52 protein-coding genes, 1 tRNA gene and 1 pseudogene are annotated in these 56,129 nt (G+C 65.9%); 26 read left to right on the top strand and 28 right to left on the bottom strand.

Annotation, left to right across the window (positions count from 1 at the left end):
• Positions 1–91: 91 nt before the first annotated feature.
• From AC1DIN_RS15850 to AC1DIN_RS15825, 6 genes are all read right to left on the bottom strand, one after another.
• Positions 92–1,357, bottom strand: a complete 1,266-nt coding sequence (locus AC1DIN_RS15850; protein WP_476810475.1) for a CpaE/TadZ family protein — start codon at positions 1,355–1,357, stop codon at positions 92–94.
• A complete protein-coding gene (locus AC1DIN_RS15845) occupies positions 1,357–2,121 on the bottom strand; it encodes a CpaD family pilus assembly protein (RefSeq protein WP_476810474.1) in 765 nt (254 codons plus the stop codon). The genes AC1DIN_RS15850 and AC1DIN_RS15845 overlap by 1 nt, the downstream gene beginning before the upstream one ends.
• Positions 2,122–2,142: 21 nt before the next feature.
• Positions 2,143–3,585, bottom strand: a complete 1,443-nt coding sequence (locus AC1DIN_RS15840; RefSeq protein WP_441472171.1) for a type II and III secretion system protein family protein — start codon at positions 3,583–3,585, stop codon at positions 2,143–2,145.
• Positions 3,582–4,361, bottom strand: a complete 780-nt coding sequence (gene cpaB, locus AC1DIN_RS15835) for a Flp pilus assembly protein CpaB (protein WP_476810473.1) — start codon at positions 4,359–4,361, stop codon at positions 3,582–3,584. Before cpaB ends, AC1DIN_RS15840 begins: the two co-directional genes overlap by 4 nt.
• Positions 4,362–4,485: 124 nt before the next feature.
• A complete protein-coding gene (locus AC1DIN_RS15830; RefSeq protein WP_476810472.1) occupies positions 4,486–4,998 on the bottom strand; it encodes an A24 family peptidase in 513 nt (170 codons plus the stop codon).
• A 157-nt stretch (positions 4,999–5,155) separates the two neighbouring features.
• Positions 5,156–5,341 (bottom strand): Flp family type IVb pilin, encoded by a 186-nt coding sequence (locus tag AC1DIN_RS15825; protein WP_476810471.1) that lies wholly within the window; start codon positions 5,339–5,341, stop codon positions 5,156–5,158.
• Positions 5,342–5,813: 472 nt separating this feature from the next.
• On the opposite strand from AC1DIN_RS15825, the gene AC1DIN_RS15820 reads away from it, so the two are divergent.
• The 3 genes from AC1DIN_RS15820 to AC1DIN_RS15810 all read left to right on the top strand — a co-directional run bounded on the left by AC1DIN_RS15820 (position 5,814) and on the right by AC1DIN_RS15810 (position 7,744).
• Positions 5,814–6,263, top strand: a complete 450-nt coding sequence (locus AC1DIN_RS15820; protein WP_476810470.1) for a pilus assembly protein N-terminal domain-containing protein — start codon at positions 5,814–5,816, stop codon at positions 6,261–6,263.
• 231 nt (positions 6,264–6,494) lie between these two features.
• Entirely contained in the window at positions 6,495–7,118 is a 624-nt protein-coding gene (locus tag AC1DIN_RS15815; protein ID WP_476810469.1) for a TadE/TadG family type IV pilus assembly protein, read from the top strand.
• A gap of 17 nt (positions 7,119–7,135) precedes the next feature.
• The gene (locus AC1DIN_RS15810) at positions 7,136–7,744 is read left to right on the top strand and encodes a TadE/TadG family type IV pilus assembly protein (RefSeq protein WP_476810468.1); all 609 of its coding nucleotides are present in this window, start codon (positions 7,136–7,138) and stop codon (positions 7,742–7,744) included.
• A gap of 57 nt (positions 7,745–7,801) precedes the next feature.
• Here the strand turns inward: AC1DIN_RS15810 and AC1DIN_RS15805 are convergent, their stop codons facing one another.
• Together AC1DIN_RS15805 and AC1DIN_RS15800 are read right to left on the bottom strand one after the other, a co-directional pair.
• Complete coding sequence (locus tag AC1DIN_RS15805) at positions 7,802–8,329, bottom strand: retropepsin-like aspartic protease family protein (protein ID WP_476810467.1); 528 nt, start codon at positions 8,327–8,329, stop codon at positions 7,802–7,804.
• Between the two features lie 186 nt (positions 8,330–8,515).
• Entirely contained in the window at positions 8,516–9,412 is an 897-nt protein-coding gene (locus AC1DIN_RS15800) for a 2-dehydro-3-deoxygalactonokinase (RefSeq protein ID WP_476810466.1), read from the bottom strand.
• Positions 9,413–9,642: 230 nt separating this feature from the next.
• On the opposite strand from AC1DIN_RS15800, the gene AC1DIN_RS15795 reads away from it, so the two are divergent.
• Positions 9,643–10,524 carry an aldose epimerase family protein gene (locus AC1DIN_RS15795; RefSeq protein WP_476810465.1) on the top strand — a complete coding sequence of 294 codons (882 nt, stop codon included), beginning with the start codon at positions 9,643–9,645 and terminating at the stop codon, positions 10,522–10,524.
• 15 nt (positions 10,525–10,539) lie between these two features.
• Here the strand turns inward: AC1DIN_RS15795 and AC1DIN_RS15790 are convergent, their stop codons facing one another.
• Positions 10,540–11,214, bottom strand: a complete 675-nt coding sequence (locus AC1DIN_RS15790) for a L,D-transpeptidase (protein WP_476810464.1) — start codon at positions 11,212–11,214, stop codon at positions 10,540–10,542.
• Between the two features lie 132 nt (positions 11,215–11,346).
• On the bottom strand, positions 11,347–12,189 hold the full coding sequence (locus tag AC1DIN_RS15785) for an aldo/keto reductase (protein ID WP_476810463.1): 843 nt from the start codon (positions 12,187–12,189) through the stop codon (positions 11,347–11,349).
• 27 nt (positions 12,190–12,216) lie between these two features.
• Here AC1DIN_RS15785 and AC1DIN_RS15780 point away from each other — a divergent pair, with 27 nt between their 5' ends.
• The gene (locus AC1DIN_RS15780; protein ID WP_476810462.1) at positions 12,217–13,080 is read left to right on the top strand and encodes a dienelactone hydrolase family protein; all 864 of its coding nucleotides are present in this window, start codon (positions 12,217–12,219) and stop codon (positions 13,078–13,080) included.
• 3 nt (positions 13,081–13,083) lie between these two features.
• Here the strand turns inward: AC1DIN_RS15780 and AC1DIN_RS15775 are convergent, their stop codons facing one another.
• The 3 genes from AC1DIN_RS15775 to trpA all read right to left on the bottom strand — a co-directional run bounded on the left by AC1DIN_RS15775 (position 13,084) and on the right by trpA (position 16,383).
• Positions 13,084–14,406, bottom strand: coding sequence for a bifunctional folylpolyglutamate synthase/dihydrofolate synthase (locus tag AC1DIN_RS15775; protein WP_476810461.1), 1,323 nt, complete (start codon positions 14,404–14,406; stop codon positions 13,084–13,086).
• 127 nt (positions 14,407–14,533) lie between these two features.
• Positions 14,534–15,433, bottom strand: a complete 900-nt coding sequence (gene accD, locus AC1DIN_RS15770) for an acetyl-CoA carboxylase, carboxyltransferase subunit beta (protein ID WP_476810460.1) — start codon at positions 15,431–15,433, stop codon at positions 14,534–14,536.
• A gap of 104 nt (positions 15,434–15,537) precedes the next feature.
• The gene (trpA, locus tag AC1DIN_RS15765; protein ID WP_476810459.1) at positions 15,538–16,383 is read right to left on the bottom strand and encodes a tryptophan synthase subunit alpha; all 846 of its coding nucleotides are present in this window, start codon (positions 16,381–16,383) and stop codon (positions 15,538–15,540) included.
• 78 nt (positions 16,384–16,461) lie between these two features.
• Here trpA and hrpB point away from each other — a divergent pair, with 78 nt between their 5' ends.
• Positions 16,462–18,966, top strand: coding sequence for an ATP-dependent helicase HrpB (gene hrpB, locus AC1DIN_RS15760; protein ID WP_476810458.1), 2,505 nt, complete (start codon positions 16,462–16,464; stop codon positions 18,964–18,966).
• Between the two features lie 152 nt (positions 18,967–19,118).
• On the opposite strand, the gene AC1DIN_RS15755 is transcribed toward hrpB, so the two are convergent.
• From AC1DIN_RS15755 to aroA, 3 genes are all read right to left on the bottom strand, one after another.
• Positions 19,119–19,925 carry a DUF1194 domain-containing protein gene (locus AC1DIN_RS15755; RefSeq protein ID WP_476810457.1) on the bottom strand — a complete coding sequence of 269 codons (807 nt, stop codon included), beginning with the start codon at positions 19,923–19,925 and terminating at the stop codon, positions 19,119–19,121.
• Positions 19,926–20,042: 117 nt separating this feature from the next.
• On the bottom strand, positions 20,043–20,690 hold the full coding sequence (gene cmk, locus AC1DIN_RS15750) for a (d)CMP kinase (RefSeq protein ID WP_476810456.1): 648 nt from the start codon (positions 20,688–20,690) through the stop codon (positions 20,043–20,045).
• Entirely contained in the window at positions 20,687–22,030 is a 1,344-nt protein-coding gene (gene aroA / locus AC1DIN_RS15745; protein WP_476810455.1) for a 3-phosphoshikimate 1-carboxyvinyltransferase, read from the bottom strand. The genes cmk and aroA overlap by 4 nt, the downstream gene beginning before the upstream one ends.
• A 340-nt stretch (positions 22,031–22,370) precedes the next feature.
• On the opposite strand from aroA, the gene AC1DIN_RS15740 reads away from it, so the two are divergent.
• Complete coding sequence (locus AC1DIN_RS15740) at positions 22,371–22,763, top strand: TIGR02300 family protein (RefSeq protein WP_441472403.1); 393 nt, start codon at positions 22,371–22,373, stop codon at positions 22,761–22,763.
• A gap of 168 nt (positions 22,764–22,931) precedes the next feature.
• A tRNA-Ala gene (locus AC1DIN_RS15735) sits at positions 22,932–23,007 on the top strand.
• 199 nt (positions 23,008–23,206) lie between these two features.
• On the opposite strand, the gene AC1DIN_RS15730 is transcribed toward AC1DIN_RS15735, so the two are convergent.
• The gene (locus AC1DIN_RS15730) at positions 23,207–23,764 is read right to left on the bottom strand and encodes a L,D-transpeptidase (RefSeq protein ID WP_476810454.1); all 558 of its coding nucleotides are present in this window, start codon (positions 23,762–23,764) and stop codon (positions 23,207–23,209) included.
• Positions 23,765–23,895: 131 nt separating this feature from the next.
• Positions 23,896–25,563, bottom strand: coding sequence for an aspartate-alanine antiporter (aspT, locus tag AC1DIN_RS15725; protein ID WP_476810453.1), 1,668 nt, complete (start codon positions 25,561–25,563; stop codon positions 23,896–23,898).
• 263 nt (positions 25,564–25,826) lie between these two features.
• On the opposite strand from aspT, the gene AC1DIN_RS15720 reads away from it, so the two are divergent.
• From AC1DIN_RS15720 to AC1DIN_RS15695, 6 genes are all read left to right on the top strand, one after another.
• Positions 25,827–26,999, top strand: a complete 1,173-nt coding sequence (locus tag AC1DIN_RS15720) for an ABC transporter substrate-binding protein (protein WP_476810452.1) — start codon at positions 25,827–25,829, stop codon at positions 26,997–26,999.
• Between the two features lie 118 nt (positions 27,000–27,117).
• Complete coding sequence (locus AC1DIN_RS15715; RefSeq protein WP_441472196.1) at positions 27,118–28,044, top strand: branched-chain amino acid ABC transporter permease; 927 nt, start codon at positions 27,118–27,120, stop codon at positions 28,042–28,044.
• Entirely contained in the window at positions 28,041–29,030 is a 990-nt protein-coding gene (locus AC1DIN_RS15710) for a branched-chain amino acid ABC transporter permease (RefSeq protein WP_476810451.1), read from the top strand. The genes AC1DIN_RS15715 and AC1DIN_RS15710 overlap by 4 nt, the downstream gene beginning before the upstream one ends.
• Positions 29,023–29,772, top strand: coding sequence for an ABC transporter ATP-binding protein (locus tag AC1DIN_RS15705; RefSeq protein ID WP_476810450.1), 750 nt, complete (start codon positions 29,023–29,025; stop codon positions 29,770–29,772). The genes AC1DIN_RS15710 and AC1DIN_RS15705 overlap by 8 nt, the downstream gene beginning before the upstream one ends.
• Positions 29,773–29,774: 2 nt before the next feature.
• Positions 29,775–30,473 (top strand): ABC transporter ATP-binding protein, encoded by a 699-nt coding sequence (locus AC1DIN_RS15700; RefSeq protein ID WP_476810449.1) that lies wholly within the window; start codon positions 29,775–29,777, stop codon positions 30,471–30,473.
• Positions 30,474–30,530: 57 nt separating this feature from the next.
• The gene (locus tag AC1DIN_RS15695; RefSeq protein WP_476810448.1) at positions 30,531–30,989 is read left to right on the top strand and encodes a cupin domain-containing protein; all 459 of its coding nucleotides are present in this window, start codon (positions 30,531–30,533) and stop codon (positions 30,987–30,989) included.
• Positions 30,990–31,189: 200 nt separating this feature from the next.
• Here AC1DIN_RS15695 and AC1DIN_RS15690 read toward each other — a convergent pair whose 3' ends face one another.
• The 3 genes from AC1DIN_RS15690 to AC1DIN_RS15680 all read right to left on the bottom strand — a co-directional run bounded on the left by AC1DIN_RS15690 (position 31,190) and on the right by AC1DIN_RS15680 (position 36,719).
• A complete protein-coding gene (locus AC1DIN_RS15690; RefSeq protein ID WP_476810447.1) occupies positions 31,190–32,437 on the bottom strand; it encodes a flavin-dependent oxidoreductase in 1,248 nt (415 codons plus the stop codon).
• A 774-nt stretch (positions 32,438–33,211) separates the two neighbouring features.
• Positions 33,212–33,436: a hypothetical protein gene (locus AC1DIN_RS15685; RefSeq protein WP_441472202.1), complete on the bottom strand. Its 225-nt coding sequence runs from the start codon at positions 33,434–33,436 to the stop codon at positions 33,212–33,214.
• A gap of 430 nt (positions 33,437–33,866) precedes the next feature.
• The gene (locus AC1DIN_RS15680) at positions 33,867–36,719 is read right to left on the bottom strand and encodes an ATP-binding protein (RefSeq protein WP_476810446.1); all 2,853 of its coding nucleotides are present in this window, start codon (positions 36,717–36,719) and stop codon (positions 33,867–33,869) included.
• Positions 36,720–37,018: 299 nt separating this feature from the next.
• On the opposite strand from AC1DIN_RS15680, the gene AC1DIN_RS15675 reads away from it, so the two are divergent.
• The 4 genes from AC1DIN_RS15675 to AC1DIN_RS15660 all read left to right on the top strand — a co-directional run bounded on the left by AC1DIN_RS15675 (position 37,019) and on the right by AC1DIN_RS15660 (position 40,228).
• Positions 37,019–38,296 carry an epoxide hydrolase family protein gene (locus AC1DIN_RS15675; protein WP_476810445.1) on the top strand — a complete coding sequence of 426 codons (1,278 nt, stop codon included), beginning with the start codon at positions 37,019–37,021 and terminating at the stop codon, positions 38,294–38,296.
• Positions 38,297–38,369: 73 nt separating this feature from the next.
• The gene (locus tag AC1DIN_RS15670) at positions 38,370–38,897 is read left to right on the top strand and encodes a hypothetical protein (protein ID WP_476810444.1); all 528 of its coding nucleotides are present in this window, start codon (positions 38,370–38,372) and stop codon (positions 38,895–38,897) included.
• 37 nt (positions 38,898–38,934) lie between these two features.
• Positions 38,935–39,582 carry a cysteine hydrolase family protein gene (locus AC1DIN_RS15665; RefSeq protein ID WP_441472205.1) on the top strand — a complete coding sequence of 216 codons (648 nt, stop codon included), beginning with the start codon at positions 38,935–38,937 and terminating at the stop codon, positions 39,580–39,582.
• A gap of 223 nt (positions 39,583–39,805) precedes the next feature.
• Positions 39,806–40,228 (top strand): organic hydroperoxide resistance protein, encoded by a 423-nt coding sequence (locus AC1DIN_RS15660; protein WP_441472405.1) that lies wholly within the window; start codon positions 39,806–39,808, stop codon positions 40,226–40,228.
• 74 nt (positions 40,229–40,302) lie between these two features.
• On the opposite strand, the gene AC1DIN_RS15655 is transcribed toward AC1DIN_RS15660, so the two are convergent.
• The 6 genes from AC1DIN_RS15655 to AC1DIN_RS15630 form a co-directional block, all read right to left on the bottom strand.
• On the bottom strand, positions 40,303–41,409 hold the full coding sequence (locus AC1DIN_RS15655; protein WP_476810443.1) for an LssY C-terminal domain-containing protein: 1,107 nt from the start codon (positions 41,407–41,409) through the stop codon (positions 40,303–40,305).
• A gap of 176 nt (positions 41,410–41,585) precedes the next feature.
• On the bottom strand, positions 41,586–42,701 hold the full coding sequence (locus tag AC1DIN_RS15650) for a DUF2218 domain-containing protein (RefSeq protein ID WP_476810442.1): 1,116 nt from the start codon (positions 42,699–42,701) through the stop codon (positions 41,586–41,588).
• A gap of 46 nt (positions 42,702–42,747) precedes the next feature.
• On the bottom strand, positions 42,748–43,857 hold the full coding sequence (locus tag AC1DIN_RS15645; protein ID WP_476810441.1) for an ABC transporter substrate-binding protein: 1,110 nt from the start codon (positions 43,855–43,857) through the stop codon (positions 42,748–42,750).
• Positions 43,854–44,699, bottom strand: a complete 846-nt coding sequence (locus tag AC1DIN_RS15640) for an alpha/beta hydrolase (RefSeq protein ID WP_476810440.1) — start codon at positions 44,697–44,699, stop codon at positions 43,854–43,856. Before AC1DIN_RS15640 ends, AC1DIN_RS15645 begins: the two co-directional genes overlap by 4 nt.
• A gap of 9 nt (positions 44,700–44,708) precedes the next feature.
• Positions 44,709–46,886, bottom strand: coding sequence for a TonB-dependent siderophore receptor (locus AC1DIN_RS15635; RefSeq protein WP_476810439.1), 2,178 nt, complete (start codon positions 46,884–46,886; stop codon positions 44,709–44,711).
• 166 nt (positions 46,887–47,052) lie between these two features.
• Positions 47,053–47,922, bottom strand: a complete 870-nt coding sequence (locus AC1DIN_RS15630) for a helix-turn-helix transcriptional regulator (protein WP_476810438.1) — start codon at positions 47,920–47,922, stop codon at positions 47,053–47,055.
• Positions 47,923–48,410: 488 nt separating this feature from the next.
• Here AC1DIN_RS15630 and AC1DIN_RS15625 point away from each other — a divergent pair, with 488 nt between their 5' ends.
• Both AC1DIN_RS15625 and AC1DIN_RS15620 read left to right on the top strand, forming a co-directional pair.
• The gene (locus AC1DIN_RS15625) at positions 48,411–49,691 is read left to right on the top strand and encodes a cysteine desulfurase-like protein (RefSeq protein WP_476810437.1); all 1,281 of its coding nucleotides are present in this window, start codon (positions 48,411–48,413) and stop codon (positions 49,689–49,691) included.
• Between the two features lie 37 nt (positions 49,692–49,728).
• Positions 49,729–50,616: a helix-turn-helix domain-containing protein gene (locus tag AC1DIN_RS15620; protein ID WP_476810436.1), complete on the top strand. Its 888-nt coding sequence runs from the start codon at positions 49,729–49,731 to the stop codon at positions 50,614–50,616.
• A 41-nt stretch (positions 50,617–50,657) separates the two neighbouring features.
• Here the strand turns inward: AC1DIN_RS15620 and AC1DIN_RS15615 are convergent, their stop codons facing one another.
• On the bottom strand, positions 50,658–51,758 hold the full coding sequence (locus AC1DIN_RS15615; protein WP_476810623.1) for a pyridoxal phosphate-dependent aminotransferase: 1,101 nt from the start codon (positions 51,756–51,758) through the stop codon (positions 50,658–50,660).
• Positions 51,759–51,961: 203 nt separating this feature from the next.
• Between AC1DIN_RS15615 and AC1DIN_RS15610 the strand changes: the two genes are divergently transcribed.
• The 6 genes and pseudogenes from AC1DIN_RS15610 to AC1DIN_RS15585 form a co-directional block, all read left to right on the top strand.
• Positions 51,962–52,780, top strand: a complete 819-nt coding sequence (locus AC1DIN_RS15610) for a transporter substrate-binding domain-containing protein (protein ID WP_476810435.1) — start codon at positions 51,962–51,964, stop codon at positions 52,778–52,780.
• A gap of 63 nt (positions 52,781–52,843) precedes the next feature.
• Positions 52,844–53,539: an ABC transporter permease gene (locus AC1DIN_RS15605; RefSeq protein ID WP_476810434.1), complete on the top strand. Its 696-nt coding sequence runs from the start codon at positions 52,844–52,846 to the stop codon at positions 53,537–53,539.
• Positions 53,536–54,237 (top strand): ABC transporter permease, encoded by a 702-nt coding sequence (locus tag AC1DIN_RS15600; protein WP_476810433.1) that lies wholly within the window; start codon positions 53,536–53,538, stop codon positions 54,235–54,237. Before AC1DIN_RS15605 ends, AC1DIN_RS15600 begins: the two co-directional genes overlap by 4 nt.
• Positions 54,234–54,974 (top strand): amino acid ABC transporter ATP-binding protein, encoded by a 741-nt coding sequence (locus tag AC1DIN_RS15595; protein ID WP_476810432.1) that lies wholly within the window; start codon positions 54,234–54,236, stop codon positions 54,972–54,974. The genes AC1DIN_RS15600 and AC1DIN_RS15595 overlap by 4 nt, the downstream gene beginning before the upstream one ends.
• 9 nt (positions 54,975–54,983) lie before the next feature.
• Positions 54,984–55,769 (top strand): inositol monophosphatase family protein, encoded by a 786-nt coding sequence (locus tag AC1DIN_RS15590; RefSeq protein ID WP_476810431.1) that lies wholly within the window; start codon positions 54,984–54,986, stop codon positions 55,767–55,769.
• Between the two features lie 97 nt (positions 55,770–55,866).
• Positions 55,867–56,129: pseudogene (locus tag AC1DIN_RS15585) on the top strand (hypothetical protein); the annotation flags it as partial.

Below are 56,129 nucleotides of genomic sequence, written 5' to 3'. Positions count from 1 at the left end.
CACACTCCCGCGCGTGCCACGGGCGCGCGCACATTCCTGCTTCCTCGGCGCGATCCCCTGACTGGGTGTCCGTCTGGCCGGTTGCGCGTCATCAGGAAGCCTTGCGGCGTTTCAGCTTCGCGACCAGCGGCTCGAACAGGCTGCGCCGGCCGCGCTTGGCTTCGCCGCGTCCGGTCAGCGCGCTGGCGATCTGGGTGAAAGCCTCGCTCGCCTTGCTGCCGGCCTGGACCTCGGCGATCATCTGACCGTTGTTGGCGGCCGTGCCGAAGAGCTGGGCGTCGAAAGGGATCGTGCAGAGGACGTCGACGCCGAGCGCCTTGGAGAACTCGGCGGCATTGATCTCCGGCCGTTTGGGCACGCCGACCTTGTTCAGCACGAGACGGGCGACCGCGTCGTTGGGCCGGGTCGCGCGCGACAGATCGACGATGTTCTTGGCATTGCGCAGGGAGGCGAGCTCCGGCTCGGCGACTACCACGATCTCGTCCGCGCCGATGAGCGTCCGCTTGACCCAGCTGCTCCACTGATGCGGCACGTCGAGGACGATGCAGGGAACGCTGGCGCGCAGCAGTTCCAGCAGCTGCTCCAGCGCGTCCTCATCGAGGTCGATGGTCCGGTCGAGGACCGCAGGAGCCGCAAGCAGGGCCAGATTGTCGCTGCAGCGCGAAAGAAGCCTGTCCAGCAGGTTGGAATCGAGGCGCTCAGGGGCGAAGACCGCTTCCGCGATCCCCTGAGGTGGGTCCTGGTTGAAGTTCAGGCCGGCTGTGCCCCACGCGATGTCGAGATCGACGATCACGGTGGAGGCGTCGAGATTCCGGGCGATCGCCCAGGACATGTTGTGCGCGACGGTCGAGGCGCCCACGCCGCCCTTGGCGCCGACCACCGCGATGACGCGGCCGAGATGGCGGGCTTCCGGTGCGATGTAGAGTTCCGAGAGGGTGCGCAGCAGGTCGAGCGTCTCGAGCGGCGCGATCAGATACTCGCTGACGCCGCGGCGCAGCAGCTCCCGGTAGAGCTGTACGTCGTTGACATGGCCGATCACGACGACCTTCGTGCCGGGGTCGCAGCTCTCCGACAGCGTATCGAGATGCCCGATCAGGGTTGCCGCATCGGACATGGTCTCGAGCACGATGACGTTCGGAGTCGGCGCCGTCCGGAAAGCTTCGACGGCTGCGGCCGCTCCGCCCATCTGGATGCGGGCATGGGTCTTGTCCATGCGCCGGTCGGCAATGGCCGCCTGCATCGTGGCGGCGACGGCCGGCGTCTCGCAGAAGGCCTGCAGCGTGATGCGCGGCAGCGGCGCGATGATCTCGTCGCCATTCGCCTCGACCGCCGGTGTTTCGCTTGTCGCGGGCTGCATCAGTTGCTGCCTCCGACCGTTGAATTGATCTGCGGTGTCTGCTGGCGATACTGGGTCGAGGGATCCTTGCCGTCGCGGATCTTCGCGATGGCGCCCATCCGCTTGACGATGTCGGGACGGCCTTCGTCGCGGGCCCTGACCAGATCGATCGGATCGGCGACCTGCGCGGCCAATGTGGCCTGGGTGGCGCAACCGAAGTTCCAGTAGGCTTCGTTCGATGTCGAGAACTTGAAGTCGGACACGCCGAGGTCCGTCGGCCACTGGCCGCACTGGTGTGGCACGACGGCTTGCAGCGACGCGAAGCTCAGCCGGATCGGCGAGGCGAGGTTCGGGTCCTGGACCGGGTAGCTGCGGACGTTCAGCGCGTTCGGCGAGACGCCGTTGCGCGCCAGCGCCGCGCGGATTCCCGCGAGCGTATCGTGCGTCGCCCGCTCGCGCCTCGAACCGGTCGGAACTTCCGCGACAAGGCCGCCCTTGCCGGACTTGCGGAATGCCTGTGCGAAATCCGCGACGTCCTCCGCCTGGCGGCTGTCGAGCGTGGTGCCGGCGCGGCCGACGAACACGTCGAGCGAGCGTGGCGCGTCGCGCAACACGATCGGATGCCTTTCCCGGACATCGGGCGGGTAGATGGAAGGAGGGTCCGCCTGCGCGCCCTTTCCGGCGCAGCCGCCAGCGAGGGCGCCCAACGTAAGCGCAAGTGCCAGCAGGTGCGTGGCGGTGGCTTTCTCCCGGAGAGGAACCGTCATGGTCGGGCCATCCATCATGGTGCTATCCATCCGGTTCGGTCAGTCGGCGATGAAGCCGACGCGGCCCTTGTAGGCCTGCGGGATTGGGCCGCCGCCGCTGCCGTAGAGCTTGTTGAGGCGGCCGAGCAGGACGGCCTGGGCGTCATGGGACTCCACGAAGCCGTCATCGGGCCTTTGGACCTCGTTCGGCTGCATCGGCTTGGCGATGTAGGGCGTGACAGTGATCATCAGCTCGGTCTCCTCGCGCTGGTAGTCGCGCGAGCGGAACAGCACGCCGATGATCGGCAGGTTCATCAGCCCGGGCAGGCCGTTGAGCGAGGTCTTGGAGACGCGCTGGATCAGGCCGGCGGTGGCCAGCGTGCCGCCGGACGGCAATTCGACCGTCGTGTCGGATTTGCGCACGCGGAAAGCGGGGACCGTGACGGTGGGCTGGTTCCGGTCGCCCTGGAGTACGATCTGGTTCTCGAAGTCGAGCTCGGTAACCTCGGTCGCGATACGCATGCTGATCTTGTTGGCCGAGAGCACGATCGGCGTGAAGTTGAGGGCGACGCCGATCGGCTTGTACTGGACGCCGAGCGAGCAGACCGCCTTGGCCGGGTCGCAGGTGTAGCCGGTGGGGACCGGAACTTCGCCGCCGGCCGTGAACTTCGCGCTCTCGCCCGAGATCGCGGTGACGTTCGGCTCGGCCAGAACGCGGGCAAGGCCCGCCCGCTCGAGAGCCCGCAGCGTGAAGTTCTGCGAATTGCCGATGCCGGCCCCGATCGCTGTGGCGGACAGGGCCTGCGGCGACAGAGAGAAGGGGTTGTCGATGTTCGGCGTGATCGAGAACTTGCCCAGCTTCCACTCGCCGGTTGAATTGATGCCGAGCTGCTTGATCGCCTTGCGCGAGATCTCCGACACCGTCACCTTGACCATCACCTGGTCGCGGTCGCGGATCGTCAGCGAGTTGATCACCGCGCCCTTGGCGTTGCTCTTGTCGGATACGCCGACGAAGGCATTGGCGATGTCGACGGCCTGCGTCGCCTCAGAGGCATTGGGAACAGTCCCGACCAGCAGGATCGAATCGCCGGCGGGCTTGATCTCGATCTGCGAGTTCGGCAGCGCGGTGCGCAGCGTCTGGCGCAGGACGTTGAGATCACGCCCGACATTGATCTCGAGCGCAGTGATCTGGCGGCCTTCGCCATCCATCACGAACATCGAGGTCGCGCCATCGGCGATGCCGATGACGAAGAGTTTGCGCGCGGTCCTCACCACCGCATTGGCGACCTTCGGATTCGCGACGAACACCTCTTTGGCGTCGCGCGGCAGTTCGACGATCAGCGAGCGGCCGATCGAGAGGTCGAGCTTGCGTGAGATCGCGTGCTCGCTCGTGCCGACATTGAGCACCGGAGCGGCATCCCGGCCGGGCGACTGCGCGCTGGCGCCGTCGGCGATCAAGACGAGCGCAAGAGCCGTGGCGAGGCGAAACGAGCATCTGGTCATGGCTTTGCGCTCTTCGAGATGACACCGTAGCGCACGAGGGTCATCGAGTTGTCGGCGGAAGGCGGCGGCGCCGGCTCGTTGGCGTCCTTCAGGCTGCGCAGAGCCAGCGAGAGCGTCCCTGTCTTCTGCGCCTGGATCAGGACTTCGACCTGGCCGGGATCGACCTCGAGCGTCGCGGTTTCGCCGACCACGACCTTCTCGCCGTTGCGCTCCTGCACATTCTGGCCGATCGCCAGAACACGGATATTGCGGAGGATGGTTTCGCTGACCTGGGCCTCGCCGCGGCCGGAGGTGGACTCGCCGCGCCAGGTGCAGATGACGTCGACACGGTCGTTGGGCAGGATGAATCCGCCTGCGGTGTTGGCACCGCGGCTGTCGGTGCTGATCGCCACCGCGCGCATGCCGGAGGGCAGCACGGCGGAGAGGAAGCCTGTTCCGTCGGTCCTGATCAGCTTCTCGCGACGGATCGGCTCGGCGCCGAGAATGGCGTAGCGGGCGACCTGGCCGATGATCTCTTTCTCGGCCTCAGGGGCTTCGTCCTTGCGGATGACGCCGCCCGGCACGCCGGCGATCGGCCAGTTCAGCCACCGCAGATCATTGGCTGTCACCGTGTTGCCGATCGGGATGTCGCTGGCTGCAACGAGCACGGGCACGGTTGGCGCCTGCTCGACCTTGGCGACCGGCGCCGGGGCCTGCGATGGCTGCTGAACAAGCAGCGCGGCGCCGACGCCTGCCGCCAGCGCGACCACGAGAATGATGATGCGTGCGGGACTCATCGACGTCCGATCCTCAGCCAGACGGAGCTGGCCCTCATCCCGGATCGTCGTCGCGAAACGTCAACTTATGGTTAATCGGACGTATATTTTTTGACACGAAGTGCCGTTACGTCGCCATCCTCGTTCACACGCCGATCGCGGCGCGCCAGATGGCTGTTTCCGGCAGGATGAACAGAGCGGCGAATGCAAGAGCGATTCCATAGGGAACGCCCTCCTTCGGCGCGTGCAGTCGCTGCGCCCAATCCCAATTCACTGCAGGTGAAGGCAGCGGGTGCGAGCGCAAGCGCAGGATCAGCAGCGTCAGCAGGCCGCCACCGAAGCTGGAAAGCACGAGGTAAGGCATGAGCTGGTCGAAGCCGAACCAGAGAGCGGTCGCCGCGGCGAGCTTGGCGTCGCCGCCGCCGATCCAGCCTGCCGCGAACAGGCCGAAGGCCCCGACGAGAACCACTGTCCCCGCCGCGAGATGCCAAGCGATGTCGTTGAGGGAAAGCCCGAGCAGCAGGGCGCAGAAGGCGAAGGTCGCGACGAGGAAAAGGCAAAGCCGGTTTGAGATCGTCATCGAAACGAGGTCGCTCGCCGCGGCATAAGCCATGGCGAAGGGAAAGACGCCGAGCATGATGATCAGTGGAAGCGACATGGGCTGAATCCGATCCTATCTCGTAGCCGCGATCTCTCGCAGACAGGTCTCACCAAAGCCTTACGCAGGCGCGAAAATTCCTGGAACGAAGGCCTTCAAATGCAGAACGCCCCGGCGAAGCCGGGGCGTCACACGTCGGGATTCGACCCCTCGGGTATTAGGGGGTGGCAGCCGCGCCCTTGGCGAGCTCATTGCCGACGTTGTTGAACGTAGCCTTGAGGTTGCTACCGACCGTCGTCCAAGCACCGATGCAGACGACGGCGATCAGGGCGGCGATCAGCCCGTACTCGATGGCGGTGGCGCCGGACTCGTCCTTGACGAAGCGAGCGAAAACATTGGTCATGATGGAACTCCTTTACACCACGGTTTGACGGCTGCCTTCGCTCTGAAGCGGCTTCGGTCAGCGACAGGAACCATATTAGCCCGCTCCTCTTGCTGATCGGTTAAGGCGACCCAAGAATTGATTGATTTATCGGGATGTCTTCGCTGTGGTTAACGGGTCATTTAACGGATATATAGAAAGGATTCTGTAAAACACCCAAGACTTGATCTATGAAATAATCGGTAAATGAGATATTTAACTGGTGCCATACGTTCGTTGTATTTGGATTGATTCGGCGTTTGAGCCGTGTGTGCGGCGCGCATTCCGCTTCGTCAACTGCGATGACAACGCAGGAATTCGCTGCCTTCAGCGGTTTTAAGACTTGGTTCATCAGTTTGCGCTTGTCTGGTGTCATCGCAGAGCTTGAGGCATCGCCATGTCGACCAAACACACGCCGGAAAGGTGCCGTCTGTCCGCGCCTCGGGCGGTCGCCATGATCCTCGCCATGGTTGGTGCGGCCATCGCTCCAGCGGTCGCCGCGCCCCAGGACGGCCAGAACGAGAGCGTACTGGTCCTGGTCGATCACGCCAAGGTCGTGCGCCTGCCCGAGAAGGCCCAGACAGTCATCGTCGGCAATCCCGCCATCGCCGATGTGTCCGTGCAGCGCAACGGAGTGATGGTGGTCACCGGCAAGAGTTTCGGCGTGACCAATCTGATCGCGCTCGATGGCACCGGCGCATTGCTTGCGGAATCGATGGTTCGGGTCGGCGCGGCGTCTGATACTGTCCTGACAGTGCAGCGCGGCATGGAGCGCGAAAGCTATTCCTGCACGCCCACATGCCAGCCTGCGGCCCAACTGGGCGACGCTCAGAAATATTTCGGCGAAGTCGGGGCGCAGGCCACAAGCCGCAACGCCCAGGCAACTGGCGTTGGGTCCAAATAGAGATCCGGCAAGCGGCATCCCATGCGTGAGAGCCGCGCCGGAATTGCAGCGATGCCGCTGCCAGCCGATCCTGTCCTATAGTGGATTCACGCGCGTAGGCGCCTTGCCGTGGGCAAGGTAAATGAAACCTTTGCCTCGCCACTTGTGCCGGCGAAATGCTCCTAACCGATCTGAAATTGTTTTGCCGTAGATATCGGCGGGTCGGAGCAATGGGCTCGACGAGGCCAGCAAATGTTTCATCCTATTGCGCGAGCGGAGAAGGCAAGCATCGCAGCCGAGCGGGAGAGGCGCGCCGGGCATTCCGTCATCCGGCGGTTCCGGCGTTCCGAGAACGGGGCGACGGCGGTGGAGTTCGGCTTCGTCGCATTGCCCTTCTTCATGCTGATCTGGGCGATCATCGAGACGGGGCTGATGTTCTGGACCAATCAGGTCCTGGAGGAATCGCTGTCGCAAGCGTCGCGCGTGCTGCTCACCGGCGAGTCGCGTAGCCGCTATAGCTCGACCACCGCCTCCGTCAATACAGCCGCTTTCCGCGACGATGTCTGCGCGCGGGCGATGAACATGATCGACTGCAGCAAACTGGCTATCGATGTCCGCACCTATGGTGATTTTTCCGCGGCCAGCACGGGAACTTCCAGCAGCAACCCTCTCGCTGGCCGCAATCTTGATACGAGCAGCTTTTCTTACCGCCAGCCCGACGCGAACCAGATCGTCGTCGTCCGGGCCGTGCTCGACTACAAGCTGTTCCTCACGAGCTGGGCGTCGACCAGCCTCGCCAACATAGGCAGCGCGGATTCCGGCCGGCGCGGCATCGTTGCGAGTGTGGCCTTCCGGGCGGAGCCGTTCGTTCCATGATCAGATTCGGAGCGAAGATGAGCCGCGAGGGATCGCCCGGCCTGTGGCTCCGCTTTCGCAGCAACAGCGGGGGGGTGGCCGCCATCGAGTTCGCGATGGTGCTGCCTGTGCTGGCGGTGGCATATCTCGGCATGGTCAACCTTGCGCAGATGGTCATGATCAATCGCAAAGTGACGCAGCTGACGTCGACCTTGAGCGATTTGACGGCACGTCTTCAGACGATTCCGACGGCCGAGATCACCAACATCTTCAAGGCGGGCGAGACGATCATGCTGCCTTACAGCTCCGCGAAAGTGAAGATGATGATTGCCAGTATCGTCATCGATGCCAACGGCATCGGCCGCATTTGCTGGGCCAGCGGATACAATGGGGCCACGGTGCCGGCGCGTGGTGACGCGGTTTCCTTGCCGAGCAGCGTCAAAGTCCCCAGCACATCCGTGATCATGGCACGCGCGAGCTATGACTTCGTGCCTCCGATCGGGAAGGATGCCTTCTCGTTCATCGCGAACGCCACGCTGGGCGACAACCCGATCTATTCCCGCCCCCGTAACGGCAAGCCCGCGGGGGACAACAATATCGAGCAGATCGTTCGCAGCGATGTGACGGGCTGCCCCAAGTTCAAATGACGCAAAGCGCCGACGCTGGCAGGCTGCCCTCGTTCAGGGCGCTGCCGGCGCGCTTTTCTAGCCGCGCAGCACCATCCGCCCGGTCTGGACCTCGTAGCCCTGTAGCTTGCTCAGAAATGAATTGCCCAGCAGGCTCATCGAAAGGGCGCGTTCGGGCAGCACGACGGCGTCGACATTGCGCACGACGATGTCGCCGAGGCGGATTTCGCGCAGCACCGTGCGATAGCCCGTAACCGTGCCGTTGGCCGTGCTCAACATCATCTTGCGCGCATTGGTGTCCGACTTGATGCCGAGCGCCTGGGCGTCGGCTGCGGTCAGCGCGACGATGCTGGCGCCGGTGTCGACCATCATCTTGATCCGGTAGTTCTCGACGCTCGGATGGACGATGTAGTGCCCGCGATAGTCGGCGGCCACGGCGAGCGTCACGGGCTGGCGCGGCCCCGGCGCGGCTGGCTCGGCGGAGGCGACCGCTATCGATGGTGTCTGGTCCCCGATCCGGGGAGCAAGCCATTGCGTGTAGCCGAGAGAGCCGACAATGGCGAAGCCGGCCACGCCCAAGGCCCATCCCATCGGGTGCGATGTCACGATCTTTCCCCAGCCTTATCCAGGCCATGACCATGAACATGGTGCCCTGAAGAAGGGTGAAGAGGTTCGGCAGGATTTTCCGCAATGGCCGGGCGCCGGGTATGGATTGTCCGCAGACTTAATCCACGCTTACCGGCACGAGGCTTCGGCAATTGGCACAGCGGTGGCGGGGCGCGTCGGCGACGATTATCCGGCGATATCGCTCGCAAGACGCCGGATGCCCGCGACAAAGGCCTCCTCGGGCGTGACCATGGTCACGGTGAGCTCCGCTGCAGCCAGCGCGCCGCCATAGCTTTCTGCCAGAGCGCCGTCGGCGACGAGGTGGACCTGATTTCGCCTCCCGAAGATGGCCTGTGCCCCCGCGATCTCCTGGCCGACCAGAAGCGCGGAAAGATAGGGGCCGACCTCGCCGCCGCGCATCCGCCCGGCGAGAACCTCGGTGCGCGCGGCGAAGGCCGTATTGAGCAGGCCGCCGGGGCGCAAAGCGCCGGCCCGGCCGCGTGCTGCGCCACTGGCGGCATCGCCTTCGGCAGGTTCCTCCGCCAGGCGGCCCAGGATCGAGCCGTTGCGCAACAGCCCGTAGATCTCGCCCGTCATGAAGCTGGCGAAGCGCGTGATCCGTCCGCCTCTGACCTCGGCCCATTTCGAATGGGTGCCCGGCAGGCAGGCGATGCCGTCATCGAGACCAAGTCCGACGATGAGAGTTTCCTCGCCGCGCATGACGTCGAAGGCGCCGTCGTCGCAACTCAGGCCGGGAATGATGGTTGCCGTCGTATCCTTGTCGAGCTCGACGCGGATCGCAGCGGCGGCAATCGCAGCCGGCGAGGCGGGGCAAGCGACATAAGGCGCTTCGATCCAGCCATTGCGGCTGCCGACCATGCCGGCGAGCACGATGGCGGCGTCGGGCGCGGCGCGCCGTAAATCCCCGGCGAGGGCCTCGAAGGCGGCGGGGTAGCCGCCGGCCGGTACGGACTGGATGCCCTGATCGGCGATCCGCCGCTGCAGAACCTCACCTGTCTCCGCGATGAGGAACGCGCGCGCGCGGGTCGTGCCCCAGTCGAGCGCGATCAGAGGTTTGGGCATGCCAGGCTCCGGCAACAGCATCGGACCGAAAAGTGGAATCCACTTCTCGGAAGAATCCGATGCGATAACAAATATATAGATCGCCGTAACCGCGTCCGATAGGACGCGCGGCGATCTAGCGCGCGACTGTCTCCGCCATGCCGGACCGGGTCAAGGCGTGCCGGCTTGTGCCCGCCCTGCAATCACGGCAACGCTGTGACCTCGGATAACGGACGAATCGGACAAGCGCGATGCTGGAGCTGCAAGCGGGCGGCCTGGAGGCCGTGGTCATTCCGGACATCGGCGGCATCGTCTCGCGCATGATCTGGATCGGGCCGGATGGGCGCCGGCACGATGTTCTGCGGCCACAGGGGAGCGAGGCCACGACCGCTTCCCCCAACTTCTTCGGCACCTGGGCCATGCTGCCTTTCGCCAACCGGGCTTTCGGCAGCGTGATCGATGACGGTGAGAGCCGCTTCCAGGTTCCGACCAACGATCCGGCCGGCACCATCCATGGTTTCGGCTGGCAGTCCGCTTGGGAGGTGCTGCGGTATGACCGCGGTCATACCCTCATCGAGCATCGGCGAACGGAGGGGGCGGACCCGTATCGCTACCGCGTCCGCCAGCACATTTCCCTCGACGAAGCCGGTATGACCATCCGCCTCACGATCGAGAACGAGGCGGAGACGGCACTACCCTTCGGGATCGGCCACCATCCCTGGTTCCCCTGCGCAGCCGATACGCGCCTCGTGATGCGCGCCAGCGGTGCGCTCATCTTCGGCGAAGCCTTTCGCGCCACAGGGCAGGAAACCTTTGTGCAGGGCGGCCCCTTTGTCGACCCGCGCCCGTTCCGTTCCGGTGCCGTAACGGCCTGGAGCTTCCTCGGCTGGGACGGCCGCGCCCGGATCGAGACGCCCTCGGCCGGACTCGCCGTGACGCTGACCGCGAGCGAAAGCCTGAACTGTCCGGTCGTCTGGGCACCGCCCGGGGCCGACTTCCTCTGCGTCGAGCCGCAGAGCCACGCCATCGGCGCGCCGAGCGAGCCGGCGGCACGCGCGGCTGCTCCCTTGAAACGGCTTGCGCCGGGCGAGGTGCTGGAAGGCTGGCTCAGGATCGTGCCGGACGCGCTCTAGCTTTCGGCTTGCTCCTCAGCGCCAGCCGTAGCCATAGCCGCTGGGATAATAGGGCTGGTAGCCATAGGCATTGGCCGGCAGGGCGGGCCGCAGCAGGATCTGGCCGCGGGCCGCCTCCCAGCCATTGCCCTGGCGTTGCTGCGCGATCGTGCTGTCCTGGCTGCGAGGCTTGGCCTTGGCGATCTTGTGCTTGGACGGCGCGGCCGTCGCGAGCTTGGCCTTCGATGTCGTCGATGCCTTGGCGAAGCGCGAGAGATTGTCGGTCGCAGCGCCGTTCAGCGCGATCCGGGTCTGGCCGGCACCATACTTCTTCACCAGTGCGAACAGCTTGGCGGCATTGGCGGGATGCAGCCGGATGCAGCCATGCGAGGCAGGGCGGCCGAGTGCCCCGACCGCCGTCGTGCCGTGGATGGCGTAGCCACCGCGGAAGAAAACCGCGTAGGGCATCGCTCCGCCATATTTGCGCGAATACCAGCTCCTCTCGAGACGTGTCGGCCGATACACGCCGTTCGGTGAGCGGAAGCCGCTGCGGCCGGAGGAGATCTTCCAGTCATGGACCTCGCCGTCGCTGGTGCTGACCTTCATGCGCTGGGCGGCGATGTCGACCCTGACGTCGACGCCGGCTTGCGCCTGGGCGGCGCCGAGCACGGACAGGAACAAGACGGCCAAGATGCCGAGAACGCGACGCATCGCCCGAACTCCGAAGACGCTACTGCTGAGCGGGCGCTCGTGAGGCTCTGGTGGCCGTCGCCCTTGACCCTAGGAAAGCGCGGGCGCCGGAGCCTGTAAAGTGGGAAGACGGAACGTGGTTTCCGGCACCGATCAAATCATTGGCAACGCCTGTGGTTTGCGGCCGCGTGGGAAGGCGGCGTCGATGCGGGCGATGTCGGTCCCCGAGAGGGCAAGACGCAGCGCCCCGGCATTGTCCTCGATATGGGTGACCCTGCCCGCCTTCGGGATCGCAAAGACGCTCGATCGCCGTGTCAGGAAGGCGAGCGCGACCTGCCGCGGCGTCGCATCGTGCTCGCTGGCGATCTCGGACAGCACCTTGCCCTGAGCGCTCCCGGGGGCGGGGAAATCGTCATGGCCGAAAGGGCTGTAGGCGGTGACGGCGACGCCGTGCCGCTCGCACCATGGGATCACGGCGTGCTCGATGGCACGCTCGCGCAGATGGTAGAGCACCTGGTTGCAGGCGATCCTGCCCTTGCCGGCGGCGGCGAGTGCCTCGTCGAGGTCGTCCTCGTCGAAGTTGCTGACGCCCCAGGAGAGGATCTTGCCCTCCTGCTTAAGCGCCTCGAAGGCGGCGAAGGTCTCTTCCAGCGGATGCGGTCCGCGCCAATGCAGCAGGTAGCCATCGAGCCGGTCGGTCTTCAGATGCTTCAGCGAGCGCTCGCAGGCGGCGCGCACGCCCTGCCGGGAGGCGTTGTGCGGCAGCACCTTCGATACCAGGAAGACCTCGTCGCGCCGGCCCGCGATGGCCTCGCCGATGATCGCCTCGGAGCGGCCGTCGCCATACATCTCGGCGGTGTCGATATGGCTGAGACCGAGATCGAGGCCGCGCCTGAGCGCCGCGATCGCCTCGCTCTTGTTGCCTTGCTCGATATACCAGCTGCCCTGGCCGATCCTTGCGACATCGCGCCAACCGGTGTCATTCTGCTTCGTCATCGCTGCCTCTCTCCCGAGAATCTCGATATGCTTCGTTTCAGGCGGTTTGGCGCTGATCGGCGCCGGAGAGCATCAGCCGCCTTCGCGCTGGCGTTTGCGTGGATACTCGCCGGCGCGCCCCTCTGGGCGCAGTCACGCGAAGACACCGTTGCGCATGTCGACGGCGCGCCGATCCCGGTCCATCTCTACGTTCCGAGCGGAGCCGGTCCTTTTCCCGTGCTCGTCCTGTCGCATGGCAGTCCCCGCGATGCGGCGGGCAGGAGCGATTTCGGCCGAGGCACGCTCCGCGGGGTCGCCGAAAGCCTGGCCCGTCGCGGCATTCTGGTCGCCGTGCCGATCCGGCGCGGCTATGGCCCGCAGCCTTTGCGCTGGGCCGAGGATTACGGCGGCTGCGAGCGTGCGCGCTATTACCAGGCGGGGCTGGCCACGGCGGAGGATATCCGGGCCGCTGCGCTGACCGTCGCCTCGCGTCGCGATGCCGATCCGACGAGGATCGTGCTGATGGGCGTCTCCGCCGGCGGCTGGGGGTCGATCGCCGCCGCATCGCAGCCGCTCAAAGGGCTGATCGGGGTCGTGAACTTCGCAGGCGGGCGCGGCTCGCGCGGTCCGGATGACGTCTGCAAGCCTGACGAACTCGTGGCTGCGGCTGCCCGCTATGGACGAAACTCCCATGTGCCGGAGCTCTGGGTCTACAGCGTCAACGACCGCTTCTTCGGGCCGGATCTGGCGAACAGGCTGCTCAAGGCCTTCACCGAGGCCGGCGGCGCCGTGCGCTTCGTGTCGGCGCCCGCCTATGGCACGGACGGGCACCGCTATATCCGCGATACCGAGAGCTGGCGCGGCGACGTCGAAGCCTCCCTGCAGCGGATCGGCTTTCTCCATGGGTCATAGGCTCTAGGCCGGCGGCGTGCCGTTGGCCGAGAGCACCTCGCCGGCGAGATAGAGCGAGCCGCAGATCAGGATACGCGGCGGTGCCGGCCAGTCGCGCGCCGCGATCGTTCTGAGCGCCTGTTCCACCGAGCCGGAAACCTCGGCCGCGAGGCCGGCGCCACGGGCGGCATCGGCGACTTCCTCGGCTGGGCGGGCGGCGAGCGAGTTCTGGATCGGCACGGCATAGAGCGCCTGCGCCAGCCCCTTGAAATGGCTGAGAGTGGCGGCTGCGTCCTTGGTCGAGAGCAGGCCGGCGATCATCACCAGCGGCGCCGGGTTGCGGTCGGCCAGGTCGGCCATGGCCTGGGCCAGCACGCGCCCGCCATCGGGGTTGTGGCCGCCGTCGAGCCAGAGCTCGGCGCGCTCCGGCACGATCTCGGCGAGGCGCCCGCGCGCCAGCCGCTGCAGCCGCGCCGGCCAGTCGGCATGGCGCATGCCTTCCTCGAAGGCGCGTGTCGGCAGGGCGCTATAGCCGGCCGCGCGCAGTGCCGCGATCGCGGTCCCGGCATTGACGTGCTGATGGCGTCCGGTGAGGCGCGGCAAGGGCAGGTCCAGCAGCCCGTCGCCATCCTCGTAGACCAGCCGCCCACCGGCCTCATGGACATTGAAGTCCTGCGCGCCGATCAGGATCTTGGAGGCGCCGGCTCGCTCGGCCGCGGCTTCGAGAACCGCGGTCGGCTCCGGCTCCTGCGGCGCGATCACGGCCGGCGCGCCGCGCTTGAAGATGCCGGCCTTCTCGCCGGCGATCTTCGTGACGGTGTCGCCGAGATATTCGGAATGGTCGAGCGAGACCGGCGTCACCACCGTGCAGGCCGGGTGCGCGATGACGTTCGTCGCATCGAAGCGTCCGCCGAGTCCGACCTCCAGCAGCAGCACGTCGGCGGGGTTCTCAGCGAAGAGCAGGAGCCCGGCGGCCGTCGTCATCTCGAAGAAGGTGATGGGATCACCGGCATTGACGGCCTCGCAGCGCTCCAGCGCTTCGACGAGCTTGTCTTCGTCGACGAAGCGCCCGCCGCCCGGCCGGCCCAGCCGGATGCGCTCATGGAAGCGCACCAGATGCGGCGAGATGTAGACGTGAACGGAGAGTCCGGCTGCCTCGAGGATGGCCCGCATGAAGGCGATGGTCGAGCCCTTGCCGTTGGTGCCGGCGACATGGATCACCGGCGGCAGGCGCTTATGCGGATCGCCCAGCCGCTCCAGCAGGGTGAGGGTACGGCCGAGCGAGAGGTCGATCAGCTTGGGGTGCAGCGCCATGAAGCGCGCAAGCAGTGTGTCGGAAGACCCCATGGTGCGACCGCTCCCGGCCTAGAGCATTTTCAAGCGAAGCGGGCACCGGTTCGCGTGAAGAAAACGCGGAAAATAAGAAGCTAAGCAGATCCGCGGTTCGGAGAAGCGCGGACCTGCTCCGGAATTATCAGACCGCCTCGGTGACCGGGCGCGCGGGAGCGGCGGCTTCGCTCTTCGCCGCCGGCTGCTTGGTCAGCAGGCGGCCGAGCCGGGCCAGCGTGTCCGGGATCTCGCGGCGATGCACGACCATGTCGACCATGCCGTGATCCTTGAGATATTCCGAGCGCTGGAAGCCTTCCGGCAGCTTCTCGCGGATGGTCTGCTCGATCACGCGCGGCCCGGCGAAGCCGATCAGCGCCCCGGGCTCGGCGATGTGGATGTCGCCCAGCATGGCGTAGGAGGCGGTGACGCCGCCGGTGGTCGGGTTGGTCAGCACCACGAAATAGGGCAGGCCGGCCGCGCGCAGGCGGCGCACCGCCACGGTCGTCCGCGGCAATTGCATCAGCGAGAGGATGCCTTCCTGCATGCGCGCCCCGCCGGAAGCCGCGAAGACGACATAGGGGGTTTTCTTCTCGAGCGCGGTTTCGGCCCCTTTGACGAAGGCCTCGCCGGCGGCCATGCCGAGCGAGCCGCCCATGAAGTGGAAATCCTGCACCGCCAGCGTCATCGGCAGGCCCTTGACCCGGCCATAGCCGATCTTGAAGGCGTCCTGCGCGCCGGTCTTGGCGCGGGCATCCTTCAGCCGGTCGACATAGCGCTTCTCGTCGCGGAACTTGAGCGGATCGACGGAAACCTCCGGCAAAGCGACATCGAGCCACTTGCCGTCGTCGAAGGTCAGCCGCAGCCGCTCCGGCGCGGTGACGCGCATATGGTGCTCGGAGCCGGGGATGACGTAGCCATTCGCCTCGACATCCTTGTGGAACACCATCTGCCCGGAATCCGGACACTTGATCCAGAGGTTCTCCGGGGTCTCGCGCTTGAACAGCGTCTTGATGCGCGGCCGGACGACTTCGGAAATCCAGTTCATCGGATGAATCCCTGATGGGCTTTCAGCGCCGGAGCGCCGTCACGCCGAAAATGGGGTCGCGTCTGCCGGCGGGCAAGCGACGCAACCGTTGAATGAACCCGGCCTCAGGCCGCCTTGGCCGCCGAGCGGACGCCCTGGGCGAGTTCGCTGACCAGCGACGTGACAGCCGAAACCGTCTTTTCCGTGGCCTTGCCGTCGCTGTCGAGCGAGAGCCGGACGCGTTCCACAAGGGCCGAGCCGACGACGACACCGTCTGCGCTCTTGGCGATGGTAGCGGCGTCGGCCGCAGTCTTCACGCCGAAGCCGACCGCGACGGGCAGGTCGGTGTGACGCTTGATCCGGGCAACCGCGTCGCCGACCGCGCCATAGTCGGCGATGGCGCCGCCGGTCACGCCGGTCATCGAGACGTAATAGACGAAGCCGGAGGTGTTCTGCAGCACCTTCGGCAGGCGCTTGTCGTCGGTGGTCGGCGTGGCCAGGCGGATGAAGGAAACCCCCGCCTTCAGCGCCGGCAGGCAGAGCTCCTCGTCCTCCTCCGGCGGCAGATCGACGACGATCAGTCCGTCGACACCGACGCGGCGCGCCTCGGCCAGGAAAGCCTCGACGCCATAGGCGTAGATCGGATTGTAGTAGCCCATCAGCACGATCGGCGTGTCGTGGCCGGCCTTGCGGAAGCTCTCGACCATGGCGAGCGTCTTCCGCAGCGTCTGCCCGGCTTTCAGCGCGCGCTGCCCGGCGAGCTGGACCGGCACGCCGTCCGCCATCGGATCGGTGAAGGGCACGCCGAGCTCGATCACGTCGGCGCCGGCTGCGGGCAGGGCCGCGAGGATGGCGCTCGCCGTCTCGAAATCGGGGTCGCCGGCGGTGACGAAGGTCACGAGCGCCGCCCGGCCCTCGCGGGCGCAGGCCTGGAAGCGGTTCTGGATGCGGGTCTGGCCGGTCTCTGTCATGGGCTTGCGGTTAGCATGGGACGGGCGGGCTGGCGAGTGGCTTGCGCGCGAGGCGAGCCTGCGCCACATCCGCCGGGCATGCGCGCCTTCGACACCGCCCTTCCCATCGATGCTGTTCTCGGCGACCTCTCAGCTGCCTTGCGGAGTCGGCCGAACGCCGTGCTGGTCGCCCCGCCCGGCGCCGGCAAGACCACGCGCGTGCCGCTCGCTCTGCTCGACGAGCCCTGGACAAAGGGCGGCAAGCTCATCCTGCTCGAGCCGCGACGGCTGGCGGCGCGCGGTGCGGCGAACCGGATGGCGCAGACCCTGGGCGAGCGTGTCGGCGAGACCGTCGGCCTGCGCGTGCGCCTCGGCTCCAAGATTGGTCCGAAGACGCGCATCGAGGTCGTCACCGAGGGCGTCTTTGCGCGGATGATCCTGGACGATCCGGCGCTCGAAGGCGTCGCGGCCGTCTTCTTCGACGAATTCCACGAGCGTTCGCTCGATGCCGATTTCGGCCTTGCGCTTGCGCTCGACGCGCAGGGCGGCCTGCGTGAGGATCTGCGCATCCTCGTCATGTCGGCAACGCTCGACGGCGCCCGCGTCGCGAAGCTGCTCGGCGAAGCGCCGGTAATCGAGAGCGAGGGCCGCGCCTTTCCGATCGAGACGCGCTACCGCGGCCGCGACCCGCTGAAGCGCATCGAGGATCAGGTCATGGAGACGGTTTTGCTCGCGCTCAACGAGCAGCCGGGCTCGCAACTCGTCTTCCTGCCGGGACAGGGCGAGATTCGCCGCGTCGAGGAGCGCCTGCGCGAGAGGCTACGCGATCCCGCCGTCGAGATCGCGCCGCTCTATGGTGCGCTCGACCAGCGCGACCAGGACCGCGCCGTGCTGCCGGCGCCCGCCGGCAAGCGCAAGATCGTGCTCGCCACCGCCATCGCCGAGACCTCGCTGACCATCGAGGGCGTGCGCGTCGTCATCGATTCCGGCCTCGCCCGGGTCCCGGTCTACGAGCCTGATATCGGCGTGACCCGGCTGGAGACCCGCCGTGTCAGCCGCGCCGCTGCCGATCAGCGCCGCGGCCGTGCCGGCCGTACCGAGCCGGGTGTCTGCTACCGCCTTTGGGAAGAGGCCGCGACCGGCGCGCTCGAAGCTTTCGCCCGGCCGGAAATCCTCTCGGCCGATCTGAGCCCGCTATTGCTCGATTGCGCTGCCTGGGGCGTTGGCGATCCGACGTCTCTGGCTTTCCTCGACCTTCCGCCCGCCCCGGCCCTCAAGGAAGCGCGCGCCCTGCTGACCAATATCGGTGCGCTCGATCGCGATGGCCGCATCACGCCGGACGGGCGCGCTCTGCAGGCGCTGCCTTTGCCGCCGCGGCTCGCCCGCATGGTCGTGGCTGCCGCCCGCTTCGGGCAGGCGAACGCCGCGGCCGATCTCGCCGCCGTGCTGGTCGAGCGCGGGCTCGGTGGCGATGCCGTCGATCTGGCCGAAAGGCTGGAGCGGCTCAGCCGTGAGCGCGGCGGCCGGGCCGGCGACATGCGCCGCCTCGCCGAAGGCTGGGCACGAACCGCCCAGCGAAGCGCCAGCGGGGATAAGGCAGACGCCGGTGAACCGCTGTCGCCCGGCCTTCTGCTCGCCTTTGCCTATCCGGATCGCGTCGCCAAGGCCCGCTCTCCGGGGTCGGGGCAGTATCTCCTCGCCAATGGCCGCGGTGGCGCGGTGGAACCGTCGCAGCGTCTGGCGCGCGAGCCCTATATCGTCGTTGCGGAATTGACCGGTGCGGCCCAGCAGGCCCGCATCATGGCCGCCGCCGCGATCACCGAAGCCGAGATCGTGACGCTCGTCGGCCATGGGCTTGCGCCCTTAGGCATCGCGGAGCGCGAGGAGGCGAATTTCGACCGGACCGCCCGCGCGCTGCGGGTTCGGGCGGTGCGCCGCTATGGCGGGCTCGCGCTGTCGGAGCGGCCGCTCTCCGTCGCGGATACGCCGGGGAATGCCGAGGCGTTGGCCAAGGGCATCGCGTCGCTCGACATCGGCCTCCTGCCCTGGACGAAAGGCCAGAACCAGCTGCGCGAGCGCGCCGCCTTCCTGCGCAAGGCGGAACCGGAGGAAAATTGGCCCGATCTCTCCGACGAAGGATTGGCGCAAGAGCCGGAACTCTGGCTGGCGCCGCATCTCCTCGGCCGCGCCTCGCTCGCTTCGATCCAGCCTTCCGATCTCGATTCGGCCCTGGCGATGCTGCTGCCCTGGGAGCTGAAGCGCCGGCTCGATCAGGAAGCGCCGACCCATTTTACCGCGCCGACGGGGTCTTCGCTCGCGGTCGACTATGCCGCCGAGGCCGGCCCGACCATTTCGGTGCGCGTGCAGGAACTCTACGGTCTCGCGACGCATCCTGCCTTGGCCGGCGGACGGGTGCCGCTGGTGCTGGAACTGCTCTCCCCGGCGCACCGGCCGATCCAGGTGACGCGCGACCTGCCCGGCTTCTGGCGAGGCTCCTGGGCCGCGGTGAAATCTGAGATGAAGGGCCGTTACCCCCGCCATCTCTGGCCGGATGATCCCGCCGCAGCGTTGCCCACAACGCGAGCCAAGCCGCGCGGGACGTGAGGCCTTACCGTTCCCTCGTCGTCATCCCGGACAAGCCGCGAAGCGGCGCCGATCCGGGATCCATTCCGGAACGATTCCGATGAAGGTCCGGGCATGGATCCCGGGTCTGCGCTTCGCTTGCCCGGGATGACGGCGAGGTAGGAGATAAATCCTCAATTCCCCATCCGGTCGCGCCATTGCCGTTCGCCGGCGAGGCAGGAGACCGAGTCGCCCGCCTGAGCCTTGTGAACGGTCGCATCGGCCGGTGCCTCGGCGATCTCGCGCAGCAGCTTGGTCTTGGTCGCCTCGACGAACTGGCTCTTCTCGCGGATCGGGATGACGAAGGCGCCGATTCCGGTGACGACGCAGTCCTTGTAGTAGACGTCGAGATTGTCGATGTCGAAATAGCCGGCCTGTTTCAGCATCACGGGCAGGCCGTTGATCGCGATGCCCTTGGCGCCAGCCTCGTCGCGCGCCGCGGTGACGGGCCGCCCGTCATTGTTGGCGCCGTCACCGGAGATGTCGATGACGCGCCGTATCGCCGTGACGTTGACCTGTTCGAGCATTTGCACGCCGAGATCGATTGCCCCCGAGATCGAGGTGCGCCGTCCGCGCCGCGTCGGAGCCTCACCCAGTTCCTCGGCAAAGGCGACGGCCGCGGCCGGGCCATCGATCACCTTCCATGGCCGCACCACGTATTGGAAGCTGCTGCCCGCCCATTCGAAATAGGTCACGGCGATCTTGCCGATCGCGCCCTTGGCGATCGCGTCGTGGAGCTGCTTCGAGCGGAAGGCCTCGATATAGCCGTTGCGCTGCAGGGCGAGCTCGTCGAGGTCCATCGAATAGGAGACGTCGACCGCGAGCACGAGCGCGACATCGACCTCTTCGGGGGGAGCGCCGGCCGTCTGGGCCCGGGGCAGGGCAGGCTGCCAGAGCACCGCCACTGCCAGGCATGAGAGACCGCACAGCCAGCGCCGCATCGCCACCTCCTTCGTCCTGTCGCGGAAAGGAGTGTGCCTCTGGCTGTGATGATCGCCAAGCCGGAAAATCCGGCTAACGGCGCCTGTTTCGATAGCAAATGCGCGAGCAGGAGGTTCTCAGCCGGCGCGGCGCCTCTCGACGATGTCGATGGCGGCCGCGACGGCCTCCTCGACCGTCAGCGCCGAGGTGTCGAGCGTGACGGCATCTTCCGCTGCCTTGAGCGGGGCGTCGCTGCGCCCCGAATCACGGGCGTCGCGCCGGCGGATATCGGCGAGGATGCCGTCGAAGGTCACGGCCTCGCCGCGTCCGACGAGCTCCTTGTGCCGGCGCGCGGCGCGCACTTCGGGCGTCGCGGTGACGAAGAGCTTCGCCGGCGCCTCCGGGCAGATCACCGTGCCGATGTCGCGTCCGTCGAGCACGGCGCCGCCGGTCTGCGCCGCGAAACGCCGCTGCCTTGTGAGCAAGCCGGCCCGCACGGCCGGCACGGCCGCGACAACGGAGGCCGCCTCGCCGATCTCGCGGCCGCGCAGCCGGTCTTCCGGAAAGGCGGTCTCGTCGAAGCTGCTGACGATCTGCTCGGCGGCTGCGGCGTCGCGGATGTCGTGGCCGGCATCGAGCATGGCGCGGGCCACCATCCGGTAGAGCAGGCCGGTATCGAGATAGGGCAGGCGGTAATGGGCCGCGAGCCGGCGCGCCAGCGTGCCCTTGCCGGATGCGGCAGGGCCGTCGACGGCGATGACGAGGCCGTCCTTGTCTAGGCTCATCGGATCTGGCCTCCGAGGCCGTTCGTCAGGGCGACGAAGCTCGGGAAGCTCGTCGCGATCATCAGTCCGTCATCGACCACGACCGGCTCGCGCGTCGCCAGCCCCATGACGAGGAAGCTCATCGCGATGCGATGGTCGAGATGGGTTGCGATCGGCCCGCCGCCGCGCACCGGCCCGCCGCCCGAGCCTTCGACGATCAGGTCGTCGCCCTCGATGGCGCAGGTGACGCCTGCCACCTTCAGCCCGGCCTCCACCGCCGCGAGGCGATCCGATTCCTTGACGCGCAGCTCCTGCAATCCGCGCATCCGCGTCGTGCCGCTGGCGAAGGACGCAGCCACCGCCAGCACCGGATACTCATCGATCATCGATGGAGCGCGTTCGGGCGGCACGATCACGCCCTTCAGGCTCGAGGCCCGCACGCGCAGGTCGGCGACGGTTTCGCCGCCCTCATTGGCCTCGCGCTCGACGGTGATATCGGCGCCCATTTCGAGCAGCGTCGTCAGCAGGCCCGAGCGCAGCGGATTGGTCATCACGCTTTCGATCAGGATGTCGGAGCCCGGCACGATCAAGCCCGCGACAAGTGGGAAGGCGGCGGAGGAGGGGTCCGCCGGCACCACGATCGGCGCTGCCTGCAGCTCCGGCTGGCCCTTCAGCACGATGCGCCGGCCATGTTCGCCTTCCGGCGTCACGATGATTTCGGCTCCGAAATGAGCCAGCATCTTCTCGGTATGGTCGCGCGTCGCCTCTGCCTCGATCACGGTCGTCTCGCCCGGCGCAGCCAGGGCGGCGAGCAGCACCGCGGACTTGATCTGCGCCGATGCGACGGGGGGACGGTAGGTGATCGGGATCGCCTCCTTCGGCCCGCGCAGGGTCAGCGGCACGCGCCCGCCCTCCTGCTGCGAGACGACGACCGTGCCCATCTGCTCGAGCGGATCGAGGATGCGCCGCATCGGCCGCTTGCGCAGCGAGGCGTCCCCATCGAATGTCGTGGTGATCGGGTGCGAGCCGCAGACCCCCATCATCAGCCGCGAGCCGGTGCCGGCATTGCCGAAATCGAGCACGTCGGCAGGTTCGCGCAGGCCACCGACGCCGACCCCCTGCACGCGCCATGCGCCAGGGCCATCGTGATGGACGATCGCACCCAGCGCCCGCGCCGCAGCGGCGGTGCGCATCACGTCCTCGCCTTCGAGCAGACCGCTGACCTTGGTCTCGCCGATCGCCAGCAGGCCGAAGATCATCGCCCTGTGCGAGATCGACTTGTCGCCGGGCACCCGGACGCGGCCCTTGAGCGGGCCTGCCGCGCGGGCGGTGACGGGGACCGGTGCATGGTCGTGGGACACGGGGATCGGGGTCTCTGCGCTCGGGAAGGAACGGATGCGTGCCCGGCCTAGAGCACGTGCCGATCAGATTGCAATGCAATCTGATCGGATCGCGCGTTCTCTATCGGTATGTGAGAGACGGATACCGATCAGGTTGCTCCAACCTGGCCGGATTCGGCTCTAGCACGCTCGCGCAAGCCGCGCCAATGCACGGTCGCGTCGCCGTCTGGAGGGCGGGTGAAACGGCTCCGCTCTTGCGCGCAGTTGCCGCATGGCTCAAATCAATATTTGACAGCGCGGCGCGCCCCGACTAACGGACGCGCCTGCTTTTCAGAACATGATGATTGAAGGGTCCGACGCAGTGGCGAAACCGGAACTCGGAACGAAGCGCGTTTGCCCGGTCACGGGGCGCAAGTTCTATGATTTGAACAAGGATCCCATCGTCTCCCCCTATACGGGGCAGGCTTACCCGCGGACGATGTTCGACCCGCAGGCCAAGGTGCCGGCCAAGCCCGAGGCCGATGAGGAGGAAGAGACCGAGGTTGCCGACGGCGCCGTCGAGCTCGTCTCGCTCGACGAAGCCGATGCGGAGGCTTCGGAGAAGGACGCCGTGGTCACGACCGAGGACGACATCGAGGTCGAGGACGACATCGGCGGTGAGGACGACGACACCTTCCTCGAGGAAGATGAGGAAGGCGACGACGACGTCGCCGACCTGATCGACGGGGATATCGAGGGCGACGAGGACAACTGATCCACAGCCTCGAAAAAAGATGACGACAAGGCGACATTAAGCGCTTGTGTCTTCAGCCCGGGCCGCCTATAGACCGCTGCGTCGCTGGACGGCGGCCCGGACGGAACCACCGAGGTGGTTCGAAAGACCCGGTTTTGACGGCCGATTCCCAACTCGGTCGTCGCGTGTGGGGCCATAGCTCAGTTGGGAGAGCGCTTGAATGGCATTCAAGAGGTCGGCGGTTCGATTCCGCCTGGCTCCACCAAAACACTCTTCGATCAGTCCTAGTCGATGACCGAAACCAGCCCTTAGCAGGCTGGTTTTTGCGTTCTGGGGCCGCTGGTCTTGGCCGGCCCGGAAAGTTTGGCCTTGCCCTGCTCGCCGCTGGAAGCGTGGCTTATTCCTGGTGGCTCTGGCGGCAGAATGCTGCGCACTGAAGCGCGCGTCCGGTCGCTTAGGCAACCCTATCGAAGCACCACCACCTTCGTGCCGGGCCGGACGCGGTCGTAGAGATCCATGACGTCGCGGTTGGTCATGCGGATGCAGCCTGAGGAGACCGCTGCGCCGATCGTATCTGGCTCGTTGGAGCCGTGGATGCGGTAGAGGCTCGATCCGAGATAAATCGCGCGCGCGCCGAGCGGATTGTCCATGCCGCCGGCCATATGGCGCGGCAGGTCCGGGCGGCGCTTCAGCATCTGGGCCGGCGGCCGCCAATCCGGCCATTCGCGCTTCATCGAGACGGTCTTGGTGCCCGACCAACTGAAACCCTGGCGCCCGACGCCGACGCCGTAGCGCAGCGCCTGGCCTCTGCCGAGGACGTAGTAGAGCCGCCGCTGACTCGTCGAGATCACGACGGTGCCGGGAGTCTGTTTCCCGCTCCACGGCACGACCTGACGCGGAATCGGCTGCTCGCTGAATATGTTGAGGAAATCGGCGAGGCCGCGGCTGATCGGATTGCTGTAAGCCTGCGCGGGCGCTGAAAGAGCAAGCAGCCCGGCGGCAAGAGTGATGGCGCGTAGCATGATGATCCCTGCGGCGCCCCCCGCTTCGGAATTAAAGAGAAGACGGAAAATGAGGTCAAGGCTGGCTCGCGGCAGACGGGCCGGCCACGATCACGCGTGGCCGGTCTTCCCGCGCTGCGGTTGCGGCCGTCTCAGTGGACCAGCTTGACCATGCCGACGACCACGGGCCCCATCAGCGGCAGCAGCACGTTCGAGATCGCGTAGGTCACGGTGTAGCCGATCACGGGCGTCGAATTGCCCGCGAGTGAGACCAGTGCAGTGATCGAAGGCGTGCTGCAGTGCTGGCCGGCGATCGCGCCGAGCAGGATCGGCGCCTCGATTTTCAGCAGATGGCGGCCGATATAGAGCGAGACCAGGCCCGGCACGGCCGAAACCAGGATCGACAGCACCGGCAGCATCAGCCCGTACTGCTTGAGCAGCGCGACGGCGTCCGGGCCGACCGAGAGGCCGATGGCTGCAATGAAGGTCGCCAGGCCGAAATCCTTCATGAACTCGGCCGCCTCGGGCGGAATGGCGCCGAGCAGGGGGCGGTGCATGTGCAGCCAGCCGAAGACGAGACCCGAGATCAGCGCGCCACCGCCAGTGCCGAGCGTCAGATTGAGCGGGCCGATCTGCAACGCGAGCTCGCCCAGCAGGAGGCCGGCGACGACGCCGAGACCGAGCATGACGAAATCCGTCGTCGACGTGGCTGGCAGCAGATGCCCGAGCTCGGTCGCGGCGCGGGTGATCGCCTCCTCCGAGCCATAGAGTGTGAGAATGTCGCCCTGCTCCAGCACAGTGCCGGGCAGAGCGGGGATGCCCTGGCCGAGGCGTCGCACGCGGGAAATGAAGACACCCCGCCGCTGCTCGTCACTGGCGAGGCGGCGCAGGTCACGGATGCGCAGGCCGGCCACCTCGCGGCGCACGAGCACGACCTGACGCTCGACGAGCGGAACATTGTCGCCCGCGGGCATCGGGACCTCGGCCCCGAGACGCTCGCTGACCGCGATGACCGAGCGACGCCGGCCGATGATCAGGACGATGTCATCGGCCTCGAGCTGGGTTTCGGGCGTCGCCTTGATGAAGCCCGAGACGCGCCCGACCTGTTCGATCGTGACGACGCCATTGACGCTGTTTTCGAAGGCGCTGACCGTGCCACCACTGATGGGACCGGCACGGAAGGTGCGCGAGACGATCTCAGGGACGCCGTTGTCCTTGTCGTTGTCGCCCTCGGCGCCAAGCTGCCGCGCCAGCGCCGCGGCCTCCTCGCGCAGATCGATCCGAAGCAGCAGCGGGCCGATCTGCGTCGTAAAGACCACGATGGCGACGAGCCCGAAGAGGTAGGTCACGCTGTAGGCGGTGGCCATATTGGCCTGCAGCCGCGAGATCTCGGCTGCAGGCAGCGCCAGCCGCGAGATCGCGTCAGAGGCCGTGCCGAGCACTGCCGATTCCGTCGCGGCGCCCGCAAACAGGCCGGATGCCGTGCCTGCATCCAGGTTGAACAGCAGGACGGCTGCCGCGACCAAGGTCAGCACCGTCCCGACCTCGACGAAGGAGAGGACGCCGTAGCGCAACCCCCCGCGGATATTGTTGAAGAACTGCGGCCCGGCCGTGAAGCCGAGCGCGTAGATGAACAGCGCGAAGGCTACGTTCTTCAGATCCGGGCTGATCGTCACTCCGAGTTGCCCGAGGGCGAGCGCGACGAACAACGTCCCGCAGACGCCGCCGATCCGGACGGGCCCCACCTTGATCTTTCCGATGAGGTAGCCGAGAGCCAGCGAAATGAAGAGGGCGACGACGGGCTGTGTAACAAATGACACGGCGGCACCCGGCTCGGAGGACGGAGCTTTCGAGATTATTCGCGCCGCATGAATTCGCAAGCCGCGGCATTGGAATGTGCGAGACCCACTGGCGTCAGGCGCCAGAGTGTGAATCATTTGGGCGAGGCGGCGGAAAATTTCTGCGGGGCAGACCCTTGCAGATATTTTAAGCTTGAAACAATATGCCTCTGCGCAGGCCATAGAAGTTTGAGGGAACCGGGTCGCGCATCCATTTCTCGTTCGTTCGTCCCGGGAGGGCATCGATGACGACACTCAAATTCGCACTCGCACTGGGCTGCGGAGCGCTGGCATTTTCCATCGCGTCCGCGCAGGCGCAGGAGCCGATGAAGATCGGCGTCGTGAGCGTGCTGACCGGCCCCGGAGCGGCGCTCGGCCAGCAGGTCCGAGACGGCTTCCAGCTCGCGGTCGACAAGAACGGCGGCAAGCTCGGCGGCGTGCCGGTCAAGATCACGGTGATCGATGACGAACTGAAACCCGATGTCGCGGTGGACCGGGTGCGGACCTATGTCGAGACCGAGAAGCCGGCCTTCGTCGTCGGCCCGGTGTTCTCGAACATCCTTGGCGCCATCGCCAAGCCGGTCCTCGACTCCGGCGCCTTCCTGATCAGCCCGAATGCCGGCCCCTCCACCATGGCGGGCAAGGCCTGCAACAAGAATTTCTTCGTCACCTCCTACCAGAACGACCAGGTGCACGAAGTCCTCGGCAAATACGCGCAGGATCAGAAGTACAAGACCGCCTACATCATCGCGCCGAACTATCAGGCCGGTAAGGACTCGCTCGCCGGCTTCAAGCGCTACTTCAAGGGCGAGATCGTCGACGAGGTCTATGCGCCGCTGAACGCGCTGGATTTTTCGGCCGACCTCGCCAAGATCGCTTCGACGAAGCCCGACGTGGTCTTCGCCTTCCTGCCCGGTGGCCTCGGCGTCAACTTCGTCAAGCAGTGGTCGCAGGCCGGCCTGCAGGGCAAGATCCCGTTCCTCTCCGCCTTCACGGTCGATGAATCGACCCTCCCGGCGCAGCAGGATGCGGCGGTCGGCCTCTATGGCGGCATGACCTGGGCGCCCAACATGGACAACCCGCAGACGAAGGCGTTCGTCCAGGACTATGAAGCCGCCTACAAGATCGTGCCGGGCTCCTACGCCCAGCAGGCCTATGACGCCGCGATGCTGATCGATTCGGCCGTGAAGGCGGCCGGCGGCACCGGCAATGCCGACAAGCTGCGCGAGGCGATCAAGAAGGCCGACTTCACCTCGCTGCGCGGCAAATTCAAGTTCAACACCAACGGCTATCCGATCCAGGACTTCTACCTCGTCAAGGTCGCCAAGCGGCCCGATGGCAAGTTCCAGACGGAGATCGCGGAAAAGGTGTTTGCCGACTACGCCGATCCGCACGCCAAGGATTGCGCGCTGAAGTGACGCAAAGCGTCATCCTCGGGCGAAGCGAAGCTTCGGCCCGGGGATCTCTTCGTCACGAGATGCTCGGGTCAGGCCCGAGCATGACGTCTCATGACCGGCCCTGACGTAGGACCGCGCGATGACAACCAGCCTTCTGATCGTCCAGCTCCTGAACGGGCTCCAGTTTGGCATCCTGCTGTTCCTGGTGGCGGCCGGGCTGACGCTGGTCTTCGGCGTGATGGACTTCATCAATCTCGCCCACGGCGTCCAGTACATGCTGGGCGCCTATCTCGCCGTGACCTTCGTCGGCCTCACCGGCTCCTTCATGCTCGGGCTCGTGCTGGCGCTCGCAGCCGCGCTGCTGCTCGGCCTTGCCTTCGAATTCCTGGTCTTCCGGCATCTCTATGAACGCGACCATCTCGATCAGGTCCTGGCGACCTTCGGGCTGATCCTGCTGCTCAACCAGGCGGTGAAGATGATCTGGGGAGCGGCGCCGCTTTCCGTGCCCGTGCCTGAATTCCTCTCCGGCAATGTCCGCCTGATGGACGGCATCCTCTACCCGACCTATCGCTTCGCGCTGATCGCCGCCGGGCTCGGGGTCGGCGCGCTGCTCTGGTTCGTTGTCGAGAAGACCCGCACCGGCATGCTGCTCCGGGCCGGCGCCTCGAACGCACCGATGGTCTCGGCGCTCGGCGTCGACATCCGCAAGCTGTTCATGGTCGTCTTCGCCTTCGGCACCATGCTCGCCGGCTTCGCAGGGGCGATGGCGGCGCCGATCCTTTCCGTCGAGCCCGGCATGGGCGATACGGTGCTGATCCTCGCCTTCGTCGTCATCGTCGTCGGCGGCATCGGCTCGATCCGCGGCGCCTTCGTCGGAGCGCTGATCGTCGGGCTTGTCGACACGCTCGGCCGCTCCTTCATGAACGACCTGCTCCGGTTGTTCATGGCGCCGGCCTCGGCCCGCGCCACCGGCGCGGCGCTGTCCTCGATGCTGATCTATCTGGTCATGGCGGCGGTGCTGTTCGTGCGGCCCGAGGGACTGCTGCCGGCCAAGGGGCGCTCATGAGCGCGGTGACCAGCTCTTCCCCGATTGCACGGCCGGCTGCGCCCCCGCTGCGCCGGCTCGCCCCGCTCTTCATCCTCGGCCTGCTGGCACTATTGCCCCTTGCGACCTCGGTGGGCCTGCCCTCGCACTGGCTGACACTGGTGACGCGGGCGATGATTTTCGCGGTCGCGGCGCTCTCGCTCGATCTCATTCTCGGCGTCGGCGGTCTCGTGTCCTTCGGCCACGCCGCCTTCATCGGAATCGGGGCCTATGGCGCCGGCATCCTGATCACCGAAGGCCAGACCGAGCTGCTGGTCGCGCTGCCGCTGATCCTGATCGTCTGTGCCGTCTTCGCGGCGGTGACCGGCTACGTCTCGTTGCGCACGCGCGGCGTCGCCTTCATCATGATCACGCTCGCCTTCGGGCAAATGGCCTATTACTTCGCCCAGGCGCTCTCGGCTTATGGCGGCGACGACGGGCTGACGCTCTACGAGAAGAGCACGTTCCTGGGGCGGGAGATCTTCAGCAACCGCACCGGCTTCTACTACATCGCGCTCGGCACGCTGGCGGTGTGCTATTGGCTGGCGCGCCGGCTGGTCGCCTCGCGTTTCGGCCGCGTGCTGCGGGCGGCGCGCGAGAATTCCGTCCGTGTCACGGTGACTGGCTACGATGTCGATCGCGTCCGGCTCGGCGCCTATGTCATCAGCGGCATGATGGCGGGGCTGTCCGGCTTCCTGCTCGCCAACCAGACCGATTTCGTCAGCCCCGCCTTCATGTCCTGGCAGCGCTCGGGCGAGTTGATCTTCATGGTCGTGCTCGGCGGCGTCGGCTCGCTCTACGGGGCGATCGTCGGCGCGATTGCTCTCCTTGCCGTGGAGGATGTGCTCTCCGGGCTGACCCAGAACTGGAAGGCGATCTTCGGCCCGCTGATCGTTCTCTTCGTGCTGTTCACCCGCGGCGGCATCGCCGGCCTCATGGCCAAGCTCCGGGGGAGCCGCGATGGCTGAACCGGCGCTTGCACTGAAAGGGCTCGCAAAATCCTTCGGCGCGCTCAAGGTCACCAACGGTGTCGACCTCGCCATCGCGCCCGGCGAGCTCCACGCCCTGATCGGCCCCAACGGCGCCGGCAAGACGACGCTCGTCCACCAGATCTCGGGGACGCTGCGGCCGGATTCCGGTGCGATCCTGTTCGGCGGCATGGACGTTACCCACCTGCCGCCGCAGAAGCGGGCGCAAGCGGGGCTCGCCCGCACCTTCCAGATCACCTCGACCATCGCCTCGCTCTCAGCGCTGGAGAACGTCGCTCTCGGCGTGCAGGCAAGGAGCGCCCATCCGCTCTCGGTGTTCCGCAACGCTGCACGCGACGAGGCGCTCAACGCTCCCGCCTGGGAAGCCTTGGAAGCGGTAGGCCTCGCCGGCCGCGCGCATGCCCCGGCCGGCAGCCTTTCCCATGGCGAGAAGCGCGCGCTCGAGATCGCGATGGCGCTGACCTTGCAGCCGAAGCTCATCCTGCTCGACGAGCCGCTCGCAGGCGTCGGCCATGAGGAGGGCGAGCGCCTGATTGCCCTGCTGAAGAGCCTGAAAGGCCGCTTCGCCATGCTGCTGGTCGAGCACGACATGAGCGCCGTCTTCGCGCTGGCCGACCGTGTCACCGTGCTGGTCTATGGCGGGGTGATCGCCTCGGGCGAGCCGGCTGCGGTCCGGGCCGATCCGGCCGTGCGGCAGGCCTATCTCGGCGAGGAGGGCTAGCGATGCTCAGCGTCGAAGGGCTCGATGCCGGCTATGGCGAGGCGCAGATCCTGTTCGGGATCGATCTCACTGTGGGCGAAGGCGAGGTCGTGACCCTGCTCGGCCGCAACGGCATGGGCAAGACCACCACGGTGCGCGCCATCATGGGTCTGCTACCGGCACGGGCCGGGCGCATCGCTTTCGGCGGGCGCGACCTGACGGGCGCCCAGCCCTTCCGCATCGCCCAGGCCGGCATCGGCCTCGTGCCGGAAGGCCGGCAGATCTTCCCGACGCTCTCGGTCGAGGAGAACCTGATCGCCACGGCGGCGGACCGCTCCGGCAAGAAGCGCTGGGATCTCGATCGGATCTACGCTTTCTTCCCGCGGCTTAGGGAGAGGCGGGAGAACCGTGGCAACCAGCTCTCCGGCGGGGAGCAGCAGATGCTGGCGATCGGCCGCGCGCTGATGACCAATCCCAGACTGACCATTCTCGACGAGGCAACGGAGGGGCTCGCGCCCCTGATCCGCGAGGAGATCTGGAACTGCCTGACGGCACTCAAGGCGGAGGGAGAATCGATCCTCGTCATCGACAAGAACGTCGATGCGCTCGTCAGGATCGCCGATCGCCATATCGTGCTGGAGAAGGGCCGCGTCGTCTGGCGCGGTACGAGCGCCGCATTGCGCAGCGACAGCGCCGTGAAGGATCGCTTCCTGCATTTCTAGCAGACTGTCCCAACCGCCTTCCGGTCCGCAGGCCGGCCTGATGAGGAGAGCAAGACCATGAAGCCGCTGACCGCCGGCGTGACGCGCGCCAATGAGGGCCTCGACGGAATCTCCTGGAGCATCCTCGGCCAGACCTATGTGCCGAAGACGTTGACGGAGGACAGCTTCTCCTGGCACGCGACGCTTCCGCCCGGCACCTTCGTGCCGCCGCATATCCACACGACGCAGGACGAGTTCATCTACATGCTGGAAGGCCGGCTCGATCTCGTCCTCGATGGGCAGGAGAGTTTCGCGACGGCCGGCGACCTGATCCGCCTGCCGCGCAACGTGCCGCACGGGCTGTTCAACAAGAGCGATGCGACGGTGAAGTGCCTCTTCTGGGTTTCGCCGACGGGCCGGCTCTACGACCTGTTCTGGGGCATTCATTCCATGGCCGAGCAGAAGCCGGCCGACGTCGTCGCGCTCTCTGCCAAGCACGAGGTCGACTTCCTGCCGCCCCCGCCCGACGGCGCTTGAGAGCAGGGCGCCACAATGGCTTCTTGGGAAGCCTCGCCGTCATGCTCGCCCTTGTGGCGAGCATCCACGTCTTGAACACCGCATGGCACGAAGGACGACGTGGATGGTCGGGGCAAGCCCGACCATGACGGGGACCGCATGTTCATGGATTCCGAGTTCGCCGTTTTACGGCGCCCCGGAATGACGGCGCGGTACCGGCTCTACCCTTTGCGCGCCGCAAGCTGCTCGGCCGAGAAGCCCGCTTTGCCGGCATAGGATTTCACGATCTGCTCGCGCTTGGCATAGCCGAGCACGCGCTCGACATCGTCGAAGCCGTTCGGCGCCAACGCCTCTACCGCGTCGATGACACGTTCCGGCCCACCGACGCGGTTCATCGCCACCACCTCGGCCGTCGCGGGCAGACGCTGCGCTTCATAGGCAGCCAGCGCCTGGCGCGGATGCTCGGCTTTCACCAGCCAGTCGGCGAGGCAGCGCGCATCGAGGATCGCCTGCGAGGCGCCGTTGGAGCCGACCGGATACATCGGATGCGCGGCATCGCCGAGCAGCGTGACGCGGCCATGGGTCCAGCGCGGCAGCGGATCGCGGTCGCACATCGGATATTCCCAGAAGGTCGAGGTCGCGCGGATCAGCCCGAGAATATCCATGCCCGGCACGCTGAAGCGGCGCGCGAAGGGCAGCACGTCCTCGAGGCGACCGGGCTTCGACCACGCCTCCTTCGGCGGCGGTCGCTCGGGATCGCCATTGCGGATATTGACGACCCAGTTGGTCAGCCGCGTCTTCGCGCTCGCTCCCTTGCCGATCGGGTAGAGCACCAGCTTGCCGGCCATGCCGCCGGCGATGATCATGCTCTCGCCGTCGAGGAAGGTCGGCCACTCGCAGGCGCCGCGCCACATCTGGACGCCCTGCCAGCGCGGCGACCCCTGGTTCCGGAAATAGAAGGCCCGCACGGCCGAGTGGATGCCGTCCGCGCCGATCAGGATGTCGCCGCGCGCCGTCTCGCCTGCCTCGCCGAAGCGGGCATCGCTGAAATGGGCGGAGACGCCGCCCTCGTCCTGCAGGAAGCCGAGCAGTCGGCGGCCGGTGCGGATCGCATTCTCGCCCAGCCGCTCTGCAAGGGCGTCGCGGATGACGCGCTGGAGCCGCCCGCGATGGATCGAGAACTGCGGCACCGGCGCGCCTGCATGCAGGCCGCGCGGCTCGCGCCAGACCGCCTGCCCGAAGCGGTTCATGTAGATCAGTTCGCGCGTGCGGATGCCGGCCTCGTCCAGCGTCGGCAGCAGGCCGAGATCGGCCAGCTCGCGAATGGCATGCGGCAGCGTGTTGATCCCGACGCCGACCTCCCGGATCTCGCTGGCCTGCTCGTAGACCGTCGCTGCGATCCCGCGCGCATGAAGCATCAGCGCCAGCGTCAACCCGCCGATGCCGCCACCAACGATGATCACCCGCATATGCCCGTTCCCCTGGGTCTAATATTTTAAGTTTGAAATATAGCCGTTTGCATTGTCAATCGCCGATGGCGGTCTCGCCAGGCCGGCACCGGAACAAGGACGCGATGGGACGACGAAAGCCGGGTCCCGCTTCGGTGCCCCGGGATTGCTTCTGAATCGAACGGTCGCGCTTTCGCCCTCGAAGACTGATCGGTTCCGAGGGAAATCGAACGCAGCACAACTTGCCGAAGAGATGGCCGGAAAAGTGTGGGTCGCCAGAGCATCAGCGTTACCCAAAGGGAACTTCCGCCGCCCCATTCGCGTTATTCGGTTGCGCGGCGTACAAGCCTAGCACCGCGCCACCTGAAGGGAGCCGGCCTTCCTATTCCGGCCCCCTTCTTTTGTTTTTTTTGCCCCAAGCGACCCGTCCTCAGGGTATCGCTGGCAGAATGTCTCGGGCGGCGGTGCCAAGAAAGCGTGTGACCGCATCAAGCCGCAAGTCGTCAGCCTGGACCAGACGAAGCGGGATTGCGCCTTTTGCTGTGGGGAGATCATTCGACCACTTCGATGATCTTGCGCGTGCCCGGCTCGCTCGGGATCGTCTTGCCGTTGACGACAGCGAAGCGGTACGGCGCAACGCCGACAACAGAAGACAAGCTCTGCAAAGCCGCCGAGGACGGCAGGGCGGTGCCATGCCGATCAAGGTCGGCTAGGGCCGGTCCGTGCCCGAGGCGCGCATATGAACGGCGGTTGACCCGTCGTCGACCCGCCGGCGGATTTCGTGAGCTCCGGCTATCATTCCTGCCCGGCGATATCGGAGACGCCCTCCTCCGGCTGTTCGGAGGCCTTCCGCCCGACGCCGCGCATCATCGCGATCGAATCCTCATAGACCTTGATCGCATGGGAGAGCGCTTCAAGCTCTCGCTCCTGCTCGCTTCCCGCTGTGGCGCCGCTCAAAGCCTGGACGCGTTTTACCGCGGCGACGCATTCGTCCGGGTTGCGGATGATCAGCTGCTTCATGGCTACTCCCCTTTCGGAGTTGGGTTCGTTCCCATTCTCGCTGCGCCGACGCGCTCATCGTGCCCACGCACATCGCCTCGCGACGTCAGGTTCTTGGAACAGACAGACCGAGCACCGGCATCTGAACTAGATATCGGGAGTGGGGAGATCCTCCGCCAGATCATCCGCACGAATGACGGCGTGGCGAACGCAGTTGCTGCGCCAAATCTCCGCTCGTCGGAATCCCCTTGCTCGTGCCAAGCCGACCGTTGCGGGCCGGACCATCGTCCCATCCGGATCACAGGCGCGGTGGGGATCCGGCTTCTGGGCAGAGGGATAGGCCGACCCATCCACGGATGAACAAGCCGGACCTCTCGCCAGGAGCGGGGCAGCGTATGCGACGGCCGGGGCCGGATCAGATCCGGAGTTCGTGAAGACCTGAACGAGCCCGCTACTCCAACCTTGCGAGTACTTTGGCAGCCGCGGTCAGGTCTGGAGTATCGCCGCCGTCCGTGAACTGCTCGACGACTGGTCGCAGGAGCGCATGGGCTTCAGCCGCGCGACCCTGCCGGTCCCAGTGGGATGCAAGGTCGGTCGCGGCTCGGACCTCCCACGCTCTCGTTCCCTGGGTCCGGGATAGTTCCAGGGACCGCGCGAAGTAAGCCTCCGCCTCCGTGTGGCTCAATTCGGGAGCCGCGGCGAGAATGCTGCCTTTCAGGCGCAGAAGTTCGGGAAGGTAGGATTTGCAGCCCTTCACTTCGATCATCCGTTCCGTTTCCTCCACAAGCCTCCAAGCGTCAGCATGGCGACCGGCTACCTTGAGCCCCGAGGCGAGGACGATCTGGAAGCGTGTCGTGAAGAGTTCGAAGCGCGCCTCATGAAGCTTCTCGATATGCTTTCGCAGCATCGCCACGCCCGCTTCGACATCGCCACGCCGGATCACGAGTTCGGCCTTGAACGCATTGCCCATGTGAAGATACGGCTCAAATGCGTGCGTTTCTGCGCGCGAAATAAACGAGTTCAGATGTTCCTCCGCAAGATCGAGGTCGCCGAGCCACAAGAGTGCCGCGACGGCGTTCAGTACGATCCCGAATGCAATCGGATGACGGATCGCTTCTGCTTCCCTGAAGGCTTGTTCTACGGCTTTACGCGCCTGTGCGGGATAGCCTTGCATCCAGAGCGTAGTCACCCAGCCGATTTCGGCCCAGCTATAGTAGTCGAAGCCGAAATGAATTTGCCGGCTGGTTGCCGGGTTTTGAGGTTCGAGAGCGGATTTTAGCTCCGAGCGCGCATCGGCAAGCCGACCCGTGACGCTGAAGGTGAGGCCGAGCAGAGTATGGGCAAGTGAGGTCGCGACGGCATCATCCAGCGTGCCCGCGATATCCGAACAGCGCTCGGCGCATCGCATGCAGTTTCCATACTCCCCGCTTCGCAGATGATAGATGAACAGTGGCCCCAGCAGGCGCACCGCGTTGAGGTGGTCCGCGCGCGTTTCGGCGATCTCGAAGCTTCTCTCCAGCGCCGCAAGTGTTGCCTCGTCGTGTCCACGCGTGAACATCAGGGACACGCCGAATGAGGCCTGCAGCTGCATTTCCTCGCCGCTGCCCCGGTTTGTCTCGTCGAGGGCCCGCAGCGCCCGTTCGGTCCAACGATGGCATTCGGGCAGCAGGCCCATCGCGCGGAAAACCGGAGCTGCGGCGGCGGCAAGTCCAATCCCGACTTGCGCATCCCCGTTATCGGTGAAGCACCATTCCAGTGCCGCGTGCACATTGTTGAGGGCGGCGTAGTGCGGTGCCCGCTCCACCCCCGTCGATAGCGACGACCACTCGCTTCCGTTCTGCTCCAGCCACCTCCGGTAATACGAGGCGTGGCGAGCGGCCAACTCCGTCCGCTCTGCTTTGTCCGTGGTGAGATTAATCGCATAAGAGCGTGTCGTATCGAGCAGACGGTAACGCATCATCGCGCCAAGGGGGCGCGTGGCGACCATCGACTTTTCGACGAGGCTGTCGATCGCCGCAAAGACTGCGGCCGTGTCGAGCGTATCGTTCGTCACCACTTCCAACGCCGCATCAAGCGTGAAATGCCCAACGAAGACCGCGAGCCGGCGCAGCACTGCGCGCTCCAGGTCGGAGAGGAGGCCATAACTCCAGTCGAGCGTCGCCTGCAGCGTCTGCTGGCGCGGCGGGGCGGTGCGCAGTCCGTGCCAGAGGAGCGTCAGCCGCTGCTCCAGCAGGGCCGCCGTCTGCTCGAGCCCGTACGTCTCGACACGTCTGGCCGCAAGCTCGATGGCAAGCGCGACACCATCGAGCTTGCGGCAGATGTGACAGACGATTGCGACCTCCAAATCTCCCACGTCGAGGCGCGCGCCGCTCGCCGCTGCGCGCTCGAGGAAAAGTTGCGTCGCTGGAAACTGCTGCATATCGCTGACCGCAAGCCTCGGCGCCTCGGGCGGACAGGCCAACGCGTCCAGCCTGTAGACGCGCTCGCCCCCGACGCGCAGAGCCTCTCGGCTTGTTGCGAGAATTTGCAGCTGCGGCGCGGCCTCCAGAATGGCCGCCACCATCGCGGCTATCGCTTCGACGAGATGTTCGCACGTATCGAGGACCAGCAGGAGACGCTTGTCTTTCAGAAATCGGATGAGGTCCTGCGTCGGGTCCTCGGCCTGCACCGGCAGGCCCAGCAGGGACGCTACAGACGTCGCAGCCAATCTGGGATCGCTGATGACGCCGAAGTCTACGAACAGCACATGTTCTGCGAAGCTCTCCGCCACCCGATGGGCCGTGGCAATCGCCACAGTGGTTTTGCCGACGCCGCCGGGGCCGACGATGGTGACGAAACGGCACTCCGCCAGTTGCTCGGTCAGTTCAAGAACATCGGCATCCCGGCCGATCATCCGCCCGAGACGCGGCGGCAGGTTGGCGTGTGAGAAATGCAGTGGGCGGGCCTTCACGCCGTTACGGTCAACGGGCCTGCCTGTAACAGGAGCGACGAAGCAGTAACCTCGGCCCGGAACAGTGGTGATGTAGCGTGCACCGTGCTGGCCGTCTCCGAGCACCCTGCGCAGGCCTGTCATGTGAAACCGCAGGCTGCCTTCCTCGACGCGCGCGTCAGGCCAGACCTCAGCCATCAGTTCCTTCTTGCTGACGATCTCGTTGGGCCGCGCCACGAGCGCAATCAGCAGGTCCAGAGGACGCCCGCCCATTCTGACGGGCACGCCGTGTTTGGTGAGCAACCTTTCGCTGACGGACAGCCTGAACGGACCGAAGAGAAATCCCGCGCTGTCTCCGCTCACCGCGCTTGCCATGGCGTCATCTTTCGCGTCGGCGCTTGCTCTGGCGTGGTTAGGGCGATCGCCCGGCCAAATTTTGGCCGGAGAAACTAGGAGCCGGATACGGCCGGATGGCAAGTGCTCTTCGTTAGTCGCCGCGCGGCGGAAGATCGGCCCCCACTCCGAAGACCTAATAGTTCCTCACAAGCCATAACGAGCCAGGCGCGGCCTTCTCCGGCAGTGTCCGGGCAGCACCAGGGTGCAGGTGGCATTTCCCAACCGAGGAGCGGGCCATGTCTGAGGATTCAATCGGCAAGATCGATCAGGACCGCCGCATGGTTCTGGGGGCCGCGATGGGAATTGCGGCCGTCGGCTCGGCGGGCCTGCTGCCGTCGCCTCTCTCCGCAGCGCCGGCACGCGACGCTATTCGTCCATTTCACGTGAAGTTTGAGGAGGCGCAGCTTGCCGACCTGCGTCGGCGCGTTGCTGCGACGCGCTGGCCCGATCGGGAGACGGTTGCGGGCGACACGCAGGGCGTGCAGCTGGCAACCGCCCGCAAGCTCGCCGCATATTGGGCGCATGACTACGACTGGCGCCGGGTGGAGGCTCGGCTCAACGCTCTGCCGCAGTTCATCACCGAGGTAGACGGTCTCGACATCCACTTCATCCATGTCCGGTCGAGGCACGATAATGCGCTTCCGATCATCATCACGCACGGGTGGCCGGGCTCGATCATCGAGCAGCTCAAGATCATCGAGCCCCTGACCAATCCGACGGCCCACGGCGGCAGCGCGTCCGATGCGTTCCATGTCGTGATTCCCTCGCTGCCGGGCTATGGATTTTCTGGCAAACCGCGGGAGCCGGGCTGGAATCCACCTCGCATCGCCAAGGCCTGGGCCGTGCTGATGCAGCGCCTCGGCTACACGAAATATGTCGCCCAGGGTGGCGATTGGGGCAATGCCATCACTGAACTGATGGCGGTGCAGGAACCGCCGGGACTGGTAGGCATCCACACCAACATGGCGGCCACCGTGCCAGCCGAGATCTCCAAGGCTCTTGCCGCAGGAGGACCGGCGCCGGCTGAGTTGTCGCCTGACGAGAAGCGGGCCTGGGACCAGCTCGACGATTTCAACAAGAACGGGTTGGGTTATGCGATCGAGATGAACAACCGGCCGCAGACTCTCTACGGCATCGTGGATTCGCCGATCGGCCTCGCCGCCTGGATGCTCGACCACGACATCCGCAGCTACCAGATGATCGCTCGTTCCTTCGATGGCCAAAAAGAGGGACTGACCCCCGAAGATGTGCTCGACAACATCACGCTCTACTGGCTGACGAACACCGCGATCTCGTCGGCGCGCCTCTATTGGGACAACGCGCATTTTCCCAGCGGCGGCTTCTTCGATCCGCGTGGCATCAAGATTCCAGTCGCGGTCAGTGCCTTTCCGGACGAGATCTACCAGGCGCCGAAAAGCTGGGCGGAAAAAGCCTATGCCAACCTCATTTTCTACAACCGACCCAACAAGGGTGGTCACTTTGCAGCCTGGGAGCAACCAATGCTGCTGACCGCCGACCTGCGGACCGCTTTCAGGCCGCTTCGCAAATCAAATTGACGGCTGCAGCCGCGCGTTCGATCCGCGCCGCCATTCCTACGCATGCGCCCCCATCTCGCGAAGGAGAAAGACCATGAGCGACAACCAGATCGTCGATTCCAGCTTTTCAGCAATCATCAATGCGCCGATCGAGAAAATCGACCTTCCGACATGGTGCTTCTCACTTCCGGAGAAGGACTATCAGGGATGCTCGCCGGCTCACATCGCCGCTGGTTTCACGACGGCGCCGGATGGCAGGCGCATGTCGATCAATGTCGAGACGATCGGTGGCAGCCTGATGGTCCAGCACTACGTCGAAACCCGTGGCGACAAGGACCATCTCATCCTCGACTCCGAGTCCGACGTCTTTACGCCTACCGGCCGAACCAGCATCCATGTGACCTGGGAGTTGAGCGTCAAGGCGATCGACAAGGAGCGGTGCGAGTTCACCAATCGCGTGCAGTCGTTCGCGACCGCCGAAATGCTGGCCTTCCTGGACCGGCAAGGGATCCCCTTCGACATCTTCCGCACGCAGCGCCAGCCGATGTCCATCGCGCACAACAAGGGCGAGACGCCTTTGTTCGCAGCCAGCATCGAACGCGCTGCGCTCGAGAACGACTGATGATCCAGGGCGGTGGCCGCCGCGAGGGGAGAGTGCCATGACGGATCTATCCTACGACCCGAACATCACCGGTCTCCTAGTGGTGGATCCATACAACGACTTCATTTCCGAAGGCGGCAAGATCTGGCCACGTATCAAGGCTGTGGCCGAGGCGAACAACTGTGTCCCGCATATGGAGCAGATCCTGAAGGCCGCGCGCGAAGCGAAGCTTCGGGTGTTCTTCGCCATGCACCACCGTTATCGTCCCGGTGACTACGAGAACTGGAAATATATCGCCCCCGTCCAACGTCTCGCCTGGCAGCGCAAAAGCTTCGAATACGGCACCTGGGGCGGCGAGTTCAAAGCCGAGTTCCTTCCGGCGTCGGGCGAGGTTGTCGCATCCGAGCACTGGTGTTCCAGCGGCTTTGCCAACACGGACCTCGATCTGGAACTGAAGAGGCACGGCATTCACCGGCTCATCGTGATCGGGCTGGTCGCCCACACCTGCATCGAGGCGACAGTCCGCTTCGCCGCCGAACTTGGCTACGACGTGACGGTCGTCAAAGACGCTGTCGCCGACTACTCCGACGAGATGATGCACGCCGCACTGGAGATCAACATGCCCAACTACGCCAGCGCCATCGTGACGACGAGGGAGATCCTCGCCGCTCTGTCGGTTGCGACTGCCGAAGCCGTCGCTCATTAGGCCCGAGCAGGGCTGCCGGCGAGGTGCGGATCTTTAGAGCCCGGCCCGCTTCCCTCACCGTTCAATCGGGCACCGGCATCATCGCAATGCGCCGAGCGAAGAGTTCTCGCATGAACGCCTCGGGAAGCCTTCGCCGACGCGATCATGGATATCGCAGAAGCAGGATCGAAAGTGCCTGACGACAGGCCGCGCATGGCTCATTCCAACCCCAAACGAGGAGTGCATCATGAACAATTCCAAGGTCCTTTACACCGCCCGGACCCACACCAGCGGCGGGCGCGAGGCCGGCGTCGCGCGAAGCTCCGACGGACACCTCGACGTCAGGCTTTCCACGCCAGGCACACCCGGGACGGGCACGAATCCCGAGCAATTATTCGCGGCCGGGTGGTCGGCCTGCTTCGAAAGCGCGATCGCAATCGTCGCCCAGAAAAAGCGCATCAAGATCGAGGGTGACGTCACGCTCGACGCCGAGGTCGACCTGAATTTTTCGAACGAGGACGGCTATTCTCTGACCGCACGCCTCAATGTTGGCATCCCCGGCGTGGACCGGCAGGTCGCTCAGTCCTTGGTCGATGAGGCGCATCAGATTTGCCCGTACTCCAAGGCCACACGTGGAAACATAGACGTCTCGATCAGGCTGATCTGAACAAGACCACCTGAAAAGCTTGATCCGGGCGCGCATCCACGAACTGAGATCGGCTCTCGACCCGAAGGCCGAGCTCAATCTGCGATTGCATCGCTGACGCCGTGCCAGATCTGATCCTTGAGCGTTATGAGCGGGGGCGCGGGAATCGTCACAGGCGGCTCGACTCGCCTGGTGCCATCGATCACCAGAGTGGCGATATGGATCTCCCCATCGGTATAGTAGGGATCGCCTTCCCCATTCCGGCCGAACAAGGTTGGGCCCACTCCGGAAATCTGGAAGAAGTCCTGGACCATGCCGGCCTTGCCGAGGTCACGCATCAGCATATCGCGCTCGGCGTCGATGTCGGGTGCAATGTGGTGCGTCACCTGACCGGTGTCATGACTGAAGCCGACGCCCCGGTCGAAAGTGACTGAGCCGAGCCAGACCGGCCGCCCGCCATTCCCCTTCTCAAGGACCATCCAGAAGCGCACGTGGTGTCGGCGGTCCGCACTCGTACCCTCGGGTTTTTCGAACGCGAGCTGTTCTTTTCTTCCATCGTAGTACAGCGGACTGACAGGCGCCTCATGATAGGGCCGGTCGAGTACCACGCTGCCGACAATCTCGATGCTCGTCCGCAACGTAATCGGGTCTGCCGGATACCAGCCTGCCGCATGCATGGCGCGGAGGGCATCATCCTTGCTGCCGACGAACCCGACATTAAGCGCGTCGCCTGGGATACCGCTTGCGGTGCGTGTCACCATGGCCAAGGAGGCGAGGCCCGGCTCATGTTCATGGTGACGCCACAGGAGGGGCAGTATCAGATAGGCAAGCAGCAGGTAGCCGACGAGCACACCTGTCAGAACGATCCACCACCGTCGCCTGCTCGCGATCTGTCCCATTGCCGACATCAACTCGATTGCGATCCCCGCATTCTGTGGGGCGCCCCGCTGGAGAAATTCGGTGCCTGTGCTGACGTTATGAGCAGCGTATCGGCGGACCCGTTCTCGGTCCAGCACAAGACGTTCGAACGAACTCCACTCACAGAACCAGGTACGCATCAGCAGGCCGGCGATGCACGAGATCGCTAGCCCGGCGTGAGCCAACACTGGCCATAATGCGACGCCGACCGGCCTCAACCCCAGCCAGGCCATGACGAGGACCGCGACCACGCCGATATTGTAGGGCAGTAGGGCCGTGACCACCCCCTGCCCGCGCCGGAGGCTGCGCGATCTCGGGCACAGGCTACGCCGAGAGCGAGCAGCGGATTGGACCGCTTCCGCAGGTCGGGAGCGCCTCGCATCGCCTTGGATTTCGGTAGCGCGATCAGGTGTTTTCTTGAGCTTCGAAGCCAGAAAACCTCCATCCGCCGGTCGATTACTTAAGAAGGGGCTGTCACTTTCCCGGAATCGGCCGCCGTTCGCTTTTCCGCAGCGTGCTGCTCCTCGGCCATGCCGGCGCGCCAGTAGCTGACGACGAGATGCCGGTCCCGATCGGGCCGCAACCGCGTGCGTGCGCCGGCGCGGAGGCGCAGGAAGGTCGCGTGCTCCGCCGCCGCCCAGAGATAGACGTCGGGGCCATCGACGGGCCAGGACAGTTCCTCGAAAGCCTCGGCGAGACGGGAGCCAGTCTGGGCCCCGCGGTGCAACCAACGCAGGGCCATGCCGGCGGGCCTGGCCAAGGCCTGTTCCTCCGCGGCACCAGCGACTTCGACAATGGCGAGGCCAGTGGCATCGGCGGGGAGGGCGGCGAGCATTCGGCCCACGGCCGGCAGGCCGGTCTCGTCTGCGAGAAAGATATGGCGCTGTGCCTTGCGCAGTCCGCGTCCACCGGGGCCGGCCATGCCGATGCGGTCGCCCGGTCTGGCTTTTGCCGCGAAGGTCGAGCCCGGCCCTGCATCGTCATGGAGCACGAAATCGATTGCGAGCGTGCCGGCCGCGGGGTCGATGGCGCGGATCGTGTACTTGCGGATCGCAGGGCGCTGCTCCGACGGCAGGGCGATGGGCAGACCGTCTTCGCCCAGCATCGGCCAGACCGGCTCGGCGAGCCCGGATGGCGGGATGAACAGCCGGACATGCAACGCTCCGAGCGAATCGAAGCGATCAAGCGCTTCGCCGGCAAAATGGATGCGGCGCATATGCGGCGTCAGCGTTTCGACCGCCGTCACCGCGAGGATGCGGAAATCGGGCGCGAGCGAGGGACCTGTGCCGTCGCCACTCCAGCGGATTTCCGGCCGGGCCTGGTTCTGCGCGAACGCGATGACGTGGCTGGCGATGGCGGAGCGCAGGGCGCGCAACGCTGCGAGGCCGGGCGCCTCGACCATGACCTCCAGCTCGCCGGCATGCGGCTTCAGCGTGGCCGTGGCGCCTTCCAACGTGATGCGCGTCGCCTCGGGGCCGGCTTCGACGGTCGCGTCGTGTTCGACCAGATGGGCGCAGAGCGGCGTCAGGACCGCAAGAGGATCGGCCAGGGCGATCCGGGCGCGGGTTGCGAGCATCGCGGTCTCCATCAGGTGCGGAATGAGGGGGCGGCGGCTGGATGGCTCAAGGCTCGATCCAGAGCGTGCCGTCGAGCGGGATCGCCGAGAAGGCGGCGGCCTCGGCCATCGTCGCGGCCGGGTCGATGTCGGCAAAGCGGGCGGGGTGCAGCCATTTGGCCAATCGCTCGATTGCGACGACATGCAGCGGTGTGTCGTTGAACAGATGCCAGAGCCCGTAGGCGCGGCGTTCGGACACCGCCTTGAGCGTCGCGATGCCGGGGCTCGCGAGCAGGCGCCGGAAGCTCTCCTGCGCTGTGGCAGGGTCGACGCCGAGGCCGAGCACCAGCCCGCCCTGCTTCGCCAGATGCGTCCCGCCCGTCGCGACGTAAAACTGCGGATCGGAGACGAGGAGCTGTTCGAGGCTGATCTGCCCGGTCGCGCCGGGCACGAGCGCGGTCGCGATATTGCGGCCGCCGGCGGCGGTGATGAAATCGTCGAGCGTGCCGCGGCCCGGCGACATGCAGCATTCGATGCCGCCGGCATGGGCGTGGATGAAGACGTCGGGAACCGGCGCACCTTTGATGCGCTCTGCGATCATGCGCAGCCGCCCTTGATAGAAGGAGATCAGCTGTTCGCTGCGCTTCTCCTGCCCGATCAGCGTGCCGAGCAATCTGAGACTCGGCACGGTGTCCTTGAGCGGATCGAGGAAGAAGTCGATCACTGCGACGGGAATGCCGGCGGCCTCGAAGCGCTCGACCAGGTCGCCCGGTCCGCGCCGGGTGCCGGCGAGCGAGCGGCTCAGCACCATCAGGTCGGGCGCCAGCGTGATCGCCTGCTCGAAGGAGAAACCGCCCTGCGTCGCGCCGTCGCCGACCAGCGGCAGGGCTTCGATGGCGGGAAAGCGTGCCTGATAGCGTGCGAAGGTGTCCGGGCTCTGGCGGCGATAGTCGCTGCCCCAGCCCGCGAGGATGCTGACCGGGTCCGGATGGATCAGGCCCAGCGCATTGATCTGCCGGCCCTGCCCAAGGACGATGCGCTTGGCCGGTGCCTTGAGCGTGATGGTGCGGCCAAGCACGTCGGTCGCAGTGACGGCCTGCGCGCGGGCGGGGTGGATCAGCGCCGGCGCAGCAATGGCGCCGAGCATCAGCGAGCGGCGGGAAAGCGCGAAGCTCATGCCGCCCTCCGTCCGGAGGAGCCCGGTGCGGCGAGTGCGAAGCCGACGGCCCGTGAGAGCATGGCCGGGATCACCGAGACATGGTTCTCGCCGGGCCATTCGACGAACGAGCTCGCTACCCGCCCGGAGGCGGAGAGGCGCGCCGCCATTTCCGCGGCGTTGTCGCGCATGCGCGCCATGGCCCGCCGCTCGCGCCGGCGCGGATCGTCGTTGCCCGTTTCGTTCTGTTCCGCCCCGCCGACCGCGATCATCAGCCGGCCGGCACAGCCGGTGCCGGAGCGAAAGCGCTCTTCCGCCAGCAGGATCGCCCGCTCGTTCCACCAGATCGACGGGCTGCCGGCGACGTGGGCGCCGAACAGGCCGGGGCGCGTGAACAGCGTCTGAAGCGCGAACAGGCCGCCATAGGAATGGCCGACGAGCGTGCGGCGGTTCGGATCGAGGACCGCAATGTGTTCGGCCACTGCCGGCAAAATCTCATCGACGATGGTCGCCAGGAAGCGGTCGGCGCCGCCTTCGACCGGCAGCAGATCGCGCTGCCGGCGCTCGGCATCGAAGGGAGCCTCGCCCGGATAGCCGATACCGACGATCACGGCCGGCTCGATACCGGTCACGTCGGTGCGGATGGCCTGCAACCGCGCCGCTGTGACAGCCGTGGCGAACAGGGCCTGCCCGTCGACCAGCACGATCGTGGGATAGCCCGCGGCCGGCGGCGGCGCATCCGGCCACGCGACCAGGATGCGATAGGGGGAGCCGTCTCGCGAGGTCAGGTCGAAGGTTCCGGTCTGCGCCAATGCGAATGGCGCGAGTTCCGCCCGGGCAAGCCGATTATCGTCGAAAGGCACGCGAGACCCTCACCATTTGTAGGACAGCGTCGCCAGCACGGTCCGGCGCAGGCCGAAGGAGCACTGCACGGCGGCGTAGCAGCCGGAGACATACTCCTTGTCGAAGAGGTTCTGCGCGTTCACCTGCAGCTTCCAGCCCTTGAGCGCGGGGTTCGCGAGCCCGAACTCGTAGCTGATCGCGGCATCGACCAGCGTGTAGGCGTCGGTCCAGAAGGTGTTGCCGGGATCGCCGGCTCCGCCGCCGACATAGCGCACGCCCGCTCCCAGGCCAAGGCCGGCGAAGAGGCCTGTCCTGAAGGTGTAATGAGCCCAGAGCGCGGCCATGTTGCGCGGCACCACCGGAGGCCGCTTGCCGAGATCGACGCCGCTGCTCTTCGTCACCTCGGCATCGGTGTAGGTATAGGCAGCGACGAGGTCGAGATCCTCGAACAGGCGGGCGCGGGCCTCGAGCTCGACGCCCCGGGCGCGCACCTCGCCGGTCTGGACCGAGAAGCCAACATGGGCGGTGTCGGTCGTCAGCACGTTGCTCTGGGTGAGCTGGTAGACCGAGCCCTGCAGCAGGATGTTGCTGCCCGGCGGCTCGTATTTGAGGCCGGCTTCATACTGCTCCCCTTCCGTCGGCCTGAAGGGCGCGCCGGCGAAGGTCGTGCCCGCCTGCGGCTCGAAGGAGGTCGAGTAGCTGACATAGGGCGCAAGGCCATTGTCGAAATTGTACATCAGGGCGATGCGGCCGGTGCGGGCATCGTCATCCTGCTTCGTCAGGACGCCGGTGCTCAGCGCGCGGGTGCGCGCCATGGCGCGATCGAAGCGGCCGCCGACCAGAAGCGACAGCCGGTCGAGCTTGATCTGGTCCTGGATGTAGAGGCCGTATTGCTGCGTCGTCTGGTCGGTGCCGGCGAGTGCCGGCAGGGCGAAGGGCGTGCGGCCATAGACCGGGTTGGTGAAGTCGAGGTTCTGGGCCGTGCCGCCGGCGCCTGTCCAGGCATTGCCATCCGTCCAGTAGCCGTCAGCCCCGAGCAGCAGCGTGTGCGTCAGCGGGCCGGTGCGGAAGTCGGCCTGGAGCTGGTTGTCGACGCCCGCGGTGCGCGCCTTCTCGTTCGACATGGTGACGCGGCGCGTCAACGTCTTCTGGTCCGCTGCGATGCCGCCGACCGCCACTGTCCGGAAACGTGATTCGAGATCGGAATAGCGAACGTTCTGGCGGAAGCTGAAGACGTCGTTGAAGCGGTGCTCGAAGGTGTAACCGATATTGAGCTGGTTGCGGCTGTAGCCTTCGAAGTTCGGCTCGCCGGGGAAGAACTCGCTGCGGATGCGGCCGGCCTTGCTCGGCAACACCGTGCCGATCGCCGGGATGAAGCCGTAGAAGCCGGTTTCGGGGTCGCGCTGGAACGAGGTGAGCAGGGTAAAACTGGTGGCGCCGTTCGGGCGGTAGGTCACGGAGGGAGCGATGAAGATGCGCTCGTCCCGGGTGTAGTCGACCTGGGTGTCCGCGGCCCGTCCCAGGCCGACGACGCGATAAAGCCAGGTCTTGGCCGGGTCGATGGGGCCGCCGACATCGAAGGCCATCTCCGCACGCTGATCGGTGCCGTACCGGAACTGGATCTCGCCATGGGGCACGTCGAGCGGGCGCTTCGAGACGAGGTTGACGAGGCCGCCGGGCTTTACCTGCCCGAAAATGACAGAAGACGGGCCGCGCAGAACCTCGATGCGCTCGAGCCCCCAGGGCTCGTAGCTCGGAACCAGGAAGTTGACGCCGCGCTGATAGCGCAGCCCGTCGAGATAGTTGACGAAGCCAGCACCGGTGCCGGCGCCGCCGAAGCCGCGGATGAAGACGCTGTCATAGCGGCCGCCGGAGGAGAGCCGGGTTTCGCCGAGAACACCGGGCGTATAGCGCAGGGCCTGGCTGACGGTGGTCGCGGCCTGGTCGTCCATCTGGTCGCGGGTGACGATGCTGACGGCCTGCGGAGTCTCGATCAGAGGGGTGTCGGTCTTCGTCGCCGTGTCGCTGCGCCGCGCGATATAGCCGTCGACCGGGCCGGAGGCGCGCTCGCCCTGCACCTCGATGGTGTCGAGGCTGACCGTGCCGCCCTGCTGCTGCTGCGCGCTGGCGCCGTCCGCGATCGTCATCGCAGCGGCCGCGACGCCGAACATCAGCGCTGCACGCGCCCGGACCGGAACTCCTGTCATGATCAAATCCTTGCCCGCCGCCGGATCGCGGCCCACCGACCGCGTTTCTTTCAAGAACCGGCACGTGCTCGCAATGCGTTCGACTTTCGCTCGCGGCAGTATTTCTTTCGGGGCAGTTTCGAATGGCTCGAATGCAAAGAGCCGGCCGAATTCCGGCATTGCACGACTATCGCAATGCGCTCGGTTGCAAGCCGAAGCGGCGGCGAAACAGCCCGGAAAAATGCGCCGGCGTATAGCCGACCCGGAAGGCCGCTTCGGCGACGCTTGCCTCGCCGCTCGCGATCAATGCATGCGCATGCTGAAGCCGCTGCTCCTGCAGGTAACCGAAGACGCTGGCGCCGAATTCGCTGCGGAAGGCGGCGGTCAGCTTCGTCGGATTGAGGCCGCTGGCGCGCGCCAGCTCGGCGAGGCTCGGCGGTTCGCGCATCGCGGCCAGCAGCAGATCGCGCGCCAGATGCACCTGCTCGCGCGTCCGGCCGGGCAGGCGCCGCGTGCGCTGGGCCGGCGGGCCGAGCAACTCGTCGAGCGCATGCGCCGCCAGCTCCAGCGCCTTGCCGCCGAGATAGAGTGGCCGCAGCGGTTCCGCGACCGGGCAATCGGCCATCTGTTGGGCGAGGGCGCGCAGCACCGTTCCGGCCGGGCGCACCCAGATGCCGGCATCGACGCAGCCGGCCAGAGCGAACAGGCGCTTCATCGGCACCGAAAATTCCTGCTCGACGAAATTAAGCTCGAGCTGCATCAGCGCGCAGCGCAGCGAGCCGCCGGTGATGCCCGTGCGCTGCTGGACGTGCTCGCCGGTATTTGCCGCGATCAGCAAGGCCGGGCCCTCGATCGTCAGCGGCGGCCGATCGTCGAGTTCGAGGGACTGGCGGCCGTCGAGCATCACCGCGATCTTGAGGCCGCGCCGCATCGGCCCGATGATGCGCTCGCCCGAGGTCACCGGGAATGCCCCGGCGGACAGGGCCAGGTTATCGGAGAAGAGCTGAAGCGGCGTCGCCGGGGTGGGACGCTGAAGCGGAAGCGGATTGGGAACCATCATATCCTCGTAACCCGGCCAAAATAGCAGGGCGAGGAAAAATATCAATTAAATCAATATTTTACACATTCTAAGAAAAAGGAAGCTTCTGGGAAGCCGATTCTCGTGTCGGCAGCAAACACGCGATACCGGACCTCGCCAACGCCGCACCCCAAAGCCGCAACGCGCTGGTCATCTGGGTCCTCCTGCCGTTCTGGACGAGTTTCGGACCTTCGCCTGGATGATCCTTCCGGGGCGGAACCGAGCGGTCAACCAGCTCCTGCTGGCGCTCGATATCGTCGACGCCTCGACCTGGCCGCGCATGCGATGCTGCCGTCCGCAGTCATGACGATCCTGCCAGCACTCTGGATCTGGCCCGAAGGCGGCTCGGGGTGCTTCACCATGGACCTCCCCCCCGGGGATGATGGTCAGCCGCCTCGCGATCGGACTAGCTGGAAGGAGCATGGCGAAGGCCGATGCGGTTTCCAGATCTCGTCCGAGGCGATCGAATGAACTCCCAAGCGCTGCCCCAGACTTTCCCCGTCGAGACCGTGCGTGCACGCTTTCCGGCGCTGTCGCAGACATCCCGCCCGCCGATCTATCTCGACAACCCGGCCGGAACGCTGGTGCCGCAGCCCGTCATCGATGCCGTCGCCGGGGCGATGGCGGAAGCGAGCAGCAATCTCGGTGGCTCCTTCGCCGGCTCGAAGCGGGCTGACGCGATCTGGCTGGCGGCTCACCGCGCTGTCGCCGATCTGCTCGGCGCCGCCAGCGAACGCGAAATCGTCATCGGCCAGAACATGACGACGCTAACTCTGCATCTGTCGCGCTCGATCGGCCGCCTGTTCGCCCCGGGTGACGAGATTATCCTCACCCGCATGGAGCATGAGGGCAATGTCTCGCCCTGGCTGTTGCTCGCGCGCGACCTCGGCCTGACCGTGAAGTGGCTGCCGTTCAACCGCGAGACCTGGCGCATCGAGCCGGCGGACCTCGCCCCGCTGCTGAGCAGCAGCACGCGCCTGCTCGCGCTCAACTTCGCCAGCAACATGACCGGATCGGTCAACGATGTCGCGACCCTGAGTGCCATGGCGCGGAAGGCCGGAGCGCTCGTCTATGTCGATGCCGTGCAGCTCGTCCCACACCGCTTGCCCGACGTCGCAACGCTCGGCTGCGACATGCTCGCCTGCTCGTCCTACAAGTTCTTCGGCCCGCATCTCGGCATGGTCTGGGGGCGCGAACCGCTGCTGACGCAGCTCGAACCCTACAAGGTGCGCTGCGCCAGCGACGCCCTGCCGGAACGCTTCGAGACCGGCACGCCGCAGACGGAGTTGCTGGCGGGCTTGGCCGCGACGGTCGACTATCTCGCCTGGCTCGGAGACATCACCGGCCACGGCGGCTCACGCCGTGACAAGCTCCTCGGGGGCTATCGCAGCTTCGAGGCCTATGAGAATCGGCTGATGCATCGCCTGATCAGCGGGCTCCGGGGGCTGCCCGGCATCACCATCATGGGCATATCGGACCCCGCGGCATTCGCCCATCGCGTGCCGACGATTTCCTTCACCCACGACACGATCTCGACCCATGTGTTCGCCAAGGCCCTGGCCGAGCGCGAGATCTATGCCTGGTCGGGCCATAATTTCGCGCTTGAGCCGGCCCGCCTGCTCGGGCTCGACGAGGATGAGGGCGTGGTGCGGCTCGGCATCGCTCATTACAACACGGCCGAGGAGATCGAGCGGACGCTCGCCGCCATCGCCGAGATTGTTGGGGCGGATGCCCGCATGCTAGCCTGAAGCGGCGGGCGGCGCACCGGAACGGGGGTATGTCGCGTTGAATCATCTGGCGGAAAAGGTCGCGGCGTTCAACGCGAGCGCTGCGAAGGCGATCGATCGCTGCGACCGTTCCGACGCCCCCTATCTCCTGCTCGACGCCATCAACCACGTCGTGCCGTTCAAATTCGCGATGTCGGTGGTCTATCGGCGCGACGCGGCGCCGGTTTATGTCGCCGACACATTCCCGGACCGGACGGGCAAGCGGGCGCTCGAGCTCTACATCGAGGGCACCTACCTCCTGAATCCCGTCTACAACGCCTATCTCGGCGGCCTGAAGGCCGGTGTCTATCGCCTGCGCGATCTCGCTCCCGACGCCTATTTCAGCTCCGATCACTATCGGCAGTTCAAGGTCCAGCAACAGGCCGACGAAGAGCTGGGCTATCGTACCTATGGCTGGCCGGCCGGCATGGAGGAGGTGGTCATCGCCATCGAGCTGCCGAAGAACGAGCTCGCCGAGATCAGTTTCTATCGGCGCGTCAGCCTCGGCGGCTTCTCCGACACCGATTGCGACACGCTCTGTGCCATCGAGCCGCTGGTCAGCGCGATCTACCGGCGCATCTGGCAGCATTGCGGCAAGGACAGCAAATCCGAGGCGCGCTGGACCTCCTTCGACGCCTTGCTCGGCGATTTCGGCAAGGGCCAGCTCAGCCCGCGCGAATGCAATGTCGCGCATATGATTCTGAAGGGGCATTCGAGCGAGTCGATCAGCCGCAACCTCGGCATTTCCGTCACGACGGTGAAGACGCACCGTCAGAACCTCTATGCCAAGCTCGGCCTTTCGACGCAGCAGGAGCTGTTCTCGCTGTTCCTGATGTCCCTGCAGAAGCAGAGGGGAACAGCGTTGGTCGGCAGTGACCAGGCTCCGCGCCAAGCGGAGTCTGGTTGATCGGAGCCCTCCCGGCGGGGCCGGCGCTCAGCGCCGCCGGCTTACCGCAAGGTTTCGCGGATCGAGGCCGAAATCCCGTCCAGCCCTTCCGAAAGCTGGGGCAGCGTCGGCCAGCCGAAGCCGATGCGGAAATAATTGTCGGGCATCTCGAACCAGTGCCCCGCGCCGACATAGGTGCCATGAACGCTGTAGAGCCGCTGGTAGAAGGCCGGCAGGTCGATCTTCACATCGGGCCTGATGCGCGGCAGGCAGACGCAACCGCCCTCGGGCTCGACCCATTCCATGAATTCGTCGCGCGCGATCCAGTCGCGGACGATCTCGAATCCTTGCCGGATCAGGCGGTTGTTCGGTCCGAGCCAATCCTGGCGCTGGGTGAGGGCGACATAGCCGACATATTCGTCGATCATGCTGCCGGAGATGCCGATCTGCTCCTTCGCAGCCAGGAAGGTCTGCATAAGGACGGGGTCCTTGCAGATCAGCCAGCCGATGCGGATGCCGGGAATGCCGTAGGTCTTCGACAGTGACGAGACGCTGATCACGCGCGGGCTCAGCGACGCCGCCACGGGCAGAACGGGTCCGAAGGTCATCTCGCGATAGGTCTCGTCGAAGAGCAGCAGGCAGCCCTTGCGCTCGACCAGGGCGACCAGCGCGCGAAGCTCCGCCTCGCTGATCATCACGCCGCTCGGATTATGCGGGTAGGTGACGGAAACATATCGGGTATTCGGCCGAATGGCGGCATCGATCTTATCGAGATCGAGGCGAAAGCCGGCCTCGAAATCGAGATCGATGAAGCTGATGTCGCAGCCGATCGCCCGTGGCGTCTCGATATTGGTGGCGTAGTTGGGGCGCACCACGACGAGGTGCTGATCGGCGTCGAGCAGCGATGTCGCGACGATGAAGAGCGCCGCCGAAGCGCCAGCCGTAATCAGCACATCCTCGGCCCCGAGGTCCGTGCCAAGGCCGGCCACCGTGTCGCGCAGGTCGATGCTGCCCTTGTGGTCGCCATAGCAGAGAAGCACGTCGTTGAGGTTGACGTTGAGATCGCCCAACCGCCGGTCGGCGACTGAACTTTCCGAGAGATTGCGCCGGATCGTCTCGTAACCGAGCTGTTCCGGTGCTTCGATTTCAATCGGCATGCGCACGAATTTCAAGATCGGCCTCCCCAGGCAACGGATCGCTTTGCCCGAAACCTACGCAGCCTCGCTGGCCCCGCACCATCCTCCCTCAGGGGGATAACATCCCCTCTTCGATCGGTCGAAACTGCGCCGGCTAGATGAGGGCGCGCAGGAGACGCAACCCGTCTGACGATCGAGATGAAAAGACAATTCCGAGAAGGGGAAGCGGCATGGCGATCAAAAACTGGCTTCTGTCGGCGGCGTTCATGGCCCTCGGCACGCTCAACGCAGTGACGGCCCAGGCGGAGACGCTTCGGGTCGGCATGGAATGCACCTACGCACCGTTCAACTACCGCACGCCCGGCGGCCAGATGGCCGGCTATGACGTCGACGTTGCCAAAGGCGTCGCCGAGCTGATCAAAGTCGATCTGCAGTATGTCTGCCAGCAATGGGACGGCATGGTTCCGGCTCTGCTCGCCAACAAGTTCGACATCATCGTCGCGTCGATGTCGATCACCGACGAACGCCTGCAGAAGATGGATTTCTCCATCCCCTACCGCGTCTCCATCGGCCGTTTCCTCGGTCCCAAGGGCAAGAACCTCAAGCTCTTCGACGAGGCCGGAAAGCCAAACCCGGCCGCCTTCAAGGGGCTTATGGTCGGCGTCGAACGCGCCTCGACCTACGCGAAATGGATCGAAGCCAAGCTGCCGGGCGCCACCATCCAGCTCTATGACGGCGCCCAGGCCATGCTGCTCGACCTGCGCAACGGCCGCGTCGACATCGCCATCACCAATCCGATGAAGGCCTATCTCGACTTTCTCTCCACCGATCAAGGTGCCAAGTTCGAGTTCGTTTCGCCCGCCATCGACGAGCGCGAATTCTTCGGCATCGGCGTCGGTATCGGCATCAGCAAGGGCCAGGACGAACTGAAGAACCGGATCGACGGCGCGCTGAAGACGTTGATCGCGAATGGCTCGCTCGAGAAGTACAGCCGCAAATATTTCCCCTTCTCCATCAGCCCGGACAATTGGAAGGGCGTCGGCCAGTAACTGACGCCAACGGGCTCAACGGGCCGGCAATGCCGGCTCGTTTCCGGATGAAGGGGAGGGATAATGGCCGCGCTTTCCGGCTGGTGGGATGATTTCTTCTTCGGGACCCTGACGGTTCTGAGGGTTTTCGTGGCCGCTCTCATCCTGGCGGTGATCTTCGGCCTGGTCGGCTCGAGCGCCAAGCTGTCGCGCAGCCGCCTCGCGCGGACGCTGGCGAAGGCCTATACGGTGGTCTTCCGTGGCACGCCCGAACTGGTCGTGTTGCTGCTGTTCTACTTCGGCATCGCCGTCGTATTGACCAAGCTCGCCCATCTCTATGATCCGCAGATCAAATTCGTCGACATGCCGCCCTTCTGGGCCGGCGCGCTCGCGATCGGCCTGATCGTCGGCTCCTACATGACCGAGACCTTCCGCGGCGCCTTTCTCGGCGTCCCGCACGGCCAGGTCGAGGCCGCCTTGGCCCTCGGCCTGACCAGGAGCCAGACCTTCTTCTACGTGCGGATGCCGCAGATGTGGCGCCTCGCCTTGCCGAACTTCGGAAACCACATGCTGTCGGTGATGAAGGATACGGCCCTGATCTCGGTCATCGGCCTCGAAGAGATCGTGTTCGTCGGCGAGATGGCCACCTCCGTCACGCACAAGCCCTTCCTGATGTACATGACGGTCGCCGCGATCTACCTCGCCATCACGACGGCCATCACCCTGATCGTCTGGGCGCTGGAGCGCTACGCGAACCGCCATATGGAGGCGGCGCGATGAGCTTCGATGTCGCCCTGATCCTGTCGAGCCTGCCGCAGATCGCCGCCGGCATCGGCCTGACTCTCAAGCTGCTCTTCCTGTCGATGTTCTTCGGGCTGATGCTCGCCATCGTCATCCTGCTCCTGCGCATCTGCGGGCGCTGGTATCTGACCTGGCCGGCGAAGGCCTATATCTACTTCCTGCGCGGCACGCCGATCCTGGTGCAGCTCTTCATCATCTATCACGGCCTGCCGCAGTTCGAGGCGGTGCGGGAAAGCATCTTCTGGCCGCTGTTGCGCCAGCCTTTCGGCTGCTGCGTCCTTGCGCTCACGCTCAACAGCTCGGCCTATATCTCCGAGATCCTGCGGGGCGGCGTGCTCGGCGTCGACAAGGGCGTCAACGAGGCCGCCCGCGCGCTCGGCCTCTCGCCGCGCCAGCGCTTCGTCTACATCACCACGCCGATCGCCGTGCGCCTGGCGCTGCCGGCCTACAGCAACGAATTCATTTCGATGATGAAGGCGACCGCGCTCGCCAGCACCGTGACGCTGATGGAGATCACCGGCGTCGCACGCACCATCGTCTCCAAGACCTTCGCGCCGTTCGAGATCTTCATCGCGGCGGCGCTGATCTACCTGGTCATGGCCTGGTTCTTCCAGTTCTGCTTCGGCCATCTGGAAGCCTATGCCAGCCGCTATGTGAAGAGGGATGCCTCGGCATGACATCGCCCGCGCAGATCACGCTGGACAAGGTGTCCAAGAATTTCGGCAGCTTCCGGGCGCTGAAGGAGGTCAGCCTCGACGTCGCCAAGGGCGAGAAGCTCGTCGTCTGCGGCCCCTCCGGTTCCGGCAAATCGACGATGATCCGCTGCATCAACGGGCTGGAGAGCCATGACAGCGGTCGCATCACCGTCAACGGCACCGCGCTGACGGACGAACGCAGCGCCGTCGCCGTGCGCCGCGAGGTCGGCATGGTGTTCCAGAGCTTCAACCTCTTCCCGCATCTGACCGTGGTGAAGAATCTGATGCTGGCCCAACGCCTCGTCCGCCGGAAGGACAAGGAGACGGCCCGCGAGACCGCCATGGGCTATCTCAAGCGCGTCCGCATCGCAGACCAGGCCGACAAATACCCGATCCAGCTTTCGGGAGGCCAGCAGCAGCGCGTCGCCATCGCCCGCGCGCTCTGCATGAACCCGCAGATCATGCTCTTCGACGAGCCGACCTCGGCGCTCGACCCCGAGATGATCTCGGAGGTTCTGGACGTGATGACCGATCTCGCGCGCGACGGCATGACCATGGTCTGCGTCACCCATGAGATGGGCTTTGCCCGCTCGGTGGCCGACCGCATCGTCTTCATGGATGCCGGCGAGATCGTCGAGACCGCCACGCCCCATGACTTCTTTTCCAAGCCGAGAAGCGAGCGCGCCCGCCAGTTCCTCGGCCAGATCCTCTCGCACTGAGTGACCGACATGACCGACGCCATCGCCACCGAACTCCTGGCCTTCGCCGGCCGGCTTGCCGATGAAGGCCGCGCCATCGTTGCCGAAGCCGTGCAGGCGACTCATACGATCGACTACAAGGCCGACCAGAGCTTCGTCACCGCGACCGACCGAGCCATCGAGAAGCGCCTGCGCGAACGCATCGAGGCCGCCTATCCGGATCACGGCATCCTCGGCGAGGAGTTCGGCTCCTATGGCCTCGACCGCGAATTCGTCTGGGTCATCGATCCGATCGACGGCACCGCCGCCTTCATCGCCGGCATTCCGGTCTATGGCATCCTGATCGGCATTGCGCGCGCCGCCCGACCCTGGCTCGGCGTCATGGATCTGCCGGCGACGCGGGAACGCATGTCCGGCATCGCCGGCGTCTCGGCCGACCACAACGGCAAGCCCGTGCGCTGCAAGCCCTGCGACGGCCTGGAGCGGGCCTTCCTGACGAGCTCCAACCCGCGCTTCCTCACCGATGCGGAGCGCGCGGCCGTCGGGCGCCTCGACCGGACGGTCGCCTTCACCCAGTATGGCGGCAGCTGCTACTCCTATGGCTGCCTCGCGCGCGGCAATACGGACCTCGCCGTCGATGGCGGCCTGGATCCCTATGACGTCTTCGCGACTGCGGCGATCATCGAGGGCGCGGGCGGTGTCGTGAGTGACTGGGCCGGCAGGCCGATCGATCTGCACTGGAAGGGCCAGATCGCCGCGGCCGGCGATCGCAGCCTGCACGGTCATGCTCTGGCGAGACTGTCTGCCGCGAGTTGAACTGATCAGGCGACGCTAAGCGTCCAGCCTTGCTTGCGCCGCTGCACGCATGGCGGCGCATCGATCAATGCCGGCCGATGGGGCCCGGAGAGTAAGCATGACCGAGAGTTGGCTGGATGGCGTTTGCGCGCAGTTTGGCATTGTGGGCGATTTGAGTCGCTTTGGCGGCGAGTACGATCTCAACTTCCGTGGCCGGACGGGCGAGGGCGACGTCATCGTCAAGGCGATGCGCCCGCAGGGTGAGCCCGCCCTCGTCGACCAGCAATGCGCTGCGATCAATCATGCGCTCGCCGCCGATCCGACCCTGCCGCTGCCCCGCCTGCTTTCCACCGAAGGCAACCGCTTCTGGCAGAACGTTGC

The organism is Allobosea sp. 05T438 (assembly GCF_056396025.1).
Note: the sequence above shows the minus strand (reverse complement) of the source record. Positions and strands in the feature narration are given on the sequence as shown.

Coding starts and splice junctions, on each gene's coding strand:
- AC1DIN_RS15800 (WP_476810466.1), bottom strand. CDS start 9,412: ATGCCCAAACCTCTGATCGCGCTCGACTGGGGCACGACCCGCGCGCGC.
- AC1DIN_RS15595 (WP_476810432.1), top strand. CDS start 54,234: ATGACATCGCCCGCGCAGATCACGCTGGACAAGGTGTCCAAGAATTTC.
- cpaB (WP_476810473.1), bottom strand. CDS start 4,361: ATGAGTCCCGCACGCATCATCATTCTCGTGGTCGCGCTGGCGGCAGGC.
- AC1DIN_RS15775 (WP_476810461.1), bottom strand. CDS start 14,406: ATGGGGTCTTCCGACACACTGCTTGCGCGCTTCATGGCGCTGCACCCC.
- AC1DIN_RS15730 (WP_476810454.1), bottom strand. CDS start 23,764: ATGCTACGCGCCATCACTCTTGCCGCCGGGCTGCTTGCTCTTTCAGCG.
- AC1DIN_RS15625 (WP_476810437.1), top strand. CDS start 48,411: ATGAACTCCCAAGCGCTGCCCCAGACTTTCCCCGTCGAGACCGTGCGT.
- AC1DIN_RS15710 (WP_476810451.1), top strand. CDS start 28,041: ATGAGCGCGGTGACCAGCTCTTCCCCGATTGCACGGCCGGCTGCGCCC.
- AC1DIN_RS15720 (WP_476810452.1), top strand. CDS start 25,827: ATGACGACACTCAAATTCGCACTCGCACTGGGCTGCGGAGCGCTGGCA.
- AC1DIN_RS15700 (WP_476810449.1), top strand. CDS start 29,775: ATGCTCAGCGTCGAAGGGCTCGATGCCGGCTATGGCGAGGCGCAGATC.
- AC1DIN_RS15830 (WP_476810472.1), bottom strand. CDS start 4,998: ATGTCGCTTCCACTGATCATCATGCTCGGCGTCTTTCCCTTCGCCATG.
- AC1DIN_RS15680 (WP_476810446.1), bottom strand. CDS start 36,719: ATGGCAAGCGCGGTGAGCGGAGACAGCGCGGGATTTCTCTTCGGTCCG.
- AC1DIN_RS15610 (WP_476810435.1), top strand. CDS start 51,962: ATGGCGATCAAAAACTGGCTTCTGTCGGCGGCGTTCATGGCCCTCGGC.
- AC1DIN_RS15685 (WP_441472202.1), bottom strand. CDS start 33,436: ATGAAGCAGCTGATCATCCGCAACCCGGACGAATGCGTCGCCGCGGTA.
- AC1DIN_RS15790 (WP_476810464.1), bottom strand. CDS start 11,214: ATGCGTCGCGTTCTCGGCATCTTGGCCGTCTTGTTCCTGTCCGTGCTC.
- AC1DIN_RS15820 (WP_476810470.1), top strand. CDS start 5,814: ATGATCCTCGCCATGGTTGGTGCGGCCATCGCTCCAGCGGTCGCCGCG.
- AC1DIN_RS15675 (WP_476810445.1), top strand. CDS start 37,019: ATGGTTCTGGGGGCCGCGATGGGAATTGCGGCCGTCGGCTCGGCGGGC.
- AC1DIN_RS15670 (WP_476810444.1), top strand. CDS start 38,370: ATGAGCGACAACCAGATCGTCGATTCCAGCTTTTCAGCAATCATCAAT.
- accD (WP_476810460.1), bottom strand. CDS start 15,433: ATGAACTGGATTTCCGAAGTCGTCCGGCCGCGCATCAAGACGCTGTTC.
- AC1DIN_RS15705 (WP_476810450.1), top strand. CDS start 29,023: ATGGCTGAACCGGCGCTTGCACTGAAAGGGCTCGCAAAATCCTTCGGC.
- AC1DIN_RS15780 (WP_476810462.1), top strand. CDS start 12,217: ATGCTTCGTTTCAGGCGGTTTGGCGCTGATCGGCGCCGGAGAGCATCA.
- AC1DIN_RS15825 (WP_476810471.1), bottom strand. CDS start 5,341: ATGACCAATGTTTTCGCTCGCTTCGTCAAGGACGAGTCCGGCGCCACC.
- trpA (WP_476810459.1), bottom strand. CDS start 16,383: ATGACAGAGACCGGCCAGACCCGCATCCAGAACCGCTTCCAGGCCTGC.
- AC1DIN_RS15815 (WP_476810469.1), top strand. CDS start 6,495: ATGTTTCATCCTATTGCGCGAGCGGAGAAGGCAAGCATCGCAGCCGAG.
- AC1DIN_RS15810 (WP_476810468.1), top strand. CDS start 7,136: ATGAGCCGCGAGGGATCGCCCGGCCTGTGGCTCCGCTTTCGCAGCAAC.
- AC1DIN_RS15840 (WP_441472171.1), bottom strand. CDS start 3,585: ATGACCAGATGCTCGTTTCGCCTCGCCACGGCTCTTGCGCTCGTCTTG.
- cmk (WP_476810456.1), bottom strand. CDS start 20,690: ATGAGCCTAGACAAGGACGGCCTCGTCATCGCCGTCGACGGCCCTGCC.
- AC1DIN_RS15650 (WP_476810442.1), bottom strand. CDS start 42,701: ATGCTCGCAACCCGCGCCCGGATCGCCCTGGCCGATCCTCTTGCGGTC.
- AC1DIN_RS15715 (WP_441472196.1), top strand. CDS start 27,118: ATGACAACCAGCCTTCTGATCGTCCAGCTCCTGAACGGGCTCCAGTTT.
- AC1DIN_RS15665 (WP_441472205.1), top strand. CDS start 38,935: ATGACGGATCTATCCTACGACCCGAACATCACCGGTCTCCTAGTGGTG.
- AC1DIN_RS15795 (WP_476810465.1), top strand. CDS start 9,643: ATGCTGGAGCTGCAAGCGGGCGGCCTGGAGGCCGTGGTCATTCCGGAC.
- hrpB (WP_476810458.1), top strand. CDS start 16,462: ATGCGCGCCTTCGACACCGCCCTTCCCATCGATGCTGTTCTCGGCGAC.
- AC1DIN_RS15645 (WP_476810441.1), bottom strand. CDS start 43,857: ATGAGCTTCGCGCTTTCCCGCCGCTCGCTGATGCTCGGCGCCATTGCT.
- AC1DIN_RS15690 (WP_476810447.1), bottom strand. CDS start 32,437: ATGCGGGTGATCATCGTTGGTGGCGGCATCGGCGGGTTGACGCTGGCG.
- AC1DIN_RS15850 (WP_476810475.1), bottom strand. CDS start 1,357: ATGCAGCCCGCGACAAGCGAAACACCGGCGGTCGAGGCGAATGGCGAC.
- AC1DIN_RS15845 (WP_476810474.1), bottom strand. CDS start 2,121: ATGATGGATGGCCCGACCATGACGGTTCCTCTCCGGGAGAAAGCCACC.
- AC1DIN_RS15605 (WP_476810434.1), top strand. CDS start 52,844: ATGGCCGCGCTTTCCGGCTGGTGGGATGATTTCTTCTTCGGGACCCTG.
- AC1DIN_RS15695 (WP_476810448.1), top strand. CDS start 30,531: ATGAAGCCGCTGACCGCCGGCGTGACGCGCGCCAATGAGGGCCTCGAC.
- AC1DIN_RS15590 (WP_476810431.1), top strand. CDS start 54,984: ATGACCGACGCCATCGCCACCGAACTCCTGGCCTTCGCCGGCCGGCTT.
- AC1DIN_RS15755 (WP_476810457.1), bottom strand. CDS start 19,925: ATGCGGCGCTGGCTGTGCGGTCTCTCATGCCTGGCAGTGGCGGTGCTC.
- AC1DIN_RS15600 (WP_476810433.1), top strand. CDS start 53,536: ATGAGCTTCGATGTCGCCCTGATCCTGTCGAGCCTGCCGCAGATCGCC.
- AC1DIN_RS15785 (WP_476810463.1), bottom strand. CDS start 12,189: ATGACGAAGCAGAATGACACCGGTTGGCGCGATGTCGCAAGGATCGGC.
- AC1DIN_RS15635 (WP_476810439.1), bottom strand. CDS start 46,886: ATGACAGGAGTTCCGGTCCGGGCGCGTGCAGCGCTGATGTTCGGCGTC.
- AC1DIN_RS15630 (WP_476810438.1), bottom strand. CDS start 47,922: ATGGTTCCCAATCCGCTTCCGCTTCAGCGTCCCACCCCGGCGACGCCG.